The 57185-nt window shown below is 65.8% G+C and carries 48 protein-coding genes and 3 pseudogenes; 26 read left to right on the plus strand and 25 right to left on the minus strand.

The features are described 5' to 3' along the window. From FFS49_RS28350 to FFS49_RS28365, 4 genes and pseudogenes are all read right to left on the minus strand, one after another. A pseudogene (locus FFS49_RS28350) lies at positions 1-518 on the minus strand (putrescine ABC transporter permease PotI); the annotation flags it as partial. Further along, entirely contained in the window at positions 515-1501 is a 987-nt protein-coding gene (locus FFS49_RS28355) for an ABC transporter permease subunit (RefSeq protein ID WP_047852312.1), read from the minus strand. The gene FFS49_RS28355 and the pseudogene FFS49_RS28350, both read right to left, overlap by 4 nt. A 10-nt stretch (positions 1502-1511) precedes the next feature. Continuing rightward, complete coding sequence (gene potA / locus FFS49_RS28360) at positions 1512-2651, minus strand: polyamine ABC transporter ATP-binding protein (RefSeq protein WP_137951029.1); 1140 nt, start codon at positions 2649-2651, stop codon at positions 1512-1514. 11 nt (positions 2652-2662) lie between these two features. After that, complete coding sequence (locus FFS49_RS28365) at positions 2663-3784, minus strand: polyamine ABC transporter substrate-binding protein (protein ID WP_105816387.1); 1122 nt, start codon at positions 3782-3784, stop codon at positions 2663-2665. Between the two features lie 242 nt (positions 3785-4026). On the opposite strand from FFS49_RS28365, the gene FFS49_RS28370 reads away from it, so the two are divergent. From FFS49_RS28370 to FFS49_RS42715, 4 genes and pseudogenes are all read left to right on the plus strand, one after another. Then, on the plus strand, positions 4027-4860 hold the full coding sequence (locus tag FFS49_RS28370; protein ID WP_105816388.1) for a helix-turn-helix transcriptional regulator: 834 nt from the start codon (positions 4027-4029) through the stop codon (positions 4858-4860). A 152-nt stretch (positions 4861-5012) separates the two neighbouring features. Next, positions 5013-6185: a porin gene (locus tag FFS49_RS28375; protein ID WP_047853068.1), complete on the plus strand. Its 1173-nt coding sequence runs from the start codon at positions 5013-5015 to the stop codon at positions 6183-6185. Between the two features lie 121 nt (positions 6186-6306). After that, positions 6307-6951, plus strand: coding sequence for a glutathione S-transferase (locus FFS49_RS28380; protein ID WP_105816389.1), 645 nt, complete (start codon positions 6307-6309; stop codon positions 6949-6951). Between the two features lie 128 nt (positions 6952-7079). After that, positions 7080-7433: pseudogene (locus tag FFS49_RS42715) on the plus strand (acyltransferase family protein); the annotation flags it as partial. Positions 7434-7661: 228 nt separating this feature from the next. Here FFS49_RS42715 and FFS49_RS28390 read toward each other — a convergent pair. The 4 genes from FFS49_RS28390 to FFS49_RS28405 all read right to left on the minus strand — a co-directional run bounded on the left by FFS49_RS28390 (position 7662) and on the right by FFS49_RS28405 (position 10805). After that, positions 7662-8183: a hypothetical protein gene (locus FFS49_RS28390; protein ID WP_105816390.1), complete on the minus strand. Its 522-nt coding sequence runs from the start codon at positions 8181-8183 to the stop codon at positions 7662-7664. Positions 8184-8398: 215 nt separating this feature from the next. Further along, positions 8399-8854 (minus strand): sodium:proline symporter, encoded by a 456-nt coding sequence (locus FFS49_RS28395; protein ID WP_105816391.1) that lies wholly within the window; start codon positions 8852-8854, stop codon positions 8399-8401. 111 nt (positions 8855-8965) lie between these two features. Then, positions 8966-9634: a hypothetical protein gene (locus tag FFS49_RS28400; protein ID WP_039364485.1), complete on the minus strand. Its 669-nt coding sequence runs from the start codon at positions 9632-9634 to the stop codon at positions 8966-8968. Between the two features lie 184 nt (positions 9635-9818). Then, positions 9819-10805 (minus strand): LysR substrate-binding domain-containing protein, encoded by a 987-nt coding sequence (locus tag FFS49_RS28405; RefSeq protein WP_071335699.1) that lies wholly within the window; start codon positions 10803-10805, stop codon positions 9819-9821. Between the two features lie 57 nt (positions 10806-10862). On the opposite strand from FFS49_RS28405, the gene FFS49_RS28410 reads away from it, so the two are divergent. The 3 genes from FFS49_RS28410 to FFS49_RS28420 all read left to right on the plus strand — a co-directional run bounded on the left by FFS49_RS28410 (position 10863) and on the right by FFS49_RS28420 (position 13949). Further along, a complete protein-coding gene (locus FFS49_RS28410) occupies positions 10863-11762 on the plus strand; it encodes a DMT family transporter (RefSeq protein ID WP_105816392.1) in 900 nt (299 codons plus the stop codon). 642 nt (positions 11763-12404) lie between these two features. Next, on the plus strand, positions 12405-13559 hold the full coding sequence (locus tag FFS49_RS28415) for a branched-chain amino acid ABC transporter substrate-binding protein (protein ID WP_039364491.1): 1155 nt from the start codon (positions 12405-12407) through the stop codon (positions 13557-13559). A gap of 87 nt (positions 13560-13646) precedes the next feature. Continuing rightward, on the plus strand, positions 13647-13949 hold the full coding sequence (locus FFS49_RS28420; protein ID WP_039364493.1) for a DNA-binding protein: 303 nt from the start codon (positions 13647-13649) through the stop codon (positions 13947-13949). A gap of 93 nt (positions 13950-14042) precedes the next feature. Here FFS49_RS28420 and FFS49_RS28425 read toward each other — a convergent pair whose 3' ends face one another. Then, a complete protein-coding gene (locus tag FFS49_RS28425) occupies positions 14043-17102 on the minus strand; it encodes an FAD-binding and (Fe-S)-binding domain-containing protein (protein ID WP_105816393.1) in 3060 nt (1019 codons plus the stop codon). A 152-nt stretch (positions 17103-17254) separates the two neighbouring features. Here FFS49_RS28425 and FFS49_RS28430 point away from each other — a divergent pair, with 152 nt between their 5' ends. Further along, a complete protein-coding gene (locus tag FFS49_RS28430; protein ID WP_105816394.1) occupies positions 17255-18151 on the plus strand; it encodes a LysR substrate-binding domain-containing protein in 897 nt (298 codons plus the stop codon). Between the two features lie 22 nt (positions 18152-18173). On the opposite strand, the gene FFS49_RS28435 is transcribed toward FFS49_RS28430, so the two are convergent. Continuing rightward, positions 18174-19025: a LysR substrate-binding domain-containing protein gene (locus FFS49_RS28435; protein WP_039364498.1), complete on the minus strand. Its 852-nt coding sequence runs from the start codon at positions 19023-19025 to the stop codon at positions 18174-18176. Between the two features lie 110 nt (positions 19026-19135). Here FFS49_RS28435 and FFS49_RS28440 point away from each other — a divergent pair, with 110 nt between their 5' ends. Further along, a complete protein-coding gene (locus tag FFS49_RS28440) occupies positions 19136-19783 on the plus strand; it encodes a LysE family translocator (RefSeq protein ID WP_105816395.1) in 648 nt (215 codons plus the stop codon). A 31-nt stretch (positions 19784-19814) separates the two neighbouring features. On the opposite strand, the pseudogene FFS49_RS28445 reads toward FFS49_RS28440, so the two are convergent. Further along, positions 19815-20075 (minus strand): annotated as a pseudogene (locus FFS49_RS28445) (epoxide hydrolase); the annotation flags it as partial. A 364-nt stretch (positions 20076-20439) separates the two neighbouring features. Beyond that, positions 20440-21222, minus strand: a complete 783-nt coding sequence (locus FFS49_RS28450) for a sulfite exporter TauE/SafE family protein (RefSeq protein ID WP_039364558.1) — start codon at positions 21220-21222, stop codon at positions 20440-20442. A gap of 202 nt (positions 21223-21424) precedes the next feature. On the opposite strand from FFS49_RS28450, the gene FFS49_RS28455 reads away from it, so the two are divergent. After that, entirely contained in the window at positions 21425-22855 is a 1431-nt protein-coding gene (locus FFS49_RS28455; RefSeq protein WP_224755937.1) for a PLP-dependent aminotransferase family protein, read from the plus strand. Positions 22856-22920: 65 nt separating this feature from the next. On the opposite strand, the gene FFS49_RS28460 is transcribed toward FFS49_RS28455, so the two are convergent. The 5 genes from FFS49_RS28460 to FFS49_RS28480 form a co-directional block, all read right to left on the minus strand. Beyond that, positions 22921-24369, minus strand: a complete 1449-nt coding sequence (locus FFS49_RS28460) for an APC family permease (RefSeq protein WP_105816397.1) — start codon at positions 24367-24369, stop codon at positions 22921-22923. 23 nt (positions 24370-24392) lie between these two features. After that, positions 24393-25622: an SfnB family sulfur acquisition oxidoreductase gene (locus tag FFS49_RS28465; RefSeq protein ID WP_105816398.1), complete on the minus strand. Its 1230-nt coding sequence runs from the start codon at positions 25620-25622 to the stop codon at positions 24393-24395. A 174-nt stretch (positions 25623-25796) separates the two neighbouring features. Then, entirely contained in the window at positions 25797-26900 is a 1104-nt protein-coding gene (gene sfnG, locus FFS49_RS28470) for a dimethylsulfone monooxygenase SfnG (protein ID WP_039364505.1), read from the minus strand. A 36-nt stretch (positions 26901-26936) separates the two neighbouring features. After that, positions 26937-27497 (minus strand): FMN reductase, encoded by a 561-nt coding sequence (gene msuE, locus FFS49_RS28475; protein WP_039364563.1) that lies wholly within the window; start codon positions 27495-27497, stop codon positions 26937-26939. A gap of 46 nt (positions 27498-27543) precedes the next feature. Beyond that, a complete protein-coding gene (locus FFS49_RS28480; protein ID WP_137910210.1) occupies positions 27544-28095 on the minus strand; it encodes a hypothetical protein in 552 nt (183 codons plus the stop codon). Between the two features lie 18 nt (positions 28096-28113). Between FFS49_RS28480 and FFS49_RS28485 the strand changes: the two genes are divergently transcribed. The 3 genes from FFS49_RS28485 to FFS49_RS28495 all read left to right on the plus strand — a co-directional run bounded on the left by FFS49_RS28485 (position 28114) and on the right by FFS49_RS28495 (position 32387). Beyond that, positions 28114-29346, plus strand: a complete 1233-nt coding sequence (locus FFS49_RS28485) for an acyl-CoA dehydrogenase family protein (RefSeq protein ID WP_224755938.1) — start codon at positions 28114-28116, stop codon at positions 29344-29346. After that, positions 29343-30443, plus strand: a complete 1101-nt coding sequence (locus tag FFS49_RS28490) for a sigma 54-interacting transcriptional regulator (RefSeq protein ID WP_046547211.1) — start codon at positions 29343-29345, stop codon at positions 30441-30443. The genes FFS49_RS28485 and FFS49_RS28490 overlap by 4 nt, the downstream gene beginning before the upstream one ends. A 243-nt stretch (positions 30444-30686) precedes the next feature. Next, positions 30687-32387 carry a dihydroxyacetone kinase family protein gene (locus FFS49_RS28495; protein ID WP_105816400.1) on the plus strand — a complete coding sequence of 567 codons (1701 nt, stop codon included), beginning with the start codon at positions 30687-30689 and terminating at the stop codon, positions 32385-32387. 61 nt (positions 32388-32448) lie between these two features. Here FFS49_RS28495 and FFS49_RS28500 read toward each other — a convergent pair whose 3' ends face one another. Next, positions 32449-32736: a DUF1330 domain-containing protein gene (locus FFS49_RS28500; RefSeq protein ID WP_039369252.1), complete on the minus strand. Its 288-nt coding sequence runs from the start codon at positions 32734-32736 to the stop codon at positions 32449-32451. Between the two features lie 211 nt (positions 32737-32947). Continuing rightward, on the minus strand, positions 32948-33808 hold the full coding sequence (locus FFS49_RS28505; RefSeq protein WP_105816401.1) for a MaoC family dehydratase N-terminal domain-containing protein: 861 nt from the start codon (positions 33806-33808) through the stop codon (positions 32948-32950). Between the two features lie 311 nt (positions 33809-34119). Here FFS49_RS28505 and FFS49_RS28510 point away from each other — a divergent pair, with 311 nt between their 5' ends. The 7 genes from FFS49_RS28510 (at position 34120) to FFS49_RS28540 (ending at position 40746) form a co-directional block, all read left to right on the plus strand. Continuing rightward, complete coding sequence (locus FFS49_RS28510) at positions 34120-34599, plus strand: MarR family transcriptional regulator (protein ID WP_039369247.1); 480 nt, start codon at positions 34120-34122, stop codon at positions 34597-34599. After that, positions 34596-36728, plus strand: coding sequence for an FUSC family protein (locus FFS49_RS28515; RefSeq protein WP_071335686.1), 2133 nt, complete (start codon positions 34596-34598; stop codon positions 36726-36728). Before FFS49_RS28510 ends, FFS49_RS28515 begins: the two co-directional genes overlap by 4 nt. 34 nt (positions 36729-36762) lie before the next feature. Beyond that, entirely contained in the window at positions 36763-36975 is a 213-nt protein-coding gene (locus tag FFS49_RS28520; protein WP_039369242.1) for a DUF1656 domain-containing protein, read from the plus strand. Position 36976: 1 nt separating this feature from the next. Next, complete coding sequence (locus FFS49_RS28525) at positions 36977-37960, plus strand: HlyD family secretion protein (protein ID WP_105816402.1); 984 nt, start codon at positions 36977-36979, stop codon at positions 37958-37960. Then, complete coding sequence (locus tag FFS49_RS28530) at positions 37957-39456, plus strand: efflux transporter outer membrane subunit (protein ID WP_105816403.1); 1500 nt, start codon at positions 37957-37959, stop codon at positions 39454-39456. The genes FFS49_RS28525 and FFS49_RS28530 overlap by 4 nt, the downstream gene beginning before the upstream one ends. 189 nt (positions 39457-39645) lie before the next feature. Continuing rightward, on the plus strand, positions 39646-40071 hold the full coding sequence (locus FFS49_RS28535; protein ID WP_039369234.1) for a TOBE domain-containing protein: 426 nt from the start codon (positions 39646-39648) through the stop codon (positions 40069-40071). An 84-nt stretch (positions 40072-40155) separates the two neighbouring features. Beyond that, complete coding sequence (locus FFS49_RS28540; RefSeq protein WP_105816414.1) at positions 40156-40746, plus strand: nitrogen fixation protein NifQ; 591 nt, start codon at positions 40156-40158, stop codon at positions 40744-40746. 231 nt (positions 40747-40977) lie between these two features. Here FFS49_RS28540 and FFS49_RS28550 read toward each other — a convergent pair whose 3' ends face one another. Both FFS49_RS28550 and FFS49_RS28555 read right to left on the minus strand, forming a co-directional pair. Then, on the minus strand, positions 40978-42039 hold the full coding sequence (locus FFS49_RS28550; protein WP_105816404.1) for a DMT family transporter: 1062 nt from the start codon (positions 42037-42039) through the stop codon (positions 40978-40980). 500 nt (positions 42040-42539) lie between these two features. Then, positions 42540-43199 carry a ProQ/FinO family protein gene (locus FFS49_RS28555; protein ID WP_105816405.1) on the minus strand — a complete coding sequence of 220 codons (660 nt, stop codon included), beginning with the start codon at positions 43197-43199 and terminating at the stop codon, positions 42540-42542. 740 nt (positions 43200-43939) lie between these two features. On the opposite strand from FFS49_RS28555, the gene FFS49_RS28560 reads away from it, so the two are divergent. Continuing rightward, positions 43940-44524: a DUF2889 domain-containing protein gene (locus FFS49_RS28560; RefSeq protein ID WP_039369225.1), complete on the plus strand. Its 585-nt coding sequence runs from the start codon at positions 43940-43942 to the stop codon at positions 44522-44524. Between the two features lie 110 nt (positions 44525-44634). Here FFS49_RS28560 and FFS49_RS28565 read toward each other — a convergent pair whose 3' ends face one another. Further along, positions 44635-45126 (minus strand): NAD(P)H-dependent oxidoreductase, encoded by a 492-nt coding sequence (locus FFS49_RS28565; protein WP_071335680.1) that lies wholly within the window; start codon positions 45124-45126, stop codon positions 44635-44637. A 196-nt stretch (positions 45127-45322) separates the two neighbouring features. Further along, positions 45323-45976 (minus strand): TetR/AcrR family transcriptional regulator, encoded by a 654-nt coding sequence (locus FFS49_RS28570; RefSeq protein WP_105816406.1) that lies wholly within the window; start codon positions 45974-45976, stop codon positions 45323-45325. Positions 45977-46059: 83 nt separating this feature from the next. On the opposite strand from FFS49_RS28570, the gene FFS49_RS28575 reads away from it, so the two are divergent. From FFS49_RS28575 to FFS49_RS28590, 4 genes are all read left to right on the plus strand, one after another. Beyond that, the gene (locus FFS49_RS28575; protein WP_105816407.1) at positions 46060-47184 is read left to right on the plus strand and encodes an MBL fold metallo-hydrolase; all 1125 of its coding nucleotides are present in this window, start codon (positions 46060-46062) and stop codon (positions 47182-47184) included. A gap of 124 nt (positions 47185-47308) precedes the next feature. Beyond that, the gene (locus tag FFS49_RS28580; RefSeq protein ID WP_105816408.1) at positions 47309-48310 is read left to right on the plus strand and encodes an AraC family transcriptional regulator; all 1002 of its coding nucleotides are present in this window, start codon (positions 47309-47311) and stop codon (positions 48308-48310) included. A gap of 1704 nt (positions 48311-50014) precedes the next feature. Then, the gene (locus tag FFS49_RS28585) at positions 50015-50710 is read left to right on the plus strand and encodes a ParA family protein (protein ID WP_039369209.1); all 696 of its coding nucleotides are present in this window, start codon (positions 50015-50017) and stop codon (positions 50708-50710) included. Next, a complete protein-coding gene (locus tag FFS49_RS28590) occupies positions 50703-51734 on the plus strand; it encodes a ParB/RepB/Spo0J family partition protein (RefSeq protein ID WP_105816409.1) in 1032 nt (343 codons plus the stop codon). Before FFS49_RS28585 ends, FFS49_RS28590 begins: the two co-directional genes overlap by 8 nt. A 95-nt stretch (positions 51735-51829) precedes the next feature. Here FFS49_RS28590 and FFS49_RS28595 read toward each other — a convergent pair whose 3' ends face one another. Continuing rightward, positions 51830-53146 carry a replication initiation protein gene (locus tag FFS49_RS28595; RefSeq protein ID WP_039369202.1) on the minus strand — a complete coding sequence of 439 codons (1317 nt, stop codon included), beginning with the start codon at positions 53144-53146 and terminating at the stop codon, positions 51830-51832. A gap of 2623 nt (positions 53147-55769) precedes the next feature. On the opposite strand from FFS49_RS28595, the gene FFS49_RS28600 reads away from it, so the two are divergent. Next, a complete protein-coding gene (locus tag FFS49_RS28600) occupies positions 55770-56078 on the plus strand; it encodes a hypothetical protein (protein WP_039372250.1) in 309 nt (102 codons plus the stop codon). 178 nt (positions 56079-56256) lie between these two features. Here FFS49_RS28600 and gcvA read toward each other — a convergent pair whose 3' ends face one another. Further along, the gene (gene gcvA, locus FFS49_RS28605; RefSeq protein ID WP_105816410.1) at positions 56257-57162 is read right to left on the minus strand and encodes a transcriptional regulator GcvA; all 906 of its coding nucleotides are present in this window, start codon (positions 57160-57162) and stop codon (positions 56257-56259) included. Positions 57163-57185: the final 23 nt, after the last annotated feature.

The raw sequence follows: 57185 nt of genomic DNA on the forward strand, positions 1-57185 counted from the left end.
TCCAGCGCCGCCTCTTCCAGCGACTTGTTCATCTCCTTCACGCGCGACTGCACGATGATCGCCACGTACGACACGCACAGCATCACGTGGCCGATCCAGATCGTCACCATCCCGCGCCCCTTCGGCCAGCCGAACATCTGCTCCAGCGCAACGAACAGCAACAGCAGCGAGATGCCCTGGATCACTTCCGGAATCACCAGCGGCGCGTTGATCATCCCCGTGTACAGCGTGAAGCCCTTGAAGCGGCCGAAGCGCGCGAGCACGAAGCCCGCCCACGTGCCGATCACGACCGACGCGGTAGCCGTCAGCAGGCCGATCTTCAGCGACAGCCACGCGGCGGTCAGCAGCTCGTCGTCGTCCAGCAGCGCCGAGTACCACTTCAGCGAGAAGCCCGACCACACCGTCACCAGCTTCGACTCGTTGAACGAGTACACGACCAGGCTGATGATCGGGATGTACAGGAACAGGAAGCCGAAGGCGAGGACGCCCGTCGACAGCGGTTTGCTCGGCTTGATCATTTCGCGTCCTCCAGTTCCTTGACCTGGTAGTACTGGAACAGCGCCATCGGCACCAGCAGCAGCATCACCATCGCGACCGTCACCGCGGACGCCATCGGCCAGTCCATGTTGTTGAAGAATTCATCCCACATCACGCGGCCGATCATCAGCGTGTCGGCGCCGCCGAGCAGCTCCGGAATCACGTACTCGCCCACCGCCGGGATGAACACCAGCAGGCTGCCGGCGATGATCCCGTTCTTCGACAGCGGCAGCGTAATCCGCGTGAACGCGACCCACGGTTTCGCGCCGAGGTCGTACGCGGCTTCGAGCAGCGTCAGGTCCATCTTCACCAGGTGCGCGTACAGCGGCATCACCATGAACGGCAGGTACGAATAGACCATCCCGATGTAGACGCCCGCATCGCTGTGATAGAGGCGCAGCGGCGTGTGGATGATGCCCAGCGCGATCAGCGTGTGGTTCAAGAGGCCGTCGTCCTTCAGGATGCCGATCCATGCGTACACGCGGATCAGGAACGACGTCCAGAACGGCAGCATCACGGCCATCATCAGCACGTTGCGGCGGTTCGGCTCCGAACGCGCGATGTAGTACGCCATCGGATACCCGATCAGCAAACACAGCACCGTCGACACGGCGGCCATCTTCAGCGAGCTGAGGTAGGTCGCGATGTACAGGTCGTCCTGCAGCAGGAACGCGTAGTGCGACAGCTGCAGCGCGAAGTGCACGACGCCGTCCTTCATCTCGACGAGCGACGTGTACGGCGGGATGCCCATCACCTGGTCGGCGAAGCTGATCTTCAGCACCAGCACGAACGGCAGCGCGAAGAACACGGCAAGCCACACGAACGGCACGCCGATCGCGACGCTGCGGCCCGACGGCAGGAAGCGCGACAGAAAGTCGAAGCGGCCCGGGCGGGCGCGGCCGGCGCCGGCGCTCGCGGCGCCGGTCGGCACCGGCGCGGACGGATTGGAGGCGGAGGTTCTCATCGCGTCGTCCTCACTGCGTCAGCACGACGCCGCTGGCCGGCGACCACGACACGAACACGTCGTCGTTCCACGCCGGTGCGTTGTCGTTCATCAGGTGCGAGCTCGACAGGTTCGACACCACCGTCTTGCCGCTCGGCAGGCGCACGTGGTACAGCGAGTAGCTGCCCATGTACGCGATGTCGGTCACGACACCGCGCGCCCAGTTGTGTTTCGAACCCGGCTTCTCGCGCGACACGTGAATGCGTTCCGGGCGCACCGAGATGCCGACCGGCATGCCGAGCGGGCCCGTGATGCCGTGGCTCACGTACATGCGCGCCTCGAGGTCGTCGCTCTCGACGAAGATGTGATCGGGTTCGTCCTCGACCACGCGCCCTTCGAACAGGTTGGTCGAGCCGATGAATTCGGCCGAGAAGCGGCTGTTCGGGAATTCGTATACCTCGCCCGGCGCGCCGATCTGCACGATCTTGCCTTCGCTCATCACCGCGAGGCGACTGGCCATCGTCATCGCCTCTTCCTGGTCGTGCGTGACCATCACGCAGGTCACGTCGACCTTCTCGATGATGTTCACGAGTTCGAGCTGGGTCTTCTGGCGGATCTTCTTGTCGAGGGCGGACATCGGCTCGTCGAGCAAGAGCAGCTTCGGCCGCTTGACCAGCGAGCGGGCCAGCGCGACACGCTGCTGCTGGCCGCCGGAGAGCTGGTGCGGCTTGCGCTGCGCGTACTTGCTCATCTGCACGAGCGCGAGCGCATCGGCCACGCGCTCCTTGATCTCCTGCTTCGGCGTGCCTTCCTGCTTCAGGCCGAACGCGACGTTCGACTCGACCGTCATGTGCGGGAACAGCGCGTACGACTGGAACATCATGTTCACCGGGCGGCGGTACGGCGGCAGCGACGCGAGGTCCTCGCCGTCGACGAAGATCTTGCCGGAGGTGGCCGTCTCGAGCCCGGCGAGCATGCGCAGCAACGTGGACTTGCCGCAGCCCGAGCTGCCGAGCAGCGCGAACAGCTCGTTCTTCGCGATCGTCAGGTTCACGTTGTCGACAGCGGTGCTGTCGCCGAATGTCTTCACGACGTTTTCGAGGCGCACGAAGGCGTCCGCATTGCCGCGGGCGGTGCCCGCAACCGCCGCGGCAGGGAGCGTATGGATCATCGTCGTCTCCCTCAACCACCCGACTTCAGCTGCAGCCACAGACGGTTCTGCATCCGCGCGATGTCTGCGCTGCGCGGCATCGCGAGCGACGCCTTCGCGATCGTCGCGTCGGACAGGTAGATGCCCGGGTCCTGCACGATCGCCGGTGTCACGAACGGGCGCGCGGCCTTGTTGGCGCTCGGATAGAAGATCTCGTTCGTGATCGCGGCGTTGGTCTTCGGATCCTCGATGTAGTTGATCCACTTCAGCGCGGCTTCCGGATGCGGCGCATCCTTCGGGATCGCCATCACGTCGAACCACAGCAGGCCGCCTTCCTTCGGGTTCACGTAGCGGATCTCGTACGAACGCTTTGCGTCCAGCGTGCGCCGCCGCGCGATACCGACGTCGCCCGACCAGCCGAGCACGACGCACACATCGTTGTTCGCCAGGTCGTCCGCATAGCCGGCCGAGCTGAACTGCGTGACATACGGGCGAATCTTCTTCAGCACGTCGTAGGCAGCCTGGTAGTCGGCCGGGTTCTTGCTCTCCGGGTCCTTGCCCATGTACTGCAGCGCCGCCGCGAACGCGGCGTCCGGCGCATCGAGCAGCGAGATGCCGCAGCCCTTCAGCTTCGCCGCGTTCGCCGGGTCGAACAGCAGCGCCCAGCTGTCGGTCGGTGCGTTGTCGCCGAGCCGCTTCCTGACCGCCTCGACGTTGTAGCCGATCCCCGTCGTGCCCCACGCCCACGGCACACCGTACTGGTTGCCCGGGTCGGCCTTCGCGACCATCTTCATCAGCACCGGGTCGAGGTTCGCGAGATTCGGCAGCTTCGACTTGTCGAGCTTCTGGTACACGCCGGCCTGGATCTGCTGCGCGAGATAGTTCGACGTCGGCACGACGATGTCGTAGCCCGAGCTGCCCGCAAGCAGCTTCGTCTGCAGCGTATCGTCGCTGTCGTAGCTGTCGTAGCGCACCTTGATGCCCGACTGCTTCTCGAAGACGGGCACCGTGTCCTTCGCGACGTACTCCGACCAGTTGTACACGTTCAGGTTGGTGTCGCCGGCATGGGCCGACAGGGTGGCCGCGACGGCCAGCGCCGCCGACGTGACGCGCGCGGCGCGCAACGCCGATTGACGACGGATACGGATACGCATGGGGATTCTCCTTGTGATGGGGATCGGCCGTTGCGCCCGGTCCGGGTCCGGACTCGCGTCAACGCCGTCGAGCGGTGTTCAGCACAAGGGCCAATGTAGAGATCGCGGCCGGCAGCGTCAGTCCCGAAAACCGGGACAAACGGCGACGTCGATTCCCGCCGTTTGGGTAGATTCCCGCGTAGGCAGTCGAAAATATTCGTGATACCTGTAGCGCCACCTGAAAATCTTCGATATACGACGCCATGAGCGCTGCGCTGCCCGCCCCCGATCTCCCGCTGAGCCACGTCGCGTTCGTGACTGAAACGCTGGGCGACATCGCACAAGCCGTCGGAACGCCGCAGTTCATGCGCGCCGTCTACGACACGCTCGTGCGCTACGTCGATTTCGACGCCGTGCACCTCGACTACGAGCGCAGCGCGTCCTACGGCCGGCGCAGCGTCGGCTGGATCGGCAGCTTCGGCCGCGAGCCCGAGCTGGTCGCGCAGGTGATGCGCCACTACTACCGCAGCTACGCGAGCGACGATGCAACGTACGCGGCGATCGAAACCGAAAACGACGTGCAATTGCTGCAGGTGTCCGCGCAACGCGTGTCGAGCGAGCTACGGCATCTGTTCTTCGATGCCGGCGACATTCATGACGAATGCGTGATCGCCGGCGTGACGGGCGGCACGCGCTACTCGATCTCGATCGCGCGCTCACGGCGGCTGCCGCCGTTTTCGCTGAAGGAACTGAGCCTGCTGAAGCAGCTTTCGCAAGTCGTGCTGCCGCTGGCGTCCGCGCACAAGCGCCTGCTCGGCGCGATCTCCGCCGACGACGCACCGCGCGACGAACTCGATCTCGACCTCGTCGCGCAATGGCTGCCGGAATGGCAGGAACGGTTGACCGCGCGCGAGATGCATGTGTGTGCGTCGTTCATCCAGGGCATGACGTCGGCGGCCATCGCCCAATCGATGGGGCTCAAGACCTCCACCGTCGATACCTACGCGAAGCGCGCCTTCGCGAAGCTCGGCGTCGATTCGCGAAGGCAACTGATGACCCTCGTGCTGAGAAACGCGTCGCGGCGGCACGACGCATAGCATCCCCGCGTGCGGACCGCCGGCAGGTTGCGCACGCATCCATCTCTGCGCCGCCTCATAACGATCCGACAATTTATTGGTTCCCTCGACGATGCGCTGTCCGTATCGTTCACCGACTCGTCAGACCATTCGACCCACGGGGGAATCCAACAATGAAACAGATCCGTTCATTCGCGCTGCTCGCGCTGCCGGCCGCGCTCTACGCCGCCGGCGCGCACGCACAAAGCAGCGTCACGCTGTACGGCATTGCCGATGCGGGTATCGCGTACGTGCACAACGCGCAGAACGCGAACGGCAGCAACGCGTCGAGCCTCGTCAAGTTCAGCAGCGGCAACCTGTCCGGCAGCCGCTGGGGGCTGCGCGGCACCGAGGATCTCGGCGGCGGCCTGGCCGCGCTGTTCCAGCTCGAGAACGGCTTCAACATCGGCACGGGCGCGCTCGGCCAGGGCTCGCGCGAGTTCGGCCGCAAGGCCGTCGTCGGTCTCGCGAGCAGCACGTACGGCACCGTGACGCTCGGCCGCCAGTACGATCCGGTCGTCGATCTCGTGCAGGGCCTCACGCAGGACAACTACTTCGGCGGCGTGTTCGCGACGCCGGGCGACCTCGACAACTACGACAACAGCCTGCGCGTCAGCAACTCGGTGAAATACACGAGCCCGCTGATCTCGGGCTTCCAGTTCGAAGGCCTGTACGGTTTCGGCGGCGTCGCGGGCGCCACCGGCAGCGGCCGCACGTACAGCTTCGGCGCGAGCTACGCGAACGGCCCGCTGTCGCTCGGCGCCGGGTTCTTCTACGCGAACGGCGGCTCCACCGTCGCGAACGGCGTGCGCACGTGGTCGAGCAGCTCGGACACGCTGTTCAACACCGTGATCAACCAGGGCTTCTCGAGCGCGAAATCGATCCAGATCGTGCGCGTGGCCGGCCAGTACGTGGCCGGGCCCGCCACCTTCGGCCTCGCGTATTCGAATACGCAGTACGGCGCGGATACGTTGTCGGCGTTCAGCCAGAACGCGAAATTCAACAACGGCTCGGCGTTCTTCAACTGGCAGTTCTCGCCGGCACTGCGCGCGGGCGTCGGCTACAACTACACGTCGCTGACGGGTCCGAGTTCCGCGCACTACAACCAGGTCAACCTCGGCGCTGACTACGCGCTGTCGAAGCGCACCGACCTGTATGCGCTGTTCGGCTACCAGAAGGCGAGCGGCAACACGCTCAACGCGAACGGCGCGGTCGTGAAGGCAGCCGCGTCGGTCGGCTCGTACGGCGTGAACTCCGGCACCGATACGCAGGAACTCGCGATCGTCGGGATTCGCCACAAGTTCTGATCGCGTCGCCGCACGGCGACGACGACGACATCGACGACAGCCTGCAGGCGCGCACCACGGTGCGCGCCTGCGGCGTTTACACTGTCCGCGATCCCGTTCCGCACGACACAAGGAGGCCGGCATGCTGACCGTATGGGGGCGCCGCAATGCATTCAACGTTCAGAAGGTGATGTGGCTCGTCGACGAGCTCGCACTTGCGCATCGGCACGTGCCGGCCGGCGGGCGGTTCGGCGTGCTCGACACGCCCGAATTTTTGGCGATGAACCCGCACGGGCGCATCCCCGTGATCGACGATGGCGGCACGGTCGTCTGGGAATCGCACAGCATCCTGCGCTACCTCGCCGCACGTTACGGACGCCCCGGCTTCTGGCACGACGACCCGGCTGAACGTTCACGCGCCGACCGCTGGATGGACTGGTCGCAAACCACGTTGCAGCCGACGTTCCTGAACGGCGTGTTCCGGGGCTACTTCCGGACGCCGCCCGAGCAGCGCGACACGGTGCGCGTCGAGCAAAGCATCGCGCAGTGCGCGCAGCACTTCCAGGCGCTCGATGCGGCGCTGGCCGGGCAGCCGTTTCTCGCGGGCGACACGCTCACGCTCGCCGACATCGCGGCCGGCACGCACCTGTATCGCTACTTCGAACTCGGCATCGCACGGCCGGACCTCCCGCATGTGCAGGCGTGGTACGAACGGCTGAAAGCGCGGCCCGCGTATCGCACGCACGTGATGATTCCGTTCGAGGATCTACGCGGGCGGCTCGATTAGGCAATCGGGCGCCGGCAGCGGAACGGCTTGTAGGACGGTTGTAATGACAACGGCGTATGGTGCCGACCTGTACGCCCGCCCGATTTGCACGACGCGGGTCATGGCTGACCCACCCCTCAGGCAATGCAATGAGCGCTCAGGACATTGCGGTCGATGTCGCGTTCCGGACGGACCAGGCGGCTGCCGCGCATCGCAACGCCGGCCTCGACGCATTGCGCGCCTGCCTGACGTTGCTGGTCGTGTTTCACCATTGCGCGATCACGTACGGTGCGCTCGGCGGGTGGTACTACCACGAGGTGGCCGCGGGGCCGTCGGTGGAATCCGCGCTACTGACGCTCTTCTGCGCGATCAACCAGGCATTCTTCATGGGCCTGTTCTTTTTCCTGGCGGGCTACTACACGCCGCACTCCCTCGATCGCAAAGGCGCTCCCCGCTTCCTGGCCGACCGGTTTCTCAGGCTGGGCCTGCCGCTGCTGGTGTACGGGTTCCTGATCGGTCCCGCGACGATCGCGCTGGCGCGGACCGCTGCCGGCTACCCGTTTGACGATACGGCCGGTGCTGGTCGGTGTTGCCCTCGCGTGGCGAAACGTGCCGGCAGCCCCATTCCTGAAGTTCGCCGTGACCGGCGGTATCGCATGCGTCGCGTGCTACCTGATCGCCGGCCTCCTGCTTCGCGTGCCCAGGCTCGCATCGATCCTTTGACTGCGGCTTCAGCGTCGCCGCATTCCACCGAATCCGCTCACGCCGCCGAGCGGATGCATGCCGCCGAATCCGCGGCCGACGGTACCGGCCGGGAACGCGCCATGGTGAAAACCGGCGCCGACCGGCTCGCCGACGCGACGATGGTTCATTCCGTTGAAGTGGACGACGTGATCGAAGTGGTGGAAATGGTGAAAGTGGTGGAAGCGATGGAATCGATCGACGAACACGAAGCCCACGCCTGCGCCGATGAAAAGCGGCGGCCCCCAGTACCCCAGGTCGGCATACGGATAGTCCGCCGCCGGATACCATAGAACACTACCATCGGGACTCTGCACGAACTGCCATGTGCCGTCGTCCTGAAGGCACGCACGCCCGACGATTTGCTGCTCCGTGCCGTCGATGTTCGCTTGCGCGACAACCGCCCGGCAGTTCGTCGTGTCGTCCGCCAGATCGTCGTACGTTTGCGCAAAGACCGCCGCGGAACAGCCGAGACAGACGATACCTATCCCGGATCGAAACCAGTTGCACATGATCGGCTCCTGCCTGATGACCCCCGACCACTCGATCTCCCGGCGCCGCTGACGGCGCCCGGCAGATCGGATTGCTCGCGCACGATTCATCATGCGGTGCTCATGCGCCGCCGCATCGTACAGGGTCTCCTGACGGCTAAACGATGCGGCGCGCGTGCTTATTCCAGGGGTCCGGTGCGAATGACCGGCGCAGGAACCGTCGATTGGCGCCCGGCCTAGCGCCTGGCAGAGCGGTAGGCAGCCGCTGCCGTGATCCCGAATACCAGATGGGCCACGAATGTGATCGCGCCACGAACCGGGATGAACCACGGGAAGATCGCGGTGAAGGCGTACAGGTTGACGCCGTACAGGATGAGGCCGAACGCGCCGCCCGCGAGGAGCGAGGCCGCGAGCGACAGGTCGCGAATCCCCTTCGCCAGCACGGCCGCATAGACCAGCGACAGCACCAGATGCACGAGGGTCGCAACCGCCATGACCAGCGGATCGAAGCCGGCGGACGCGCCGAGCACGCCGCGCCCCATCACGATGGCCGCCGTGAGGCGTGTGTCGCGCAACAGGTTCCCGATCGCATCGTCGCCGACGATCGGCCAGAGCAACAGCTCGACCACGGTCGAGCCGGCCGCTGCACCGAACGCTGCCCAGAGAACCGGTGCGACACTGGCTCGTTTCAATTGACGCTCCCATCGCAACCGGCCGATGCATCGAAGCGACTTGCCCCCCCCCGCTCCGGCGCCGGTCGCGCAGCGCGTGCCCGCGAACCCGAACCGGGCAGCCACGCAAGATTACGACGCCCCTTCGCAATCCGACCAGTACGCGAAAGGATCGCGATGTTTCGGATAGTTCTCGTCCAGCCATTTCAGCAACGTCGCCCGCGCGTTGTCCATGTCGGCTTTCAGCGACGAGGTCGTCAGTTCGTGCACTTCGATGGACTTTTCGCGATCGATCACGAAGCAGTTCCAGTCGGGGCCGTCGAGATCCGGATCGTCGGACGCCTTCGACGACTTGCCCCAGCCGAACCCCTTGCGTGCGTCGATGTAGTACCGCGGATGCACTTTCAGATACGACATCTCGCCGCCCTGCAGGCTGCTCTCCGCGCGCAGCACGTCGTGTCCGTCGACGATCTGCGTGACTTCCGGCAGCCGGCGCGCTCGCCATCCGACCGGCAGCGTCGCGATGGCCTTGACGCTGTCGTACATCCCCCACTCCAGCCCCCATGCTTCGGCCATGCGCTTCATGAATGCGTTTGCATTCGGATAGCCGCGCAACTGGATCCGGGTCGACAGCGTGACTTCGATACCGCCGCGCCCGCCCGTGTCGGCGGATGCACCGTCTGCGCTCGCTTCGAACGGATTGCCCGGACGCGACGCGCGCGTCGCATCCGCGGGTGCCATGCCCGAAAACAGCTGGTCGAGCGCGGCACGCGCTTTCGACGACTTGTCCGGCTTGTTCATTGTTGACCTCGCTCGCATCCGCACGGATGCATCCCTTTTCGAATCTCGTTCATCTCTCCACCTCATCGTTTTTCGCGGTCGCATTGTCGTCGATCCGGCGCCCCGAGCCTAGTGCCGCGTATCGCACAACGCTTTTTCCCCCACGAGCGTGTCGTGGCGGACCGTCACGATACACCGGCCGGCGCTAGCCGCCCGCTCCCACCGCCGCCCGCATCCGCTCCATCAACGCCAGCACCTCAGGCCGATTCTCCCCCTTCGCGTGCACGAAGTAATACCTGAGCACCGAATCGACCTCGTGCGGGCTCACCCGCACGAGGTCGCTGCGCTTGAGATAGGCGTCGGCGAGCGGTACCCGTGCGAGCGCCACGCCGAGCCCGGCCTCGGCGGCGGCCAGCACGAGGTTGTAATCCTCGAAACGGCGATCCTGCGCGCGCGGCTTGAACGGCACGCCCAATGCATCGAACCACGTGCGCCAGCCGGTCACGTCGGAATCGTGCAGCAGCGGCATGTCGAGCAACGCGGCATCGCCGCGCCGACGGCGCGCCTTCGCGAGTTGCGCGGCGAGCCGCGGATGCGCGACCGGATAGAGCCGTTCCGGCATGAACGCACGGGTTTCGAGCTGACGCCAGTTGCCGCGCCCGTACCGGACCGACAGGTCCGCTTCGCCGCCGGCGATATCCACGTTGCGCAGATCGATGCCGAGCTCGATCCGCAACGCGGGCGCCTCGCTCTCGAGCGCATGCTGGCGCTCGAACAGCCAGAGCTGCGCGAAGGCCGGCACCACGCTCATCCTGACCAGCCGCGGCGTACGTGGCGAGCGCCACTGATCGGCCGCACTGTCGATGATCGTGAACGCCTGCTCGATCCGGCCGACGAAGCGCTGGCCGTCCGGCGTGAGACGCACACCGCGCGCATGACGTTCGAACAACCTCAGGCCGAGCCAGTTTTCGACAGCGGCCACCCGCCGGCTGATCGCGCCGTGCGTCACGCCGGAAACATCGGCCGCGGCCAGGAACGAACCCTCGCGCGCAACCGTGCACACCGTCTCGAGACTCGCGAGCGGCGGCCGCGAACCCGGCGATGGGGCCGCAACGGGCAACGCCGCCGAGGCCCGCTTCGCACGCGTTGAAGCACCGGCCGGCCGCCGGCTCGAGCTGTGAATCATGTTCATATCTGCATGCTGATCTGTGCGCTAGCTTAGCATCTTGCCACGTCGCATCATTGCCGCATGAACACACTATCCACCCCGTCGTCGCGCCCTGCGCGACAGCCGCTGATCGCGGCCGGTGCGGTCGCCTTCACGATCGTTTCATGGGCGTCCGCCTTCCCGTTCATCCGGATCGGCCTGCATGGCCTGACGCCGCTGCAACTCGCGGCGGCGCGCTTCGCCACTGCCGCCGTGCTGATCGTCGCGTGGCTCGCCGTGCGGCGGCCGCGCGTGCCGACCCGGGGCGACGCGCTGCGCTTCCTGCTGTGCGGCTTTCTCGGCATCGCGCTCTACAACGCGCTGCTCAATACCGGCGAGCAAACCGTCTCGGCCGGCGCGGCGAGCTTCATCGTGAATACGCTGCCGATCTTCACGGCGCTGCTGGCCTCAGTGTTTCTGGGCGAGCGCTTCAATTGCTGGGGCTGGCTCGGCTCGCTGGTCAGCCTCGCCGGCATCGCGGTGATCGCGCGCGGGCAGCCGGGCGGCCTCGTCCTCGGCGCGGGCAGCACGCTGATCCTCGGCGCGGCCCTGTGTTCGGCCAGCTATTTCGTGCTGCAGCGGCGGCTGATTCCGGTGTATGGCGCACTGGCCTGCACCGCGTACACGCTGCTGGCCGGCGCGCTGCTCCTCACACCATGGTTGCCGGGCGCGCTCGTCGCGCTGGGCAGCGGGACGCGCGACACGACGCTGGCCGTGCTGACGCTCGGCATCTTCCCCGCCGCGCTGGGTTACGCGACCTGGACCTTCGCACTCGGCTACTTCGGCGCGGCGCGCGCCGCCAACTTCCTCTATCTGACGCCGGCGGTCGCGACGGTCCTGTCGATGGTGCTGACCGGTGAGCGACCCGGTATCGAGACGGTGTGCGGCGGCCTGCTGGCGATTGCCGGCGTGATCTTCGTGGCGTTGCGCGGACGGTCCTAGGATCGGGGCGGCATCGGGCCGGCACGATCGGTCCGACGATCCGCAAGCGAACCGGCCGGGGCGAACCCCGGCATCTGCAAAGCCGCATATGCGGCATGGGCGGTCGATCCACGCCAGTTCGTCGACGCTGCCGTTCTTGACCGTTAGTTGCGTTAAATCGAGAGGGCCAATCCCGATGAAGCACGGCCTCGCAACCGGATGCGCAATCGAAATCGTCCAAACTGTGCAGACAAATCGACCGAACAGTTCCGGATTGACCGCACATCAGTGTCCATGGCTTCGTCCCGGCCACCGGCCGAATAATGGATGCAGTCGTAAGGCCGTCGACAGCGAATCGCAGCCTGCGGCCTGCCACGGCGCTCGATTGCCGGCATCCGGCACCTTCGAATGTCGGGGCGCCGGCCGTGCTGCGAACGCCCCGCTACGAGATTCGCTGCAGCGCGCAAAATCGGCTTCATATATATTCATACGAATTGCACCGTATCAGGCCCCGATTCGCGCGCTCACCCGGGCCGCACGTCGCGGGGCGCGACGCGATGCAGTGAAGCCCATGACGGGTACGGAGACTCGTCCGATCGCCCCGACCTCGCCGTCGGACGGTCGAGACGTCAACAGCAAGAAAATTCAATTCGGAGATGGCAGATGGAACGAAGCACTGTCGGCATGCGCTGCAAACCCCTGATCACCGTCGCACTGGCTGCCGCCGCATTCGCGGCCGCGTCGACCGCGATGGCCGACCAGGTCGTCAAGATCGGCAGCGTCGAACCGACGACGGGCGGCATCTCGCACCTCGGCAAGGACAACGAGAACGGTGCGCGCCTCGCGGTCGAGGAAATCAATGCGAAGGGGCTCACGATCGGAGGCAAGAAGGTCACGCTGCAACTCGATGCGCAGGATGACGCGGCCGACCCGCGCCAGGCCACGCAAGTTGCGCAGAAGCTCGTCGACGACAAGGTCGTTGCCGTCATCGGCCACCTGAACTCGGGCACGTCGATCCCGGCATCGAAGATCTACAGCGACGCGGGCATCGTGCAGATCTCGCCGTCGGCCACGAACCCCACCTATACGCAGCAAGGCTTCAAGACGACCTACCGCGTCGTCGCGACCGACGCGCAGCAAGGCCCGGCGCTCGCGAGCTATGCGCAGGCGAAGGGCGTGAAGAGCGTCGCGGTGATCGACGATTCGACCGCGTACGGCCAGGGCCTCGCGAACGAGTTCGAGAAGAAGGCGAAGGCGCTCGGCCTGAAGGTGCTGTCGCACGACGCGACCAACGACAAGGCAGTCGACTTCCGCGCGATCCTGACGAAGGTCAAGGGCGAGAACCCGGACGCGATCATGTACGGCGGCATGGACGCCACCGGCGGCCCGCTCGCGAAGCAGGCGAAGCAGCTCGGCCTGCGCGCGAAGATCCTGTCCGGCGACGGCGTGTGCACCGACTCGCTGGCCGAACTGGCCGGCCCGGCGGCCGACAACGTGCTGTGCTCGCAGGCAGGCGCGGCGCTCGAGAAGATGCCGGGCGGCGCGGATTTCCTCGCGAAGTACCAGAAGCGCTTCAACCAGGGCATCAAGTTCGATGCGCCGTTCGCGTATGACGCGGTCTACATCGCGGTGGACGCGATGAAGCGCGCGAACTCGACCGATCCGGCGAAGATCCTCGCGGCGATGCCGTCGACGAAGTACGAAGGCGTGATCGGCACGACGACGTTCGATTCGAAGGGCGACCTGACGCACGGGATCATCTCGATCTACGGCTACAAGAGCGGCAAGAAAACCTTCCTCGACCAGGTGAAGATGTAACCCGCCGCGGCGCCGGCACGACGGGAACGCCATCCGTCGGCGCCGGCGCCTCGCGGGCCGAATTCTGATTCACGGAGACGAAGCATCATGTGTGCAATGGCGTATGCGGAATTTCAACAGGAGTTGAAGAAGGCACAGCTGACGGCGCGAGAGTTCGCCCGCCTGATCCGGATGAACGAAAGCTCGATCACGAACTATTCGAGCAAGGGCACGGTCCCGTCCCACCTCGCGGTCATCGCGAAACTGATCGGCACGATGGCGGCGCACGAGATCGATTTCCGGCGCGTGATCCGGCAGATGCGGATCGAACCGAAACGGCCGCGCGGCGGCGGTGCGTTTCCCGCGGTGGAAAAACCCCGTTCCGGAAAAACGGCGAAAGCAGACGCCTGAGCACCGGCATGCGTCGACAACGGCACGAGGCTTGCCGCTCGACGCTGAATCGAAAGTCACCTCACGGGCAACGCGACACGCGACGCCCGATCGTCACCCCACCGCCCGCACGTGATCGAGCAGCGCCTGCAACGGATGCCGCACCTGCTTCGACGACATCCGCTTCACCTGGCTGCGGCACGAATAGCCGGTCGCCAGCGCCTCGCCCTCTTCCTCCGGCCCATCCACGTGCGCCGCCCACGACTGCGCGTAGATCGTCTTCGACGTCGCGAGATTGCGCGCCTCGTGCCCGTAGGTACCCGACATCCCGCAACACCCGGTCGCCTGGACCTGCAACCGCAGCCCGCGTCGCGCGAATACCTGTGCCCATTGCTTGCCGCTGTCGGGCGCGTTGGTCTTCTCGGTGCAGTGCGGCAGCAACCGGTACGACGCGGGCACGACGCCGGCACCCGCTCCCGTACCGGCTTCCGGCAGCGCCTGCAGCAGCCATTCCTGCGGCAGCGCGACCTTCGGCACGTCGGTGAGCCCCGTCACCTTCAGGTATTCCTGCCGATACGTGAGCGTCATCGCCGGATCGAGGCCGACCAGCGCGACGCCCGAACGCGCCAGCGCGGCGAGTTGCGTCGCATTGCGGATCGCGGCCCGCTCGAATGCGCGCAGAAAGCCCTGCACGTGCAGCGCCTTGCCGTTCGGCGCCAGCGGCGCGAGCCACACCTGAAAGCCCATACGCGCCGCCAGTTCGATCAGCGTCGCCAGTTGCTCGGTATCGAAATAGCGCGTGAAGGTGTCCTGCACGATGACGACGCTGCGTGCGCGCTGCGCGTCGCTCAGCGCGGCGAGCGCCTGCGGGTCGGCCGGCTTCACTTGCCATTGGCGAATCACGGCCGCGAGATCGAAGCGGCTCAGCAGCGGGCTGTCGACCATGCCGACGTGCCGCTCCAGCACCGTGCGCACCCATCCCGCCCGCATCAGCCCGTTGTACAGCGCGGGCACCCGCGCCATCCACGGCATCGTGAATTCGAGCGAGCCGATCAGGTAGTCGCGCAGCGGACGCAGGTAACGCTGGTGATACAGCTCGAGGAAACGCGAACGAAACTCCGGCACGTTCACCTTCACCGGGCACTGCCCCGCGCACGACTTGCACGCTAGGCACCCGGCCATCGCGTCGTACACCTCGTGCGAGAAATCTGCTTCGCCGTTGCGCGCCGCGCGGCTGTTGCGCCAGCGCGTGGCAAGGCTGCCCAGGAACGGCTGCCGCGCACGCGCCGCCGCGACGACGTCGACGCCGGCCTGCCCTTGCAGGCGCAACCATTCGCGCATCAGCGACGCACGCCCCTTCGGCGATTGCATGCGTTCGCGCGTCGCCTTCCACGACGGGCACATCGCGTCGTCCGGATCGAAGTTGTAGCACGCGCCGTTGCCGTTGCAGTGCATCGCGGTGCCGTAGCTCTGCCACACACGCTCGTCGATCTGCCGGTCGTGGTCGCCGCGCGTCGGCACTTCGTCGATCTTCAGCAGCCGCATCGCGGGCTCCGGCGGCGTCGCGATCTTGCCCGGGTTGAACTGGTTGTGCGGATCGAACGCGGCCTTCAGTTGCTGCAGCGACGGATACAGTTCGCCGAAGAACGCCGGCGCATATTCGGAGCGCACGCCCTTGCCGTGCTCGCCCCACAACAGGCCGCCGTGGCGCTGCGTGAGTTCGGCCACCGCATCCGACACCGGCCGCACCAGCGCCGCCTGCTTCGGGTCCTTCATGTCGAGCGCCGGCCGCACGTGCAGCACGCCCGCATCGACGTGCCCGAACATCCCGTATTGCAGCCCATGGGCGTCGAGCAGCGCGCGGAATTCGGCGATGTACGCGGGAAGGTTCTCGGGCGGCACCGCGGTATCCTCGACGAACGGCTGCGGGCGCGCCTCGCCCTGCACGTTGCCGAGCAGGCCGACCGCGCGCTTGCGCATCGCATACACGCGCTTCACCGCGTCGTCGCCGGCCGCGAGCGTGTGGCCCAGGCGCTCCACGCTCTTGTCGCTACGCAGATGATCGACGAACGCGCTCACGCGCGCATCGACGTCCTGCGCATCGTCGCCGCTGAATTCGATCAGGTTGATGCCGAGCGTCGGCCGGGCGTCGTCCTGCGGGAAATACTCGGCCACGCTGCTCCACACGAAATCCTTCATCGCCAGCATCAGCACCTTCGAGTCGACCGTCTCGATCGACAGCGGCTGGTGCGCGAGCAGCGCGCGGGCGTCGCGCAGCGCGTCCATGAAGCCCGCGTAGCGCACGTTCACCAGCACCGAATACTTCGGGATCGGCAGCACGTTGAGCTTCGCTTCGACGACGAAGCCGAGCGAGCCTTCGGCGCCGCACAGCACGCTGTTCAGGTTGAAGCGGCCGTCGCGTTCGCGCAGATGCGCGAGATCGTAGCCGGTCAGGCAGCGGTTGAGCTTCGGAAACTTCGCTTCGATCAGCGCCGCCTTGTCGTCGCTGATGCGTCGCGCGGTGCGGTAGACCTTGCCGATGCGGTCCTCGCGCGCGCAGCGGCGCTCGAGCTCGTCGTCCGCGAGCGCGTCGCTGTGCAGCTGCTCGCCGCCCATCAGCACGAATTCGAGCTCGAGCACGTGGTCACGCGTCTTGCCGTACGTGCAGCTGCCCTGCCCGCTCGCGTCGGTGTTGATCATCCCGCCGACGGTCGCGCGGTTCGACGTCGACAGTTCCGGCGCGAAGAACAGCCCGTGCGGCTTCAGCGCCGCATTGAGCTGATCCTTGACGACGCCCGCCTGCACGCGCACCCAGCGCTGCTCGACGTCGATTTCGAGGATCCGGTTCATGTTGCGCGACAGGTCGACCACCACGCCGTCGGTCAGCGACTGCCCGTTGGTGCCCGTGCCGCCGCCGCGCGCGGCCACCGCGACGTCGCGATGCGCGGGCTCGGCGAGCAGCCGCGCCAGCAGCCGGACGTCGTCCGCATGCGCGGGGCAGATCACCGCTTGCGGCAGGCGCTGGTAGATCGAATTGTCGGTGGCCTGCACCGTCCGGTTCGCATGGTCCGCGCGGATTTCCCCGGCGAATCCGGCGGCCTGCAGCGCGGCGAGAAAGTCACGGTATGCATGCGCGGGCGGGCTGGCGGGACGGGGCAACGGGGCGATCGACATGGGCAAAAGCGGCAGTGTGGGTGGAACCGGCCGGCTCGCGTGGCCGAAACATGATTTTTTAGCAAGTTTCCACGCGACCGGGAATTCCAGTATCTTTGGATATTCCGCGATGAACAAACGAATTCTGCTCCGGCGAATATTGCATAAAACTCATGAATTACCGTCGCCTCACCCCGTCGATGTCGCTGCTGCTGGTGTTCGAGGCCGCCGCGCGGCATGAAAGCTACACGCGCGCGGCCGACGAGCTGTCGCTGAGCCAGAGCGCGATCAGCCGGCAGGTCCAGACGCTGGAGGATCAGCTCGGCGTGCCGCTGTTCCGGCGCGAGGGCCGCTCGGTGAAGCTGACGGAAGTCGGGCGCCGCTATTTCGTCGAGCTGAGCGGCGCACTGGGGCGCATCCGCGGCGCGACACTGCAGGCGATGTCGCACCAGGCGGGCGCCGGCACGCTGCGGCTCGCGACGCTGCCCACCTTCGGCTCGAAATGGCTGTTGCCGCACCTGCACGACTTCTACGCCGCGCATCCGGGCGTGACCGTGCACCTCCATTCGCGGATCGGCGCCATCGATTTCCTCAACGACGACCTCGATGCGGCCATCACCGTCGGCGCGGGCGACTGGCCGGGCCTGCACGCTCACCGGCTGTACAACGAGTTCCTGATCGCGATCGCGCCGCCGGACGCGGGCAGCGCAAGCCGCCGCAAGGCCGACGCACGCACGCCGGCATGGGCCGCGAAACAGACGCTGCTCGGCGTGACGAGCAACCAGCAGGCGTGGGCGGAATGGTTTTCGCACTATCGGCTCGACCATCGGCAGATGCGCATCGGCCCGAGCTTCGAGCTGACGTCGCACCTGATCCAGGCGGTGCGGGCCGGGATGGGGATCGGGCTGGTGCCGAAGGTGCTGGTGGAAGACGAGCTGAGCCGGCGCGAACTCGTGTCGATCGGCGACGCGATCACCAGCCAGCGCAGCTACTACCTCGTCTATCCGCCGGGGAACGAGACGCTGCCGTCGCTCGTCGCGTTCCGCGAATGGCTGCTGGAATCCTGCTGAAACGCGGCCGGCGGCGGGCCGCTCAAGTGCGCCATTCGCCGAGAATCTGCTCGGCCAGGTAGTCGCACGGCGGGCGCGCGGACTGCGCGCTGCGCGCGAGCACGACCTCCATTTCGCCGAGCGGCGGCAGCCCGTGGCTTTCTGACAGCTGCACGAGGTGATCGGGAATGCAGCAGCGCGCCAGCGGCGCAACCGCGAGCCCCGCCTCCACCATGCTGAGCAGGCCGAGGTGGCTCGGGCTCTCGTACGACATCCGGTACGGGATCTTCCGCCGGTTCAGCGCCTTGACCGCGTGATCGCGCGCCATGCTGCCGCCGTGCGTGAAAAAGGCCACCGGCAGCGGCCGCTCTTCCCACACGTTGCGCTTCGGCGACCCGACCCAGACGAGCGGTTCGAGCCGGATCAGCTCGCCGGTCACCCCCTTGATCCGCGTGAGGCACGCGAGGTCGACCGTGTTGTCCTTCAGCATCGGCACGAGCGCGCTGCTCGGCTGGCCGATCACGCGTATTTCCACGCGCGGATGCATCGCGGCGAACTTGCCGAGCACCTGCGGCAGCAGCGACGAAATGTAATCGTCGGGCACGCCGATCGTCACGCGGCCGCGGACCTCCGGGCGCACGACCGACGCCCACGCCTCGTCGCGCATCGCCAGCATCCGGCGGCCGTATTCGGCGAGCATCGTGCCGTCGTCGGTCGGCGTCACGTTGCGCGTGTCGCGGATGAAGAGCGGCTTGCCGAGCGCGTCTTCCAGCGCCTTGATCTGCATGCTCACCGCCGACGGCGACCGGTGCACCGCCTGCGCGCCCTGCGCAAAGGATCCGGATTCCGCCACGGCCACCACCATCGCGAGCACATCGAGGTCGAGCTTCTTCATCTTCTTCAGAAAAACTGATCAATCGATTCAGTTTATCCCGTTTTACTGTTCTCCTCCACGGTCGGACAATGAATCCCGTCAACCCTTACTCGTTGCAGGAATCATCAGACATGCATACGTCCGGATCGCTCTATGGATTTCTCGTCATCGGCGGCATGCTCGCGGTCACGCCGGGGCCGAACATGGTCTACGTGATGTCGCGCTCGATCGCGCAGGGACGCACGGCAGGGCTCATTTCACTCGGCGGCGTGATGATCGGCTACCTGTTCTACATGTTCGGTGCGGCGTTCGGGATCACGACGCTGTTCATGAGCGTGCCCTATGCAGGCAGCGGGCTGGCCGTGGTTGGTGCGGCGTATCTGCTGTATCTCGCTTGGCAGGCCGTCAGGCCCGGTGGCCGCTCGCCGTTCGAGGTGCAGGCATTGCCGAGAGAGCGCCCCCTGCGGCTGCTCGCGCTGGGCGCGACGACCAGCGTGCTGAACCCGAAGCTCGCGATGCTGTTCATTTCGTTGCTGCCGCAGTTCATCGACTATCGGAACGGCAGCGTGCTCGGGCAATCGCTGTTTCTCGGTTCGCTGCTGATCGTCGCGTTCGCGTCCGCGAACGGGCTGGTGGCGATCTGTTCGAGCAGCATCGCGACGTTCCTGCACGGGCGCCCGATGCTGCTGCTCGCGCAGCGCTGGGCAATGGGGCTCATTCTTGGCGGGCTCGGCGTGCAGATGGTGGTCGATGCGGCGAAGATGGCGGGCGGGGCATAGTGCGCCAATCACGCCGCCGCGCGGATGCCGTTCAACGCAGTGCGTGGAAACTCGCGCGCTGCGCACCCGAAAGCGCCTGCGGCTGCTCCCACGGTGCAAAGTGACCGCCCTTGGGCAAGCGGTTGTAGTGGATCAGCCTCGGATACGCGTTTTGCACCCAGCGCTTCGGCGCCGCGTAGATCTCGTCCGCAAACACGCTCACGGCCACCGGAATGGCCACGTGCTTCGGCTCAAGGAAGTTGAGCTTGCTCTCCCGGTACAGCCGGGCCGACGAAATGCCCGTGCGGGTGATGCATCTGCGACCGTTTCCCGTTCGAGCCAGCGCGTCGCGTCGATCCGTCGCCGCAAATCGGCGAGCTGCGCGTCGGTCGCATGCACCCGCAGCGGACGCACGGCGGCCCCGGCGCCGCGGGCCGATCGGGCAATGCCCGCGACAGGCTGCGCCGTTTCCGCTTCTGCACAAGCAAGGCGACTCAGCGAACCCGCCATGGCGGCCGCTGCGGCCGCGCCCATGAATCGACGTCGCGACGGTGCCGGGGGGAAGGATATCGATTGGCATGGATGCTCCCGTTTTCGAGGGTTTTCATCTCAGCACTACTGATTTTCAGCCACCCATGAGAACCGGGAACCGGAACCATGACAGCCCCGCGCCGGTTTTACGCGAGATAGCCGGAAACGCCGTCCCAGAGCAGTTTCAATGCGGTCACCGCAAGCAATCCGTAGCAGCTCCGGTAGATCAGGCGCTGGTCCAGCCTGCCGTGAAGCCGCCAGCCGAACACCACGCCGGCCGGAATGGCAAGCAGGCACACCGCCATCAACGCCCAGACGTTCGCGGTCGGCTGCACGATCAGCAGCCATGGCACTGCCTTGATCGCATTGCCCACGGTGAAGAACAGGCTCGTCGTTCCCGCGTACATCTCCTTGCTGAGGCCAAGCGGCAGCAGATACATCGCGAGCGGCGGCCCGCCCGAGTGCGCGACCATCGTCGTGACGCCCGATGCAAGGCCGGCCGAGACTGCCTTCGGCGACGAACGCGGACGAACCGTCGGCTCCGCCCCGCCCCTCACCCACAGCCCGACGAAGACCAGCGTGACCACCGCCATCAAAAGCTCGATGGCGCGATGGTCGAGGAAGCGGAAAGCCAGGTAACCGAACCCGATACCGACCACCAGCCCCGGCAGGAGCAGCACGAGGTCGGGCTTCGACCATGTCGACGGCTTCCAGTACCGCAGCGCGAACAGGTCCATCGCGATGAACAGCGGGGCGAGCAAGCCGCCGGCCGTCACGGGGTCCATCACGAGGGACAGCAGCGGAATGCCGATGATCGCGAATCCGCCACCGAACGCGCCGCGCATGAACGCGATCACGAACACGCCGGCAAACGCGATCAGGATCGTGGCCAGCGTCAATTGCAGGCCCATCGCAGCAGGGGTCGCCATCACGACCTCCATGCCGGTTCGAATCGCGGCGTGGCGGACAGCCACGGAGCGGGTCGCACGCGCGGCATCGCCGCACGATGGATCCGGGTTGAACGCGTTGCACCCATGCTGCTTCTCCAATGAGGTACCGGGGCGATGCGGTACACCAACGCACCGCAGGCCGCATGGGCCGCACAAGCATTTCAGCCCCGGTACAATCGACTTGACGAAAGCAGAATGCACCGCCGTCTATCTCAGTGCAATTAAAACATTGACCTCGGTGCAATATTCATTGTTATCGGTGCAATCCATGTCGAATTCCGAATACCTGCAGTTGGCCGACGCGATCGCCGCCCAAATTGCCGACGGCACGCTCAGGCCGGGCGACCGCCTGCCTCCGCAGCGTCATTTCGCCGACCAGCATGCGATCGCCGCATCGACGGCGGGACGGGTTTACGCGGAACTGTTACGGCGCGGCCTTGTGGTCGGCGAAGTCGGCCGAGGCACTTTCGTGTCGGGTGAGACGCGACGCGGGGCCGCTGCGCCGGGCGAGCCGCGCGGCGTTCGGATCGATTTCGAGTTCAACTACCCGACCGTCCCGGCCCAGACCGCGTTGATCACCAGAAGCCTGCGCGGATTGCACCGACCTGCGGAGCTCGACGCCGCGTTACGCGAGGCGACGAGTACCGGGACCCCGGTCATCCGAAGCGTTGCCGCCGCGTATCTGGCGCAGCATGAATGGGCCCCATCGCCCGACCAGCTCGTGTTTACCGGCAACGGGCGGCAAAGCATCGCCGCGGCCGTTGCCGCGGTCGTGCCGACCGGCGGACGCTGTGGCGTGGAGGCATTGACCTACCCGTTCATCAAGGGCATCGCGGCCAAGCTGGGGATCTCGCTGGTGCCACTGGCGATGGACGACGACGGCGTGCGGCCCGACGCCGTGCAAAAGGCCCACCGCGAGGCCAGGCTGTCGGCGATCTACGTTCAGCCAGCCATCCAGAATCCGCTCGGCACGACGATGAGCGCCGCTCGCCGCGCCGATCTGCTGCGTGTCGTCGACAAACTCGACATACCGGTCATCGAAGACAACGTGTACGGCTTTCTCGGCGACGAGCCGCCGCTGGCCGCACTCGCCCCGGACGCCTGCATCGTGATCGACAGCCTGTCCAAGCGGGTCACGCCAGGCCTGACCCTCGGCTTCATCGTGCCGCCGCCGCGGCTGCGCGAAAGCGTGATGGCGTCGGTACGCTCGGGGGGATGGACCGCTTCCGGGTTCGCGTTTGCAGCCGCTCAGCGCTTGATGCGTGACGGCACCGTGGCCGAACTCGCGAGATTGAAACGCATCGACGCAATTGCACGTCAGGCGCTGGCGATCGAGCGTCTGGCGGGTTTCGATGTCCGGACCAACGGCAAGTGCTATCACCTGTGGCTGACGTTGCCGGCGCACTGGCGTTCGCAGGCCCTCGTCGCAGCCGCGGCCCGGCGCGACATCGGGCTGACGCCGTCGACCACCTTCGCCGTTTCGTCCGGCCATGCGCCGAACGCGATCAGGCTCGCGCTGGCCGCGCCGAGCATGGATCAGCTCGACGCCGGCCTACGCACGCTGACCGCGATGCTGAACGGCCGCGAGGACGATTTCGACGCCACCGAGTGAGCATCGCGCGGATGTGTCGTCGTACATCACCCGCCTGATTCGGTATCCGGATCAATATCAAGCCGTCACTTCGTCAGCAACTCGGCCTCCAGCTCGCGCAACCGTTCCGGAAACCGGACGCGCAGCACCAGGAACCACCCGAGCCCGATCGCCAGCAATGCGACGAACACATACGGCAGCCACGCATAGACGCCCGCCGGCACCGGATACACGCTGCCGGCCAGCGGAATCGCGAGCAGCACGACCGCCACGACGCTGATCGCCACATGCCGCACGTGCAGCCGGCCCTGCCGGCGCAAGTAAAGCGGCGCGCCGATCGCCACCAGCACGTACGCAAGCAGCCAGCCGTACGTCGCGATCGAACTGAGATAGCCATACGAATCGAGCAGCGCGGTGCCGCGCGCGGTGAACACCAGTGCGGTGGCCAGCGCCAACACCGCGATCAGCGCCACCGCGACGTGGGGCGTCGCATTGCGCTCGTGCGCCTGGCCCGTCGACGCGTGCAGCACGCCCTGCCGCCCGAACGTATAGACGATCCGCGCCGCCGCATTGATCGACGAGAAGAACGCCGCGAAGAAACTCAGCGCCACGCCCGCGTCGATCAGCACGCCGACCCAGCCGGCCCCGAGCCGATGCGCGAGCACCGCGAGCGGGCCGTCGACCTGATCGAGCGGCGGCGTCTGCCCGTGGAACGCGCTCACCATCCCGTACGCGCCGATCACGAACAGGATCGCCGGCCCGACGACGCTGATCAGCACCGCGCGCGGAATCGCGCGGAACGGGTCACGCGCTTCCGCGCCGAGCACGGTCGCACTCTCGAACCCCGTGAAGCTGAAGAACGCGAGCACCATCCCGAGCTGCAGCTGCGTCGGTTTCACGCCTTCCAGCGTCAGCTGCGCGCGATCGACCGGATGCCCGCCGAACGCGATCGTCCCGATCACGACGACGGCGATCAGCAGCAGCGTCGCGAGTTCGACGAACAGCGTGAAGCGCGTGGACAGCCGGATGTCGCGAAACGCGATGTACCACGCGGCGAACGCGGTGACGACCGTCAGCCCGAGCACTGCGCCGAGCGGCGTCGCGCTGCCGAGCAGTCCGGTTTCGCGGCCCAGCACCAGAAACGTGTTGATCGTCCCCTGCAGGATGCCCGCGGCGGCCACCGCATAGGCGATCAGCAGCGACCAGCCGCAGATCGCGCCCCAGACCGGCCCGATGCCGGCCGACACGTACGCATACAGCGCGCCCGGCGACGCCGAGTCGCGCGCGAACACCGAGATGCTCCACGACGCGAACAGCAGCGCGACGATCGCGAACAGGTAGGCCAGCCACGTGCCGTTACCGGCCGTCGCGAAGACGGCGGGGATCAGCACACCGATCCCGCCCGACACGCCGACGAGGCCGATCGACTGCGCGATCAGTTCGGGCAGGCTCAGGTAGTTGCGTCGCAGGCCGCCCGCCGGCGGCACGGCATTGTGCGCAGGCAATGCCTGCGCGGAACTTACGGGATGACTCATCGAATTACCTCGTCAGGGGCCGGTCAATTCCAGGAATGGCGCGCGGGCTTCACGCCATTGAGGTAGTAGTTGCCGATCGCGTGATACTTCCAGCGCACCGGGTCGTGCAGCGTATGCACGCGGGCGTTGCGCCAGTGGCGGTCGAAGTTGTATTTCGCCAGCGTCGACTTGCTGCCGCCGAGTTCGAACAGCTTGCTCGCCGCGAGTAGCGATACCTCGGTCGTCGCGATCTTCGCCTCACCCACCGCGATCGCGGCCTGCGCCACCGTTTCCTCGCTCGGCTCGCGCTTCGCCGCGTCGACGAAGCGGCCCGAGCGCGCGAGCAGCGCTTCGGCCGCGTGCACGCGGTACGCGATGTCGCCGATCTGCGCGACCGTCAGCGGGTCCTCGCTCGCGCGTTCGACGCCACTGTCGATCCACGGGCGCGCATGCTGCTGCACGAACGCGATCGTGTCCTGCAACGCGGCGCGCGCAATGCCGAGATCGATCGCGGCGGTCGTGATCTGCGCGAACGGCCCCGCGAAGGTCGGGCGGTCGTACGAACGCTGCGTGTGGAAGATCTCGAACGGGCTCACCCGCACGTTCTCGACGATCACCGTGCCGCTCGCGGTCGTGCGCTGCCCGAAGCCGCTCCAGTCATCCACGACGGTCAAACCGGGCGCGCCCTGCCGCACGAAAGCGAGCACGGCCTGGTCCGATTCGTCGAGCGCGAGCACCGGAATCCAGTGCGCGAACAGCGTGCCGGTCGAATAGAACTTGCGGCCGTTCAGCACGAACGCGTCGCCGTCGCGATGCACCCGCGTCTGGATGTCGAGCACGTTCTTGCCACCCGCTTCGGAGAACGCATTCCCATAGCGGGTGCCCTTCAGCACGAGATCGAAGAAGAAGCGCTTCTGCGCATCGGTGCCTTCGAGGCGGATATCCTCGATCAGGCAGTAGTGGTTCTGCGGGATCTGGCCGAGCGACGGGTCCGCCTGCGAAACGATCGCGATTACTTCCGCGAGGGTCACGTTCGACACCTCCGCGCCGCCGTACTCGCGCGGCACGGTAATGCCCCACAGGCCGCTCGACGAGAACAGCTCGATCTCGTCGAACGGCAGCTTCCGCTCGCGGTCGCGCAACGCGGCGTGCTCGGCCAATCGTGCCGCGACCTGATGCGCGACGTCGAGTGCCTCGGCATCCGAGCCGATGACGGGAACGGGCGTGGCGCCCGCTTGCGGTTGCACGTTTTCTTCGATGATTTCCGTGGACATGTGATTTCCGGCAAAACTCATGAACCGGCCGGCGGTGCCGCGAAGCCTCCGCCAGCCTCCTGTTTCGATATCCGAAACGTCGAATCGGAATGACGCGCAAGCGCGATCGGCGTCACCCGTTCGGAAGGCCCGCGCGCGGCATGCATGATTGCCCGCCGCACGCCGGCCTTAGCATTACGCGGCAACCGCCTGCCGCTGTGCCTCGAGCTCGCGCACGAGCGGCAGCACGCGCTGGCCGAAGTATTCGACTTCCTCGATGAAATGCAGGAACCCCGCGAGCACGAGGTCGACGCCGATCGCCTTCAGCGCGACGATGCGTTCTGCGATCTGCTGCGGCGTGCCGATCAGGTTCGTGCGGAAGCCGTCGTTGTACTGCACGAGATCCTCGAACGTCGATTTCGCCCAGTTTCCCTCGCCTTCCGGCGAGGCCTTGCCCGCCTGCTTCACCGCGTCGCCGAATGCGTGCACGGCCTCGACGTGCGCGTGCCGGATGATGTCGTCGAGCACGGCCTTCGCCTCTTCCTCCGTATCGCGCGCGATCACGAACGCGTTGACGCCGATGCGCACGCGATGGTTGTTCGCCGCCGCCTTCGCGCGGATGTCGTCGATCTGCGCCTTCAGGTTCTCCGGCGTATTGCCGTTCGTGAAGTACCAGTCCGACACGCTCGCCGCGTTGTCGCGCGCCGCACGCGAGCTGCCGCCCTGGAAGATCTCCGGGTGCGGCTTCTGCACCGGCTTCGGGCTCAGCGTGTAGTCGTTGAAGCGGTAGAAGTCGCCCTTGAACGTGAAGTTGTCCTGCGTCCAGATGCCCTTCAGCGCCTGGATGAATTCCTTCGAGCGCCGATAGCGTTCGTCGTGCTCGAGCCACGGCTCGCCGATCGCGGTGAATTCGCCCTTGAACCAGCCGCTCACGACGTTGATCGCGATGCGCCCGTTCGAGATGTGGTCGATCGTCGCGAGCTGCTTCGCGACCACGGCCGGATGCCACGGCCCCGGCAGGATCGCGGCGAGCACCTTGAGCTTCGTCGTCGCATGCAGCAGCGCCTGGCTGAACGACACCGACTCGTGCTGGTATTCGGCGCCGTAGCCGGCCGTGAAGCGGATCTGGCTCAGCGCGTAGTCGAAGCCGGCCGCCTCGGCCGTGCGCGCGAGCTGCTGGTTGTATTCGAGGCTCCAGTCGGTGCGCTGCTCGATCGTGCTGACGACGAGGCCGCCGCTGACGTTCGGCACCCAGTAGGCGAACTTGACGCCGTCGGCGGAAGGGTCGGTATGGCTCATGAGTGTGTCCTGGTCGGAAGAGAAATCACAGACGGCCTACGCGGCCGCGACGGAAAGCGCATGCGGGCGCAATTGCGGCACCGCGCGATCGACGGCGAGCGCGATACGCGCGCGCAGCGCCGGGTTCGTGATCTGGTACTGGTCGAAATCGCTTTCGGACGCGTACACGCCGATCGGCAGCGTGCGGGCCTGGAAAAAACTGAACAGCGGACGGAGCTGATGGTCGATCACGAGCGCATGACGCTCGCTGCCGCCGGTGGCCGCGAGCAGCACCGGCACGTCGATCAGCGCTTCGTGATGCACGAGGTCGAACAGGTGCTTGAAGAGGCCCGTGTACGACGCGCGATACACCGGGCTCGCGACGACGAGCGCATCGGCCGTCTCGATCGCGCGGATCTGCGCCTCGAGGTCTGCCGGCACCTGCGCGCGCGTCAGCGCACCGGCCAGCCGGCCGCCGATCTCGCCGAGTTCGATCAGCCGTGTTTCGATCGGCAGCGCGGCGCCGAGCGCCGCGACGATCGCGTCGGTCAGCGCCAGCGTGCGCGACGGTCGCTGCAGGCCGCCCGATATCGCGACCACGTTGATTGCATTGCTCATCGATTGCATTCCCATTGTCGATTCAGGTGCCGACGCACCCGTCGCGTCATGGGTCAGCAAGGAGCGTGCCATTTCGATGATCGACAGGGAGATCAATCGTCTGCATGACGAAATGCATCGCGCTCGACGGCCTGTCATGGCGTCCCGGTTGTTCACCGCACGTTGATAAGCGTGCCCGCGACGGCATCACAACCATATTCCGCAGCGCGATGAACTCGGGGAAACAGCGCTGCTGATGGACTGCTGCGTGATCAGCAACACGGTGTGCGGAAGGCGCGCATTTCCGCTTCGGCACGGATTCCGGCACGCGCGCGGCGCCCTTCCGCACGCGTTGGCGGCCACTTTCCGCATTCATGTGCCTGTGCAGCGCGTCGCATCCTTGCAGCAGCGTCGACATGGCTGTTGCATCGTCACCTTGCGTGCCGCGGATCGCCGCACCGCGCGACATCGCCACGTGCGGCTGCGTCCAGCGCAGCAATCCCGCATTGGTTATCAGAAATCGATGTTTCCGGCGTTGCGTAAAACGTTGAACACTCTGCTGATCACGCAGCACCCGGTCAGCAGCGCCCTGTGTGACCTGAGCGCACGCGTGCAGCAACCCGACGCATTCACCGCCATGACATCCATTTCCGTATCGCCCCGCGCGGAAGGCCTGCGCGTCGTCGCGCCATCCCGCGACGAACCTGTGCCCCCGGACGCGCTGCAAACCGCCGAGCGCCTGGCGGCCGGCTTTGCGCGCACCGCGGCCGAGCGCGACCAGCAGGGCGGCACGCCCAAGGCCGAGCGCGATCAGCTGCGCGACAGCGGCCTGCTCGCGCTGAGCATCCCCGCCGCCTACGGTGGCCTCGGCGCGAGTTGGCGCACGACACTCGACGTCGTCCGCGTGCTCGCGGCGGCCGACAGTTCGCTCGCGCACGTGTTCGGCTTCCACCACCTGATGCTCGCAACAGTGCGGCTGTTCGGCGCGCCCGCGCAGTGGGAATCGTGGTTCGAGCGCACCGCGCGCCAGCAGTGGTTCTGGGGCAATGCACTGAACCCGCTCGACGCGCGCACGGTCAGCCGCTCGCGCGGCGCATGGCATGAATTCAGCGGCCAGAAGAGCTTTTGCTCGGGGGCGCTCGATTCACAGATGCTGATCGCGTCCGCGCACGATGCGCAGACTCGCGCGTTCCTGATCGCGGCCGTGCCGACGCAGCGCAGCGGCATCTCGATCGCCGACGACTGGAACAACATCGGCCAGCGCCAGACCGACAGCGGCACGGTCACGTTCGAGAAAGTGCGCGTCGAGGATCACGAACTGCTGACGGACCCCGGCCCGCTGTCGACGCCGTTCGCGTGCCTGCGCCCGCTCGTCGCGCAGCTCGTGCTGACGAACGTGTATCTCGGCATCGCCGAAGCCGCGTTCAACGATGCGCGGCACTACACGCTGCACGAGGCACGGCCGTGGCCCGGCGCGCAGGTCGAAAGCACCGGCGACGATCCGTACATCCTCGGCCAGTACGGCGAATTCTGGGTCGGGCTCGAGGCCGCGCGCGTGCTCGCCGACCGCGCGGCGGACCGGCTCGACGCCGCATGGTCGCGCGATGCGGCGCTCACCCAAGCGGAACGCGGCCAGGTCGCGCTCGCCACGGCAGCCGCGAAGGTGTCGGCCGCGCGCACCGGGCTCGATCTCTGCACGCGCATGTTCGACGTCGCCGGTGCCCGCGCGACGCACGGCGCGCTGCGGCTCGACCGGCACTGGCGCAACCTGCGCACCCACACGCTCCACGACCCGCTCGCGTACAAGATTCGCGAGATCGGCGAATGGGCGCTCAAGCAAACCTATCCGACGCCGGGCTTCTACTCGTGAACCACACTCCTTCCGATGCGTGGCCCGACGCCGCGCCCGTCCTCACGCTGCCCGACCGGCCCGCGCTGGCGACATCCATTCGTGCCCGCGCGCAGGTGTTCGTCGATCCGCGCTCGGTCGCGTTGCTCGACCGGATTCGCCTGGTCGCGCCGAGCGACGCGAACGTGCTGATCGTCGGCGAGACCGGCACCGGCAAGGAACTGATCGCGCGTCACGTGCATGGCCTCAGCCGCCGCAGCAACGGGCCGTTCATCGCGGTGAACTGCGGCGCCTTCTCCGAGACGCTCGTCGAGAGCGAGCTGTTCGGCCACGAGAAAGGCGCGTTTACCGGCGCGTTCAGCGCGAAGCCCGGCTGGTTCGAAGCCGCGAACGGCGGCACGCTGTTTCTCGACGAGATCGGCGACCTGCCGCTATCGATGCAGGTCAAGCTGCTACGCGTGCTGCAGGAGCGCGAGGTCGTGCGGCTCGGCTCGCGCACCGGCGTGCCGATCGACGTGCGCGTGGTTGCCGCGACCAACGTGGACCTGCAGCAGGCCGTCGCGAACGGGCAGTTTCGCGGCGACCTGTTCTACCGGCTCAACGTCGTGCAGCTCGCGGTGCCGACGCTGCGCGAGCGCCCGGGCGACATCCTGCCGCTCGCGCGCCACTTCTTCGACGACTACAGGAGCCGCCTCGGCTACGGGCCGCGCAGCATCGACCCGCGCGCCGAGCGCCGGCTCGAGGCACACGGCTGGCCCGGCAATATCCGCGAACTCGAGAACGTGATCCATCACGCGCTGCTCGTGAGTCGCCACGATTCGCTGCAGGAGGCCGATCTGCATATCGCGTCACCCGGCGTGCCGACGGCCGCCGTGCGCGCGCCGGAGCAGGAACCCGACCCGGCCGCCGGCGCGCAGGCCGCACTCGAACGCGCGCTGCGCGACCTGTTCGACGAGGATCACGGCAACCTGTTCGAACGCATCGAGGACACCGTGATGCGCGTCGCGTTCGAATTCAGCCACCGCAACCAGATCCAGGCCGCGCGGCTGCTCGGCATCAGCCGCAACGTGCTGCGCGCACGGCTGATCCGCGCGAAGGAAATTGCGGCGGTGAAGTAGCCGCGTATGGGGGCGCGCCGCCGCCCCGCTCCGGCGCGATCGCGCCCCATTCCATACATCAACGTCCCAACCTGATGTATCGTGACGCGAAGCGTGTCGCTTCGCCCCTGCAGCAGGTCCTCCATTACATGACCGCCTGCCCTCGGCGACAGCGCGCCTGCATGATCCTCCGCAACACGAACGGCCGTCCGGCGCCCGTGTGGGCCCGGCCGAGTCTCGTTCACCCGTCCGGAACCCGTCGCCATGAAAAAGCTTGTCAACCGCCCGTCCGATGTCGTGCGAGAAATGCTGGAAGGCATCGCACGGCAGTCGCCGCATGTCGCGATCCTCGGCGACGAGCACGTGCTCGTCCGCCAGCCGCTGCCCGAGCCCGCGCAGCGTCCCGTCGCCGTCCTCTCCGGTGGCGGCAGCGGCCACGAGCCCGCGCACGGCGGTTACGTCGGCGAAGGGATGCTGAGCGCGGCCGTCTGCGGCGAAGTGTTCACGTCGCCGTCCACCGACGCCGTGCTCGCCGCGATCCGTGCCAGCGCCGGCCCGAACGGCGCGTTGCTGATCGTGAAGAACTACACGGGCGACCGGCTCAATTTCGGGCTGGCCGCCGAACTCGCGCGCGCCGAAGGCATTCCGGTCGAGACGGTCATCGTTGCCGACGACGTGTCGCTGCGCGGCCGCGTCGAGCGCGGCCAGCGGCGCGGGATCGCCGGCACCGTGCTGATCCACAAGCTCGCCGGCGCGGCCGCCGCGCGCGGGCTGCCGCTCGCCCGCGTCGCGGCGATCGCGCGCGACGCGGCGGCCGAACTCGGCACGATGGGCGTCGCGCTCGACGGCTGCACGATCCCGGGCGCCGACAAGTCGGGCTTCAGCCTCGGCGATCACGAGATCGAACTCGGTCTCGGCATCCATGGCGAGAAAGGCGTCGAACGCCGCGCGCCGCTGCCGGTCGATGCGCTGGTCGACACGCTGCTGTCGAGCATCGCCGCCGATCTCGTGCTCGACCGCGGTGAGCGCGTCGCGCTGTTCGTCAACGGCCTCGGCGCGACGCCGGACATGGAACTCGCGATCGTGCTGCGCGCCGCGCACGACAACCTGCACCGGCGCGGCATCGTCGTCGCACGCGCGTGGGCCGGCACGTTCCTGTCGGCGCTGAACATGCCCGGTTGCTCGATCTCGGTGCTGCGGCTGAACGACGAACGCGCGGTGCTGCTCGACGCGCCGACGCAGGCGCGCGCATGGCCGGGCGGCGGCGCGGTGAATACGCAGATCCGCGTGGCCTCGGCCGCTGTGCCGGAAGCCCCGTTGCCGCCGCTCGATGCGGCCGGCCGCGCGTGGGCCGCGCGCCTGCAACCGGCGCTGCACGCGGTCGCGCAGACGCTGATCGATCACGAGCAGACGCTGACGGACCTCGATGCGGCGGCCGGCGACGGCGATCTCGGCGCGAGCATGCTGCGCGCCGCGCAGGCGATCCTCGCGTTGCCGGAAGCCGCATACGGCACGCCGGCCGGCGCACTCTCGGCGCTCGGCGCCGCGTTGCGCCGCGCGATCGCCGGCAGCTCGGGGCCGTTCTATGCAACCGCACTGCTGCGCGCATCGCGCCGGCTGGCCGATATCGCCGAGCCGTCGGCGCGTGACTGGGCCGCGGCGTTCCGCGGTGCGGTGGATTCGATCAGCGAACTCGGCGGCGCGCGCGCCGGCGACCGCACGATGCTCGATGCGCTGGTGCCGGCCGTCGCGGCATTCGAGCGTGCGCTCGACAACGATCGCGATCCCGCGAGCGCGTGGGCCGCGGCAGTCGAAGCCGCCGAGCGCGGCGCGCAGGAAACGGCAGGCATGACGCCTCGCGCAGGGCGCGCGAGCTATCTCGGCGAACGCGCGATCGGCACGCCGGACGGCGGCGCGGTCGCGGTGTCGTATTGGCTGCGTGCGTTGCAGGCACACATCGGATGAAGATCGAAGGCCGGGCGTCCGGCGTCGCGGCGCGCCGCCGGACACACCTGATGCACGTCGTTCAGACGCCTTCGACCAGCACGGCGCGATAGCGCGCGCCCTTGAAGCGGTGCTGGGCGACGGCCTGGTATTCGGGGCCGTGATACCACGCGTGCGCGGCTTCCTTCGACGGGAATTCGACGATCACGACGCCTTCCGGGCCTTCGCCTTCGAGCGTTTCCTGCGGCCCATAGGCTGCGAGCACTTTCACCGGATGCCCGGCGAGCGTTGCGCCGACCTTGCTCTGGTAGAGGTCGAATTCCTGCTGGTCCTGCATGCTTTCACGTGTAAACACGATGTAGGTGGCCAAGATGCGTGCTCCTGATGCGCTGCGTGGAAGGGGGACGGGCCGGCCGCGCATCGCCGGGTCCGGCGAACGGCACGCGACCTGCCAGCAGCTTACAGGGGTTTGGCGACGAACGTCGGGGCTGGCAGAGTGCGCGTCCGGCCGGCTTGCCGCGTGCGCCGACGGTCAACCGCGTACGGATCCTGCCGCGCGCGGATGACCGGCACGGAGCCCGTCACGCAAGCGTCGCGGTGGCCTGCATCGTCAGCCAGCCGTCGCGATCCTTCGCCCACAGCTCGATCGTCTGGCCATCATCCGACGGCTTGCCGCACAGCGTGAACGGCTCCCCGTCGAACGTCGGGCGCACCGCGCGGAACGCGAAGCTCGCGAGCGTCGCAGCTGGCCGTTCGCGGTGCACGAGATCGACGAGCAGCGTCGCGATCAGCGGGCCGTGCACGACGAGCCCCGGATAGCCCTCATCCTGCGTCACGTAGCTGCGGTCGTAGTGGATGCGATGACCGTTGAAGGTCAGCGCCGAATAGCGGAACAGCATCACGGCGTCGGCCGCGACCGTGCGCGACCACGTCTCGCCTTCCGGCGCCGCGACCGGCTTCGGCGCCGGCGAGCCAGGCTGCGGCGCATCGCGATAGACGATGTCGTGCTCTTCCTCGACGCACAACGCGCCGTCGCACTCGATCCGGTGCTGCACCGTCACGAATACGAGCCGGCCGCTGCGGCCCGTCTTGTCCTCGATGTTCTCGATCGTCGATTCGCGCGTCGCGCGCCGGCCCGTGCGCAGCGGCGCATGGAACGTCAGGCGGCCGCCGGCCCACATGCGGCGCGGCAACGGCACGGGCGGCAGGAAGCCGCCGCGCTTCGGGTGGCCATCGGGGCCGACTTCGGCCAGCGGCGCGACGGGCAGGAAATAGAGCCAGTGCCACATCGGCGGAACGAAGTCGCCGGGCGACGGGCGGTCGAGCGTGGCCGCCAGCGCGTTCAGCGGGAACGCGGTGATGTCGTCGCCGAGCGTTTCGGTCTTGCCGAGCCACGCGTCGAGCGACGTCGGGACGGGAGGCTGCGGGGATGAAGTGGTCACGTGCGGAATCTCCGGGAGGCTTGCAACGGCCTCAATATGCACGCCGCGCGCTGTTTCGCGAAGCCGGATTTCCCGAACCCCGGCTTCGAACCTGCCTGACCTGCCGAGCGGCCAGCCGCACCATTTTCGTCTGACCATTCGATCGCGGCCGCGGATCGCACCTCCTGTGCCGGCAAAACCTTACGGCTTGACCATCGCCGGCACGCCGCCTAAATTGCTTCAAGCGGGCGGGCGAACCGCGTGCGGCGTGTCATCCGGGTGACAAAACCGATAGTTTGCTATCGAATTAATTTGCCCCTATCATCTCGCCCATGACCAATCTGCACGACCTCCGCCTCGCCGTCAGCAGCCTGCTGGTGCTGTCCGCGCGCAAGTGGCGCCGCACGAGTGACGGCGTGCTGACCGCGTACAACGTGTCCGAGGCCTGCGCGACACCGCTGCTGATCACCGGGCGCCTCGGCGAAGGCGTGCGCCAGGGTACGCTCGCCGAATACGTCGGCATCGAAGGGCCATCGCTCGTGCGCCTGCTCGACCAGTTGTGCGCGGCCGGCCTCGCGCGCCGCGACGAGGATCCGCACGACCGCCGCGCGAAAACGATTTCGCTGACGGCCACCGGCCGCGCGGTCACCGCGAAGATGGAGGAAGACCTGCGCGTGCTGCGCGCGCAGGTGCTCAAGGGCGTCACGCGCGCCGATCTCGAAGCGACGCTGCGCGTGCTCGACGCATTCAATGCCTTCGAGTCTCACACGCCCGCCGCGCGCGCCTCCCACACCGGCGACGCCACGTCATGACCTATCCGAGCCTTCGCGACTGGCTCTTCTCGGGCAAGACGTTCGCCGCGTCGATGCTGGCGCTGTATCTCGGCCTGTATTTCCAGTTGCCTCGTCCGTACTGGGCGATGGCAAGCGTCTACATCGTGTCGAACCCGTTCGTCGGCGCGACGCGCTCGAAGGCGCTGTATCGTGCGCTCGGCACCGCGCTCGGCGCGGCCGCCGCGATCTTCTTCGTGCCGCCGTTCGTCGAGACGCCGCTGCTGTTCGCGATCATCGTCGCCACCTGGTGCGGCACGCTGCTCTACCTCGCGATCTCCGACCGCACCGCGCGCAGCTACGTGTTCATGCTCGCCGGCTATACGATGCCGCTGATCGCGCTGCCGACCGTCACCGATCCGTCCACCGTGTTCGACGTCGCGATCGCGCGCACCGAGGAGATCGTGCTCGGCATCGTATGCGCGAGCGTGGTGGGCAGCGCGATCTTCCCGAACCGGCTCGCGCCGACGCTGATCGAGCGCACCGACGCGTGGTTCAAGGACGCCGCGTTCTACGGCCGCGAGACGCTGTCCGGGCACATCGCCGGGAAGGCGCTGTCCGCGTGCCGGCAACGCCTCGCGGCGACCATCACGGGCCTCGAATTCCTGCTGAGCCAGCTGAGCTACGACCATGCGCACCCGCGCATCCTCGCGCGCGCGCAGGCGCTCGCGGGCCGGATGCAGCTGTTCCTGCCGCTGATGTCGTCGCTCGCCGATCCGTTGATCGCGCTGATGCGCGACCTGCACATCCGGCCGCCCGGGCTCGACGCGTTGCTTGCCGACGCCGCGAAGTGGTTCGACGCGCCGCTGCCGGCCGTGCGTGCCGGCGCCGATGGCGACATGGCCGACGACCCGGTCGCGGACCGCCTGCGCGAACGCATCGCCGCGCTGCAGCCGGCCGACGAGGCGCTCGCGAGCTGGGACGGCGCGCTGCTGTCGAACGCGCTGTGGCGGCTGCGCCAGGTCATCGACATCTGGCAGGACTGCCGCTCGCTGCGCGCGTTGATCGGCAACGAAGCGGGCGTCTGGCAGCCGCGCTACCGGCACTGGCGGCTCGGCGGCACCGAACGCTTCTTCGATCGCGGGATGATGCTGTTCTCGACGCTGACCGTCGCCGCCGCGATCGTGTTCGCGAGCTGGCTGTGGATCGCGTCCGGCTGGCACGACGGCGCCGCGGCCGTCACGCTCGTGGCCGTGTCGTGCAGCTTCTTCGCCGCGCTCGACGAGCCGGCGCCGCTGGTGTTCAAGTTCTTCCTCGCGACGACCGCGAGCGTCGTGTTCGCGGGCCTGTACCTGTTCGTCGTGCTGCCGCACGTGCACGATTTCGCGATGCTCGTCGTGATGTTCGCGGGCCCGTTCATCCTGATCGGCACGCTGCTGCCGCGCCCGCAGTTCAACATGGTGACGATGCTCGTCGCCGTGAACACGGCCACCTTCATCAGCATCCAGGGTGCGTACGACGCCGATTTCTTCGTGTTCCTGAACAGCAACCTCGCGGGCGTCGCCGGGTTGCTGTTCGCGTATGTATGGACGCGTGCGACACGGCCGTTCGGCGCGGAACTCGCGGTGCGGCGCCTGCTGCGCTCGGGCTGGGAAGACGTCGCACGCTCCGCGTCGACGCAACCGCTCGACGACCAGCGCAACCACGCATCGCGGATGCTCGACCGCGTCACGCACCTGCTGCCGCGCCTCGGCGCGTCCGACGATCATCGCCACCCGTCGATCGAAAGCTTCCGCGACCTGCGCATCGCGCTCAATGCGCTCGACCTGCGCCGCTCGCGCCGCCGGCTGTCCGGCGACGTGCCCGACGCGATCGATCGCGTGCTGGCCGGCGTCACCGACCACTACGAACGCTGCGTCGCCGCGAACGCGCGCCAGCCGGCGCCGCCCGCGCTGCTCGCGACGATCGACGACGCGCTGCGCCGAGTCGCGGGCCGCAACCTGCCGGGTGCCGCACCGGCGGAAAACGGCACGGCGCCCGCCGCGCCGGCCACGCCCGCCACGCATCGCCGGCTGCGCGACACGCTGCACGCGCTCGTCGGCCTGCGCCTGTCGCTGTATCCGGCCGCGGCCGGGCAACCGCCGCGGGCGCCGGACGGAGCACGCGCATGATCCCGCTTTCCCATCCGTCCTTCCGACCGCAACCATGATCGGCGAAATCGACATCTTCGGCGTATTCGTGCCGGCTCCGCTCGTGCTGATGCTGATCGCCTACCTGATCAACATCGTCGTGCGCGCCGTGCTCGAGCGCGTCGGCTTCTACCGCCTCGTCTGGCACCGTTCGATCTTCGACCTCGGTATCTACGTATTCGTGTTGGCCGCCGTCGTCATCGTTTCCCACCACCTCGTGGCTACCTAACGTGAAAAAAACCTGGCTCTCGGCAGGGCAGATCCTGCTCACCCTGATCGTCGTCGTCGTGGCTGCCATCGTGCTGTGGCGCATCGTCAACTACTACATGTTCTCGCCGTGGACCCGCGACGGTCACGTGCGCGCCGACGTGATCCAGGTCGCGCCGGACGTGGCGGGCCTCATCACGTCCGTGCAGGTCGCCGACAACCAGGAGGTCAAGCGCGGCCAGGTGCTGTTCGTGATCGACCAGGCCCGCTACACGCTCGCGGAACGGCTCGCCGAAGCCACGCTCGCGCAGCGCCGCGCGACGCTCGCCCAGGCGAAGCGCGAGTACGCCCGCAACCTGCAACTCGGCAACCTGGTCGCGAGCGAACAGGTCGAGGAAAGCCGCACGCGCGTCGAACAGGGCGAAGCCGCGGTCGCCGATGCGCAGGTGTCGCTCGACACCGCGAAGCTGAACCTGCAGCGCACGACGATCGTCAGTCCCGTAGACGGCTACCTGAACGACCGCGCGCCGCGTGTCGGCGAATACGTGCCGGCCGGCCGCGCGGTGCTGTCGGTCGTCGACCGCAATTCGTTCCGCGTCGACGGCTACTTCGAGGAAACCAAGCTGCGCGGCATCCACATCGGCCAGCCGGTCGACATCATCGTGATGGGCGAGCCGCATGCGCTGCGCGGCCACGTGCAGAGCATCGTCGCCGCGATCGAGGATCGCGACCGCACGCAGGGCGCGAACCTGCTGCCGAACGTGAACCCGGCATTCAGCTGGGTACGGCTCGCGCAGCGCGTGCCGGTGCGCGTCGTGCTCGACGAAGTACCCGACGATTTCCGGATGATCGCGGGCCGTACCGCGACCGTCTCGATGCGCGAAGCCGATACGCGCCGCAAAGACAACCCGAACCCGTCAGCCGCCGCCGCCGGCACTTCGTCGGCCGTCACATCGGTATCGACGGCTTCCGGCACGGCCGCCGGCGCAGCAGGAGCATCGCAATGAAGCGCCACGGTCTGCGCCTCGCCGCGACGCTCGCGCCGCTTGCGCTCGCACTCGGCGCGTGCAAGTCCGTCGGCCCCGATTACACGCTGCCGCAGCAGGCGTACGTGAATGCGCCGCTCGCGAACCATGCGCTCGACGATGCGAACGGCACGCTCGTGTCGCGCGACGCCGTGCCCGGCAACTGGTGGCAGCTCTACGACGATCCCGTGCTCGACGCACTCGTGCGCGACGCACTGAAGTCGAACACCGACCTGCGCGTCGCCGCGGCCAACCTCGCGCGCTCGCGCGCAGCGCTGGAAGTCGCAAGCCAGCAGGGCGGCTTCTCGGGCCGCGCGGAAGCCGGCGTGCAGCGCGCCCAGGAATCGGCCGAGCAATACCTGCTCGAGAACAAGCTGCCGGTCGTCAACGAAGGCGCGGTCGGCATCAACGTGTCGTACGAAATCGACCTGTTCGGCAAGCTGCGGCGCGGCGTCGAAGCCGCGCGCGCGGACAGCGAGTCCGTCCAGGCAGCCGGCGACCTGGCGCGCATCACAGTCGTCGCCGACGTCGTGCGCGCATACGTCGAATCGTGTTCGGCCGGCGACGAGCTGGCCGTCGCGAAGCAGTCGCTCGCGCTGCAGAAGCAGCGCGTCTCGCTGTCGCAGCGGCTGCGCGATGCCGGGCGGGGCAACCAGACCGACGTGACGCGTGGCGTGACGCAGGTGCGCACCCTCGCCGCCGATATCCCGCGCTTCGAAGGCCGCCGTAAAGTCGCGCAATACCAGCTCGCCGCGCTGCTCGCGCGCTCGCCCGCCGACCTGCCGAAGGCCGTCGCCGAATGCGAGCGCCTGCCGAAGCTGCGCCAGCCGATTCCGATCGGCGACGGCGCTGCGCTGCTGCGCCGCCGCCCCGACGTGCGCGCGGCCGAGCGGCAACTCGCGGCCGCGACCGCGCGGATCGGCGTGGCGACCGCCGCGCTGTACCCGTCGATCAGCATCGGCGCGTCGGCCGGCTCGGTCGGTGTCGCCGCGGATCTGTTCTCGTCCACGACGAATCGCTGGTCGATCGGCCCGCTGATCAGCTGGTCGTTCCCGGTCAACGGCCAGCGAGCACGCGTGCGCGAGGCCGAAGCCGCGACGGGTGGCGCGCTCGCGCACTTCGACGGCGTCGTGCTGAACGCGCTGCGCGAAACACAGTCGAGCCTCGCGACCTATGCAGCCGACGTGCAGCGCATGGAAGCGCTGCGCACCGCGTATGAATCGGCACGCAATTCCGCCGACGAAACGCATCGCCTCTATCTGGCCGGCCGCGAGTCGTTCATCTCCGATCTCGATGCGACGCGCACGCTGACGAGCGCGCAGGCGCAGGTGGCGGCAGCCGAAGGCCAGGTCGCGACCGATCAGGTTCGACTCTTCCTCGCGCTCGGCGGCGGGTGGGAATCCGACGGTACGACGGCCGCACCGGACGCCCGCCGCGACGCCACACGCGCCGCCGCGACACCCGCGACCAGCAAGTAATCACGGCAGCGCCGTCATCTTCAGTGCACCACGGGTACCTGGCGAAACGCTCGGTGGCGGCGGCCTTTCCTGATTCGCGCCGTAGCGCCGAAATGACGACGAACACCCACGTTGACGGTAAACTGGCCGCTGCATTTCCATTCATCTCTCGCCGCCGAACTCCCAGCAGCATCCACCCGGAGATCCATCATGCGAACCAGCGCCCGCAACCATTTCCCTGGCCAGGTCAGCGCCGTCAAGGCCGGTGCCGTCAACGACGAAATCACGCTCCGCACGCAGGGCGGCCTCGACATCGTCGCCGTGATCACCCACGGCAGCGCGGCTTCGCTGGGCCTCGCGGCCGGCTCGAAGGCATTCGCGCTCGTGAAGGCGTCGTCGGTGATCGTGATGGTCGACGTCGACAGCAGCAAGGTGTCGGCCCGCAACTGCGTCGCGGGCACCGTTTCGTCGGTCGCGAAAGGCGCGGTCAATTCGGAAGTCGTGATCAAGGCCGCGGGCGGCGCCGAGATCGTCGCGATCGTCACCAACGACAGCGTCGATCGACTCGGCCTCGCGAGCGGCACGGCTGCGTCCGCGATCTTCAAGGCATCGAGCGTGATCGTCGGCGTCGAGTGAACGCGTGACGATCGCGATAGTGATCCGTTTGGCACCGCGCATTCACACGAATCGCGCCGTGCGGGTGCCGGCCGGATGCGTGCGATGACAACCGCGTTCGATCCCGCTCGGCAACGGGCGCTGCAGTCGTTGCTGTCCGCCGCGGCCAGTGCCGACACACCCGACGCACGCTTGTTCGGCGCACTCGTTGCGGCACGCGCGCAGCGCAACGAGCTCGGGCTGCTCGGCCTGTCTCATCCGCAGCTGGCCGGCCTGCTGACGCGGCAGTTTCCGCACCTGCCTGCTGCCGATGTCGCAGCGCTCGCGCCAACAGCCGTGATGGCAGTGCTGCCATCCACTCACGCGGCGTTCGTTACAACGCTGCACACGCGGCTGATGGACGACGCGAATCCCGCCGCCGACCGAGACGATGCCGCCTGTCTCGCGTCGATCATCGCGCACGCCTGCCTGCGCCCCGATCATCTGTGGCGCGATCTCGGGCTTGATGGGCGTGATGCGGTATCCGCGATGCTCGATCGCTATTTCCCCGCGCTTGCCGCGCGCAACGTCGCTCACCTGCGCTGGAAGAAATTCCTCGCACAGGAAGTGGCCGCCTCGCTTGATGTGCCGGCGGGCCCCGCCCCCGGGTGCCCGGGCTGCGAGGATTTCGGCTTCTGCTTTCCTCACGCACGATAACCACCGCGGTGACCGGGCTGCCCATTCGACTCGCGAAGCCTGGGACGGCACGGTCGGTGCACTGATCGATCCGGCCGGTTCGCTGATCCGGTTGATCCAGACCGAAGACCAGGCTCGCACCGCTGCTGCGGTCGCGCTCAGGCGACGCTGGAAGCAGATGCGTGCACGATGCGACGCATGCCCCATAAACGGTTACCTTGTGAACCGTATCGCCTGCTGGTCATGACGCGGTCAATGCCGGTGCCGGTGATGAATGTCCGGAAAATGCGCATGGCTGTGCGTGATCGGCAAATGCACGTGCGGATGCGAGTGCGGTTCGTTGCCGTCGTACGCGAAATCGTGCGCATGCTGGTGATGTTCGTCGTGCCGATGCCGATGCGTGTGCTCGAGCGGCTCGTGCGTATGCGTATGTTCATGCCGTTCGCGAACGTGCAGCCAGATGCCGAGCGCCATCAGCACCGCAGCGATCCAGAACGTCGCGGGCGGCAGCGCGGGCCAGATCAGCAGCGACAGCACGACGCCGAACAGCGGCGCGATCGAGAAATACGCGCCCGTGCGCGCGCTGCCGAGATGGCGCAGTGCGACGACGAACAGCACGAGGCTGACCCCGTAGCCGCCGAGCCCCGTCAGCATCGCGGCAGCCGTGACCGGGACAGCCGGCAGCGTCGCGCCGGTCGCCAGCGCGATGCCGATGTTCACGGGTCCGGCGATCAGCCCCTTCGCGCACGCGATGACCATCGCGTCGTTTGCGGCCACCTTGCGGGTCAGGTTGTTGTCGACCGCCCAGCACAGGCATGCGCCGACGATCAACAACGCGCCGATCGGCACGCCCGCGTGGCCCGGCGTCCACGACAGCAGCGTGCCGCCGGCGACGATCGCGACCATTCCGAGGAACACCTGCGAATCCACGTTCTCGCGAAACACGACCCACGCGATGACAGCCGTCAGCACGCCCTCGAGATTGAGCATCAACGCGCTCGTCGCTGCCGGCGTGCTCGATAGCCCGAGCATCAGCAACGCCGGGCCTGCCACCCCGCCTGCCGCAATCGCGCCGGCGAGCCACGGCAGGTCTGCACGTTGCAGCGGCGCGGCGTGTGCGGTCGGTGCACGACGGTTGTGCAGGCGGCGAAGGAGGATCCCGATACCGAGCCCGACGCCGCTGCCGAGATAGAACAGGCCGGCGACCATGAACGGCGACATCGCGCCGATCAGCGCCTTGGCGAGCGGTGTCGCGGCGCCGAACAGCGCGGCAGCGGTGAGCGCAACGAGAATCGCGGAATGTCTCGAGTGCATGATCCGGTTTGAATTGACGTTGAAAGGCGCTGGCCGTCGCAGCGGGTTGCGTCGCGGTGAGCTTTTCGTGCCTTTCACATTGCAAGCTGCATCGCAGCCGGCCGGCTTGCTCGCGACCCGACGACCTCGGCGAGATTATCGCGCGTCATCATGTCACGATGACAGGACACGAACGTTCACGCGCCAATCAATGGTTTCGGCATGCCTTTATCTTAGGAAAACGAATTAATTGAACGAAGCGTTGCAGTGTTCGGGGAGTGCGTGACGTCCATGCGCAAACGACAAAGTCGAAACAACGCGCGTGCAGCACTGATCGGCGAACTTTCTTCGTCCGGTCGCGTGGTCTGTTCGAGGTGGGATAGGTAAGCGCCCGGCGCGTCGAGCACCGGTGGGAGCAGTCCTGACCTGCCTCGGTCGAGGCAGGTCAGTCTGTCGTGCATTCACCGCAGGCGTCGTGACTGCGGGACAGCGCCGTGCGGTATGCAGCGGCGCGGTGCGGATTACTCGTTTCCGGCCGTTTGCTGCTCGACCTGCGGCGCGGCGTCGGCTTGCGCTTCCACGTTTGCCGGTTGCGGCTCGGCGGCCTCGGCCGGCTGTTCGGCCTTCGGCTGCTGCTGCGCGCCCTTGGCCCCTTGTGCCGCGCCCTTGCCGGGGCGGCGCGCCTTCAGCCGGCGTGCCCGCGCTGCGTCGTCATGCGTGACACGCCCTGCTTCGTTACCCTGCAGATCGACCCGCACGGCGTCTTCGACGAGGCACGACCAGTAACGGTTGCCACGGCACCACGTCGACATCGCGTCACGCAGTTCGGCTTCGTTGAGCCCGACGGCCTGTGCTTCACGTGCGAGGTCGTCCCAGATACCGACCTTGAGCGGCACTTTGGGGGCCGGATTCTTCGGGAACGCACGCGGAAACTTACGCTGCAGTTTGCCGATCGCAACGATGACCGGATCGACCGGCGCCGCCGGCTTCGCCGAAGCCGGCTTCGCGCGGTGCGCTGCTTTGCCGCCGGCCGCAGCCGGCTTGGCACCACGCTGCGGCTGGTCGCCGGACTTCGGCTTCGCGCCGGTGTCCGCCGGCGCTGCCGGCCGCTTCGCGTTGCGCTCCTGCTTGGCCTTCGCTGCGAGCTGCGCCCGCAATTCGGCAAGTTGTTCAAAACCCATAAATTCAATCCACCAGGAATATAAGGTGTGGTTCGTGCGGCCATGCCGCGCGGCGCACGAGCTTCGCCGCCATGCGTGCGACCCGTCTGCCGCCGATGCGGAATACTACGGGGCCGCATCGCGCACGCCACTCTGTTTTCAGGCACCCGGCCACGATGCCGGACAAGGCAGGAGTGGAAGTATACCGGTACGCGCGGCGGCCGGTTGACTCACTGGTCTGCCTTGGCCCGATTCGGGGTACCGGAAATGCGTCCATGCGGTCGTGTTGCGCATTATAGGGATACGTTTCCGGAAGTCACGCCGTTCACTCTCGTTGGCGGAAATCGGGGCCATCCTCCGTACTGCGTTTGCCTCGGCGGTATCGATCGACGCCCGACCCGTGGTATCCCGCCTCGGAACGTCGAACGCGATCCCGCCGCATCGGTGCGTCGCGGGCCCCGGCTGCGATTCTGCGTCCTGCTGCATCCCGGGAAGCGGCGTCGGCTGCGAGCGAATCAACGATCACGGCGATGAATCGGCGCAAGAGCCGTACCCATTCAACAGCGTCGGTGCCCGCACACGACTCGTTGCGTCCGCATCCATCCTGTAGCGCACGAAGAGGCAGAAAAGTGCGTAGTATGGCCGGATCGATGTCGTCAGCAGCGTGCCTCAGCCCGTTTCGCCGCGCCCGACCGGCGAGCCGCCGACATCCCGCTTGCCTGCCAGAAGAACGAACCGGTTGCACGAAACGGAGCAGATACATGGTTCCCCCACACGACATCCCGCACGACGGCGTCACGCGCGAGGAAATTCACCATCGGCAGATCGACATGCGCGGCTATCGGCGCAGCGACGGCCTGTTCGAAGTAACGGCCTGCCTCTCGGATCGCAAAACCTTTGATTTCACGCCGCCGGGCGGCACGCGGACGGTCGCTGCGCTGTCGCCGATCCACGACCTCGGCGTGACGCTGGTCTTCGACGCCGACATGGTCGTCCGCGCCGTGTCCACTTTCCTCCGGTCGCATCCGTATGCACAGTGTCCGGGCGGCGGCGACTCGCTGCAGGCGCTCGTCGGACTGAGCATCGGCGCGGGCTGGAACAGCGAGATTCGCAAGCGCCTGCCGTCCTGCGATACGTGCACGCACCTGAAGGAGTTGCTCGGCCCGATCGCCACCACGGCCTATCAAACGATGGTCGGCATGCGGAAGTCGTCGCTCGAGGCGCGCGACAGCGACGGGAAGCCGCTCAAGATCGACAGCTGCCATGCCTATGGCGCATCGCGCGATCTCGTGAAACGTCTTTGGCCCGAATATCACCGGCCTTCCGAGACGACAAAGGGCGGCTGAGGGACGAGCATTCGGCCAGCCCCGCGCACCACGCGATCGGTGCTGCTCAAGAGCGCGCGTCACGTGCACAAACGTGCGTCGACCGGTCATCGCAGCCGCAGCGCCGGCGATCAAAAAACGCCCAGTGCGAGTCCCGCTGCGAGACCTGCGCCCAATTCGGCGCAGCGCGCGAGATCGTCGCCGTCGATCGTCTTCGCCGCGAGGATGCGTTCCGGCGTCTGCGCGTGCGTACAGACGATCAGGCCCGGCGCCACGTTCTTCAACCGCCACCCGGTCGCGATCCGGTCGATCTGGCGCAGCGCGTTCTGCCCATCGCTTCCCGCGCAGATCATCACCGCATACGGGCGGCCGTTCACACGATCGAGCGCCGCGTAGTAGCAGCGGTCGAAGAAATCCTTCATCAGCCCGGACATTGCCGCGAGATTCTCCGGCGTGGCGAACAGATAGGCGTCGGCGGCCAGCACGTCGGCCGCGCTCGTCGCATCGGCGCGCTGCAGCCTCACGTCGACGCCGGTTTGCTCGCGCGCAGCGCCGGCGGCCGCTTCGGCCATCTGTTGCGTGCCTCCGGTCATCGTGTGATAGACGATCAACAGCGTCTTCATTCGTCGTTACTCACGTTCGGTTTCAGGTGCGCAGACGGCATCGCCGATTTCCGCCGAATGGCCGGAGATCCGATGCGGCAATCCGCATTCGCTCCCGCGGATCTGCCGGTTTGCCGGCTCGACGTTGCGAGGCACGTACAGAGCTTGCACGTTGCGCCAGGCTCGATTCACGCAAGTTCGACCGTATACACCACGATCAGTCCGTTACGTCGCGCGGTGCGTCGGTGTGTTCCGGTTGCGAGTAGTACGCGAGAAACATGTCGGCAGCGGATTCAGCGACTTTTTGTTGCGCCGGCTCCGCGAGCGGCGGCTGGCCCATCGTTATCTGCGGCCAGAACGCGAATGCCTTCACGACACCGTGCAACTGATTCGCGGCAAACACCGGATCCGTGACGGACAGGCGCCCGGCCGCCGCGGCCGTCCGCACCCAGACCGTCATGTCTTCCTCGCGCTCGCCGAGACGCTCGACCATGTCACGCGCGCGTTCCGGCGAATGGATGGCCGCACCGATCGCGACACGTGCGAGCGACAGAAATGCCTCGTCGCCGAGCAGGCGCATTTTGCGATCCAGCAATGCGAGCAACTGCTCGCGCAGCGGCACATCGGCACGATAGGCTGGCGAACTGCCTGTCCGGGTCGCATCCCACAATTTTTGCAGGATTGCGGCGAACAATGCCTCCTTGCCCGGGAAGTGGTTGTAGACCGTGCGCTTCGACACGTCCGCACGCGCCGCGATGCGGTCCATGCTGGTCGCGTCGTAACCCGACGCGAGAAATTCCTCGATGGCCGCATCGACGATGGCCGCGCGCTTTCGATCGGTCAGGCGCTGAGGGGGAGTACTGGTATCCATGGAGAAATTTTACACCGGGCAGTTTACTTATCCCAAAAATAAACTACACTGTTTAGTGTACTTTATTTTCCGGACGAACCGATATGGCATCGCCTCTCGTTTTGATTCATCGCATACTGGGTTTTGCGGCCGCCCGGCGCGGCCGCACGCTGTCCGGCGGCTCGCCGCAGCACAATGGCGAGCGCTTCAGCAATGTCGCGCCTCGTCCGGTCGAGGGGCTCGGCAAGACGCTCGGGATCGCCTGGAACATGCTGTTCAACAAGCCGCGCAATACCGTGCCGGCGGGGGCACTGCCCGTCGATTCGCTGACGCGCGCGGAACTCGACGCGGCCCCCGATCGCAGCCTGTACCGGCTTGGTCATTCGACGCTGCTGCTCAAGCTGCGCGGCGAATTCTGGCTGACCGATCCCGTGTTTGCCGAGCGCGCATCGCCGTTCCGGCGCGTCGGCCCGAAGCGCTTCCATGCGCCCCCAATCTCGCTTGAAGATCTTCCGCCGCTGCGCGGCGTGATCCTGTCGCACGATCACTACGATCATCTCGACCGCGACACGGTGCTCGCGCTCGCGGCAACCACCGACGTGTTCGTGACAACGCTGGGTGTCGGCGACCGCCTGATCGAATGGGGCATCGACGCGAAGAAAGTCCGCCAGCTCGACTGGTGGCAAAGCGTCGACGTGACCGGCCTGACGCTGACCGCGACACCTGCCCAGCACTTTTCCGGGCGCAGCTTGTTCGACGGCAACAGCACGCTGTGGGCGTCCTGGGTCATCGTCGACGACGACTTGCGCGTGTTCTTCAGCGGCGACACCGGCTACTTCGACGGCTTCCGGACGATCGGCGAGCGCCTCGGGCCGTTCGATGTCACGCTGATCGAAACAGGCGCATACGACGCGCAATGGCCGTACGTGCACATGCAGCCGGAAGAGACCGTGCAGGCGCACATCGATTTGCGCGGACGCTGGCTGGTCCCGATTCACAACGGCACGTTCGATCTCGCGATGCATCGCTGGCAGGAACCATTCGAGCGCGTCACGGCACTGGCGATCGTGCGCGGCGTCGATCTGTCGACGCCCAGGATCGGCGAGCGCCTTGCACTCGACGAGCCGCATCGCGGCGAGCGGTGGTGGCGCACGGTCGACGAGCGCGTGACGTCCGTTGCCGCGAAATCGCGCCGCTGGACGCTTTGCGCGTCGCAGGCCACGAAGTAAGACCCTCCGACCGTTGTCCATTTTTCCCCGGAGCGCGGCAATGCCGCGACTCCGGCAGGCGCGTTGCCGGCGTACCCGCACGTCGACCGGCTGTCTGTAGACCCGATTCCTGAGTAGAGAAGTCATGCATCCGGCACCCGGCCAACCCATCGAAGACGCCACCATCGCCGCATTCAACCCGGCAATGTCCCGATCGACGCGCGATAGCCGAGAGAACGACCTGCGGCAGACGCTCGCGGAGCGTGTCGCGAGATGGACGGAAGGCGTCGATCACCTCACCACGGCCATTCCGAACCTGAGCTTCCATCGAAGGGAGGCGACAACGCAGCCGATGGACTGCATGGTCGAGCCGAGCTTCGGTCTCGTCGTCCAGGGCACGAAGCGACTCATTCAGAGCGGCGATGTATATCTCTGCGACGCCAACCGCTTTCTGATCACGTCCCTCGACCTGCCCGGTTCGACGCAGGTCATCGAGGCCAGCCGCGAAAGGCCGTTTCTCGGAATCGGGCTCAAGCTTGATTTTCGCGTCATGGCCGAACTGATGGCACAGGTCGCAGCGGATCACGAGGAAGCCCCGGCCGGCCGCGGCCTCGTCGTCGGCGATATGAACGAACCGCTGTACGACGCAGTGAACCGGTTGCTGGCGTTGCTGGATGATCCGAATGCCATTGCAGTTCTTGCACCGTACGTCGAGCGGGAAATCTATTACCGGCTGCTGACGAGCGACCAGGGTGCCCGTCTGCGTCAGATTGCGTCCGCCGGCAGTCAGGGCAACCGCGTATCGCGGGCGATCCAATGGTTGCGGACCCATTACGACGAGTCGCTTCGGGTCGACGATCTGGCGGCGCAGGTACAAATGAGCAGTTCGACCTTCCACCACCACTTCCGCCAACTCACCGGCATGAGTCCACTGCAGTACCAGAAATGGATACGGCTCAATGAGGCGCGTCGACTGATGCTGTCCGAGCGGCTCGACGCCACATCGGCCTCGTTCAGGGTCGGATATGCGAGCCCGACTCAGTTCAATCGCGAATACAGCCGGTTGTTCGGAAATTCTCCGAGGCGAGATATCGATAGCCTGCGAAGCGGAACGGATGTCGTTCTTTCGGTGGCGGCGACGTATTGATCACCGGGACGGTACTGGAGATGCGAGATACCTTGCGTGGTGGTATCCGCGGAATGCTCGGCAGCCCACCACGAATTCAAATTATGTATCGAGCGGGGCGTGGGCACCTCGCAGCGTCGAACCCGTATCCGAACTCGCAAGCATTCATCGGCCAGAGGCAAGACGTCTCATACCGACCTCATGAACTGATGAGGATTTTGCCGTCTCCGCAACCAAGTCGTCTCGGTACCCTCCGGACACTCGACCACAAACTCTGCAGTGCCGTGAGTCTCGCGTCACGCTGCGACTACCGATTTACGCGTTGTCACGTGACAACTCTCGAAGATTGATCGGCGCAGGCACCAGGAAGGGCCTGGGCGCCGTGTCGAGATGTATCTGATTAGCCTCACTTCGATGTATCTCTGCGTCAGGCCGACTTAAATCGTTTCAAATACGACAAAATACGTATCTTATAATACAACTCCAGGTATGTTCACACCGCCTCTGGCTTGAGGAACGTAAAATAGCCATACGCCCCTATTTACACGATCGATCTCGGCGATTTTGCGTGAAACAACATGAAGAATATAGCGCAACCCATTGCCAGACAAGGATTTCCCCGAACACCGAATTTCTTGGAAATGTTTCACGATCCGGCCCGTTTGAGCCGTTGTCGGGCCTTCAACCCCCAAGTTCGTCGCAAATCGGAGCCTCGAACGCCTGACCGGTGCGCAGAAGCTCTCGAGTGTACTGGTCGTAACTCCAGCGCACACGCGGCGAGGCCCGTACCCTCCCCTTCCGTACAACCCAAGCGCAATGTTGATCTGAACACCCCCATTAAATGGGGCCATATCAATGACGCTCATGATACCCGTTTGTGAGCGCAGTTCCGCAAGCTGAACAGCATCGTTCTTCAAGCACGTCGTTGCGAATAGCCTGCGCCGTAGCCCCGTGTTTGCAGGCCTATTGATGTCTAAGGCTCGTCGGCATAGGCGCCCCCGTCCTACAAGCGGCCAATCCAACGCCACGCAAGGCAAGCCCCCGATACAGCACTCCGGTTGTCACGTGACAACGCCCCAGCCAATTCGCCCAGGAAACTGCCTGTCGCGACGAGACAGCGAGGCGAATCCTCTCCTTAGCGCTCCATGTGTTCATACCCTAGGAGTCCCATCACAACACCTTCTGACGGACGATTCGGCGCCGACGTTACCTTCCACTCCGAATCGATTGTCACCTGACAACTCGTCGAGCGAGACGCGTCACGCCAAACCCCAGATCCGATTTCGAGCGTCGAATGACTCGTCCATAGCTATGAGAGTGATCAATTCAAAGATTTTCCGGCACCGGATTGGGTTGAGCCGGAGCGAATCACCGCCACTTGTCACGTGACAACAAGTTTCCCGGGGATGGCCATGAATTAACCAACGAAGACTGAGGCAAGCTCAGTCGGGAACACTACGACCTGGAGCGATTCGTCTTCATTCGCTAGCGCTGCCATCGACATTGAAATCTGACGAATTTTCTCTCGATCTTTGGTCGTTCATTTTGATCGTGATAGCTATTTTATTTTTATTCGATCGCCAAGCGCGACTGATTCGTTAGCCATTCGGCCCACTTGTCACGTGACAACCACGCAGATCCGTAAGCCCTACATCGCGTCGAAGGATTTTCTGGACATTTTGATAATAACTGCATATATTACGCAAAACTCCGTGGAGGAATTTAATGGCTTTCAAGATCGCCGTCAGCAATCAAAAAGGTGGAACTGGAAAGACAACCATCTCCGTCAATATCGCCGCTGCTTTCGAAGCCGGCGGCAACAAGGTCGCCCTGATCGATGCCGACCCTCAAGGCACGTCCGTCCGATGGGTGACGAGCGGCGAGAACACGCTGCCGATGACGGTGCTTTCTCTGGCCCCTGCCGGTCGCGGCATCGGCGCCGAGATCAAGAAACAGGACGCGAACTTCGACGTGATCGTTGTCGACTGTCCTGGCAACCTCGAAGACCCGCGAATCGCCTCCGTACTCGAGGTCGCCGACTTCTGCCTCGTGCCGCTGTCACCATCGCCAGCCGATCTCTACAGCACGGTTGCGATGATCCGCATGATCGAGTCGATGCGGTCCGTCCGTAACCCGAATCTTTCTTCCGCATTAATGCTGAATAGTGTTAATGGAAAAACTAAAATGCGTGAAGAAATTTTAAAAATTCTAAGGGCTGAAGAAATAGGGGAGCATCTGCTCGACAGCCAGATCGCGCAGCGCGAGGTCTACCGTCAGACGTTTGCGCTCGGCACCACGATCCATCACCACAATCGATATCTGAAGGGCCTGAAAGAAGCCCGCGCGGAAATCGAAAAGCTGGTCACGGAAATGGCCCAATACATCGCGTCGACGCGCGCTACCGGAGCCGCCCATGGCTAAGGACACATCGAAAGACAAGAAGCCGACCGGCAACCTGCATCTCGCAGCCGGCCTGCTGCGCGGACTCGCGCAGGAGAATGCGGCACTCGAAACGCGGTTGCCCGAACCGGCGGCTGCACCGAATGTCGTCGGCGAAACGGCACCCGCCAGCGCTCCGGCCGCAGCCTCGCCGGCCGGCACGCCGGATCTTGGCGCGCCTCAGAAGGTGTTCGTCAAGGATTGCATTCCGAACCCGTTCAATCCGCGCGTGTTCTACTCGGAGTCGAGTCTGCACGAGCTCGCTCTGACACTGAAACGGGAAGGGCAGATCGAGCCGATCAAGGTTACGCGGCTCCCGGAGTTTCCCGGCAAGCTCGTGGTGATCGACGGGCAACGCCGGCTCCGCGCGACGAGCATCAACGGCGATGAAACCATCAACGCCACGTTCCGCACGGATCACACGCCTGAGCAGCTCTACACGATCGCGTATCGCGCGAACCACGACCACGAACGCCAGACGATCTTCGACGATGCGGTCGCTTGGAAGCGTCTCCTCGACGAGAAGGTCTTTTCCGACCAGAACACGCTGGCGGAAAAGATCGGCAAGGACAAGGCATCGATCAGCAAGACGCTGTCGCTCAACGCGCTCCCGAACACACTCCTGGAACGGATGGCGAGCGCGAACGACGTGGTCGGCCTGCAGGCGGCGTACTTCCTGAAGCTGATCTTCGAACGCCTGGGCGAGCCGACTGCCGACCGGTTGTTGACGGCCGTGATCGACCGGAAAAAGTCGGTTCGTGATCTGGAGAATTTCCTGCGTGCACAAAGCGACGGCAGCAAGAAAGCGGGACGTACGCGTTACAGCGTTCGCCATGACTTCGCGCTCGAATCGCGAGCGATCGGCCAGTTGAAAACCTATCCGGACGGACGTCTGGATCTGCAGCTCAAGGGCGTCGACGCATCGCACCAGGAAGCGCTTGCCGACAAGCTCAAGACCGTCATCGACGCGTACGTTGCCGAACTGGCAACGGCCATGCAACAGTAACGCGCGTAAAGCAGAAGGCCTCGCATCCGTGTTGCACCGCGAAGCCGGACGACGATGTCCGGCGCGCGACGCACCTCCGGCTGCGAGGCCTTCGTTCAGTTGCCGGCGAGACTGCTTTTCAGCAGGAATTCCAGCAAGTCGTCCGAGGTCGGTTCGCCCCACGTATCCAGCGCGAGCCATCGGAAGAAGCTGGTCTGCGCGAGCTTGCTCGCCTTCTTCTTCGGCGACAGCGTCAAGTCCTTCGAGCCTGCCACCGTCTCGTTGTAGCGCTCGATCAGCTTGGTCTGGTCGTCGATCTCCAGTTCGCGGAAATACGCGCCGGCTTCCTCGACCTTCGCCGCCAGATATTTGTCGCGAATCTGTTCCTGCTTGCTCTGCGCGGATTCCTTCGCCGGGGCCGCCGCTTCCGTTCCCTGCCCGTCGGACAGCGTGTAGCCGTGCGTCAACGCCTTGCGGAAATACGCTGCCACGTTGTCGACCGGGGCCGCATTCTTCTTCGTAGTCCGATTGAGCGTATAGGCAATCGCCGCCTTGATGCGCTGCACGCCATATTGCGTGATCAGCCGGCGCGCTTCCGAGCGCGGGATGCCGAACTTGGCGACCTCCTCGACCAGCGCTTCGTTCTTGACGTCGCCGTCCTCCACCGTATCGGTGCTTTGCTTGCGCGTCACCTTGAACTGAACCGCCTCCACGCTCCGGCCGGACTTGTGTTCGATCAACTCGAGCGTGTGATCCGAAACTTCGTTCACCTCCTGAATGCACGGCACCAGGACCTTGCTCTTGAACAGCTTGTATTCCTTGTACGACTGCGACGCCTTGTCCTGCCCGAGAATGAGGTCACGAAATTTCGGCAGCGGGATCTTCGCGGTGATGCCGATCCCTTCGTAGCGCACCGTGTTTTCCCACAACGCGAGCGAGTGCGACCGCCGGAACTCGCGGGCGATCCGCATATCGATCAGTGCGTAGATCTCGGGGTTGAGCAACTCGCTGCGAATCTGGTCGGAGAAGCTGTACTTCAGCACCGATTGCTCGAGCTCCGCGCCGGCGAGCAGGCCCGACGCTTTCCAGACCGTCGACCGATCCGCGGCCAGATAGTCCCAGTTGACGACGGTACTGATCAGCGAGTTGACCGTGTCTTTCACGTACTTCGTATTGTTGCTGTTCAACCCGCTCTCGTGCGAAAGCGACGCAAGCGAGATCGAGAAACTCGTCCGGCCCGGCTCGAACGCCTCCTGTCGAAGCGCGTTCTTGATCAGTGAGCTGAACATCTTGCGCTGCTGCAGACCGATCTTTCCGGACTTGGGCGCGATATGAATCGCCTGGACCGCCTTGCGCAGCAAGTCGGGAGGCTCTGGTGTCTGAAACAGCGAAACCTGTTTGTCTGAGCCTTTGCTTGCGGGCTTGCGCGGCATCGTAATGTCCGGATAAGGTGACCTTGTTGAAAGCGGACTTTATACCTTTTCGCGTCGACGAGCAACGGCCTTGCTCCAGCTTTACTTGCACTCTCGCTTCTAACCTACCGATATAAAAGGAAAATTTACATTCAGAGGATATTTGCGGAACCCCATATCCAGCTACCTTTCGACAAAAATGCTTCCCACAAGCCGCTACCTTTCATGCCCGGACGCAGAAACCCGGCATGAGACTTGCCCTCGGCAAGGTAACCATCCATGGGAAGCAAACGCGGAGAATCGAGATCGTTGGGCGAATTCGTGGTGCTCTGCAGCACAGACCTCCTTTCTTCCCATAACTCGCTACCTTTGCGGATTCCCACAGGAGGGTACCTTTCGACCCACTTGAGCTGTGTCGGCTGCATCGATTTCAGCGCTGAAGGCAAAGATCGCTCCCATAAACGGCAACCTATTGGTTTCCCCATAAAAGGTTACCTGTCGATGCCATCGATCCTGTCCATGGGAATCCACCACGGGAAATCCTGGAGACAGGCAATCGAGCCGCCCCAAATGGGACCCATAAGTGGCTACCTTTGGCGCGCCCCATAACCGGCTACCGAGAAAAATCACTGTGCGACCCAGCGGTCATTGATCAAAAAAAAGCGCCCCATAAACGGCTACCCTCGGGCGTTCCCATAGACGGCTACCCAACGCGTTTCCGGGCCGATTTCCCATAACCGGGTACGCTTGCCCCATATCCACAACCCCGATTCCCCACAACCCGGTACCCCAATCCCCAAATCCACAGACCTAAACTCCCAAGCCCTTACACCTATGCTCCCATAAATGGGTACCGAACACCCATCAAAGCCTTGTCAGATAAGGCTGTGAGCCGTCTAAAGGTAGTTAAAGAAGTAAACGTGGTTTACAAAAGATGTAAACACACGTGCGCTTCCGCAGAAAGACGAACCCCATAAACCGCTACCAATGGGAGCCTTCTATGGGGTTGCTGGCACCTCGAACCATCGATTCGAGCCTGGAATCAGTCGCTTGGCTACCTGTTCTGCACAGCTTCCAGGCCTGACAAGGCTCTCGGGAGAGGTGAGCACACACTCACATAGGCCTGAAACGTAGAAACCTATGGGAGAAAAACGGGAAGAAAGCCCCGTTTCCAGGCACAGGTTCCCATCTATGGGATCAAAAAACCCGCTCCGTGACCTCGGCAGCGCTCGTTGGCGACCCGCAAAGCCGATCAACAATCCGGAAACACGAATCTCTTTGGTTTCGTTCACAGCAGTTTGAAATCATCCAGGACGGCAGCCGAAGGGTTTTTTGCACTCATGCGTCCCTGGCCATGGACAAGTTTTTCCGTTTGCTCATGCGCGTCTCTCGTCAAATTTAGCCTGTGGACTGTGGACAGAGGAAATCGATGCCGCTCGCGTTGCTGCCTCCATGGTCTTCCAACTTTCTACCTTTGGAGCAACCAACCGAAGTGCAATGCTGTGCGCCAGGGTCACAAGGCGAGGCTCGGGAACGGCTTCCGGCAGATGAACGGGGTGTGCCCGCGCGATCTGTCCCATCGCCGGCTTCTGGAGCGATCCAGGGCACGTTGCGAACCAACGTGAAGATGTCGGCGACCAGGAAGCTCACCGCAATCAAATTCGAACGATGATCCCGAACATGCTCACCTTCCAATAGTTCCGAATCCTGTAAAAGCTCACCAAACAGGCGTAGCCGTACGACTCGACACTCTGTGCAGGCAGCGGCGCCCCGTCTGGATGCTGGGCGACCCAAGCTGCAGAATGAAAAACCTGTGATTCGCGCGCGCAGCGCGATGCTTTCCTGAGCAGAATCGGGCGGATCACAAGCGTGGCCGCGACATCGCAACCGGCGTGCCACGGTCGCCGGACGAGCGCAGCGACATCGGTGCGGCACCGTCGGTGCAGCCGTGAAGTGAATCCCGCCGATGTCTTCACCGCACGCGATGTCTTCACCGCACGCGATGTGTTCACGCCATTCGTCATACGGACCACAGAACCACGCGGTGACGCGTCGTACCGGCTCAGGTAACGCCTCGGCCTCACAGTGCGGCGATTGGTTGCGGGACCGAATGCTGAACGCCGTGGCGATGCAATCGTGCATGCCTTGATCGCCGTATAACCGAATCGTGGTCGTTTATGGGAGGAACCGTCGCTTGAACCGCGTCGACTGGCAACGCGGCACGCAGTTCGACTGCTGATGCTGTGATCATGACTGGCCCGGTAACAGTCACGTCAGGCATGAGCGTGCCGGCAACTCCACCTATGAAACAGTCCTGGGTAACTCACATCGCACTGCACCGCGCATAGATGGTCCATCCTCGGCGCTGGATCGCGGGTACACCGACCGCTTCCTGTCTCCGCCGCAGCGCGATCGCCCCACGTATCGACGCGCGCCACACAGTTCGTCCTGTCCGAGACAGTCGACCGGCATCCACGTGTTCTCCCATACGTGTATCCCCAATTCTGTTCCCACGTTGGCGCCACATTTTTCTCGGCGCGGTTATGATGCACAGGTCCCGAGCTCTGCATGACAACCGATCGGGGCAGGGGCGGTATCTCGATGGTCTTTCAATCCGTGATAAACCAGAAAAGAGAGTTCAGCGATGCAAATCCAGATCAGAAAACTCGCGCTGGCTGCTACCGCAGCCGCGTTCCTGTTCGGCTCGGCAGTTCCTGCGTTTGCGCAGACCGACGCCAGCGCACCCGCGGCACAGGACGCAAAGGCAGCGAAGAGCCAGGCACGCAAGGCGGCCCGGGCCCAACGCAAGGCAGAGCACAAGGCAGCGCGTGCGAAGAACAACGCCGAGCTGAAGAAACTCGAAGACGCTGGTTACAAGCCCGCGGCCAATGATCCGAACTATCCGCAAAACCTGCAGAACGCGGAGAAGAAAGCCGCCGGCGCTAGTCAGTAAGCGCCGGCCGGCGGCAAGCCACGGTTCGATCCGCGGCTTGCCGCGTGCGTCGCGTCTTCGCGGCGCACATCGAAACCAGCATTCCCCGTATCGATGAAGGCAATACGCGATCCAGGCGCTTGCGTTATTTGTTTCGCATTCCTGTATGTCTCGGCACGCTCTCCGCAGACCGACGCAGTCAGTTCCGCACCCGCGGCGCGACCGTATTTCCCGCCACCTTCAACCAATCCTTGAACGCCCGCACCGCTTCGTCGTTCGCGCGTGCCGAGGCCACGTACGTAAAGTAGCGCCACGGCGGCAGTGCCGGTTCGCTGAACGGCTGCACCAGCCGACCTTCTGCGATGTCGTCCGCGACGAGCGCGATCGGCCCCATTGCGACGCCGAGCCCGTCGAGTGCACCTTGCAGCGTCAGGTAGAAGTGCTCGAGCGTGAGCGAGTGGCGCGGCACGAGATTCGGCTGTCCGGCTGCCGCGAGCCATTCAGGCCACATGCCGGGATAGGTGGCAGCGTGCAGTAACGTGAAGCCGGCCAGATCGGCAGGCGTATGCAACGGCCGGCCCTCCAGCAGCTTCGGCGCACACACCGGCAGCCGGACCTCGGACAGGAATTCCTCGGCAACGTAGCCGTCGACGGCCTGCGGGCCGCCGCGAACGATCAGGTCGACCTTGTCGCGCAGCTTGTCGATCGGCTCGTTCGACGTCGACAGCCGCACCTCGATGGCCGGATGGGCGACCTGGAACGACGACAGCTTCGGCACCAGCCAGCGCAACGAAAACGTCGCGGGCGCGCTTACGCGCAACACGCGCTGCTGCGCGTGGCCGAAATGCTGCGCGGTGGCGAGCGCGATCCGGTCGAACGACGCGCCGACCTCCGCGAGATACGCGCGGCCCGGGTCGGTCAGCTCGACCCGCCGGTTATGGCGTTCGAACAGCGGCCGCCCGAGCCAGGCTTCCAGCTGTTGCACGTGCCGGCTGATCGCGCCGTGGGTCACACAAAGTTCGTCCGCGGCCAGCGTGAAACTGCCGAGGCGCGCCGCGGCTTCGAACGCACGCAGCGAATTCAGCGGAGGGAGTCGTCGGGCCATTGCATCTTTCGTGTGATATTTAT

Origin of the sequence: Burkholderia sp. 4NA327C6, from assembly GCF_005502655.1 — a bacterium.
GTDB classification, from domain to species: Bacteria; Pseudomonadota; Gammaproteobacteria; order Burkholderiales; family Burkholderiaceae; genus Burkholderia; species Burkholderia contaminans.

Excerpts from the sequence above, each read along its gene's own strand:
- FFS49_RS28565 (WP_071335680.1), bottom strand. The coding sequence starts at position 45,126 with ATGAAGACGCTGTTGATCGTCTATCACACGATGACCGGAGGCACGCAA.
- FFS49_RS28375 (WP_047853068.1), top strand. The coding sequence starts at position 5,013 with ATGAAACAGATCCGTTCATTCGCGCTGCTCGCGCTGCCGGCCGCGCTC.
- msuE (WP_039364563.1), bottom strand. The coding sequence starts at position 27,497 with ATGAGCAATGCAATCAACGTGGTCGCGATATCGGGCGGCCTGCAGCGA.
- FFS49_RS28380 (WP_105816389.1), top strand. The coding sequence starts at position 6,307 with ATGCTGACCGTATGGGGGCGCCGCAATGCATTCAACGTTCAGAAGGTG.
- FFS49_RS28555 (WP_105816405.1), bottom strand. The coding sequence starts at position 43,199 with ATGGGTTTTGAACAACTTGCCGAATTGCGGGCGCAGCTCGCAGCGAAG.
- FFS49_RS28435 (WP_039364498.1), bottom strand. The coding sequence starts at position 19,025 with ATGAAGAAGCTCGACCTCGATGTGCTCGCGATGGTGGTGGCCGTGGCG.
- FFS49_RS28430 (WP_105816394.1), top strand. The coding sequence starts at position 17,255 with ATGAATTACCGTCGCCTCACCCCGTCGATGTCGCTGCTGCTGGTGTTC.
- FFS49_RS28550 (WP_105816404.1), bottom strand. The coding sequence starts at position 42,039 with ATGCACTCGAGACATTCCGCGATTCTCGTTGCGCTCACCGCTGCCGCG.
- FFS49_RS28485 (WP_224755938.1), top strand. The coding sequence starts at position 28,114 with ATGACATCCATTTCCGTATCGCCCCGCGCGGAAGGCCTGCGCGTCGTC.
- FFS49_RS28560 (WP_039369225.1), top strand. The coding sequence starts at position 43,940 with ATGGTTCCCCCACACGACATCCCGCACGACGGCGTCACGCGCGAGGAA.
- FFS49_RS28580 (WP_105816408.1), top strand. The coding sequence starts at position 47,309 with ATGCATCCGGCACCCGGCCAACCCATCGAAGACGCCACCATCGCCGCA.
- FFS49_RS28415 (WP_039364491.1), top strand. The coding sequence starts at position 12,405 with ATGGAACGAAGCACTGTCGGCATGCGCTGCAAACCCCTGATCACCGTC.
- FFS49_RS28465 (WP_105816398.1), bottom strand. The coding sequence starts at position 25,622 with ATGTCCACGGAAATCATCGAAGAAAACGTGCAACCGCAAGCGGGCGCC.
- FFS49_RS28495 (WP_105816400.1), top strand. The coding sequence starts at position 30,687 with ATGAAAAAGCTTGTCAACCGCCCGTCCGATGTCGTGCGAGAAATGCTG.
- potA (WP_137951029.1), bottom strand. The coding sequence starts at position 2,651 with ATGATCCATACGCTCCCTGCCGCGGCGGTTGCGGGCACCGCCCGCGGC.
- FFS49_RS28405 (WP_071335699.1), bottom strand. The coding sequence starts at position 10,805 with ATGAACATGATTCACAGCTCGAGCCGGCGGCCGGCCGGTGCTTCAACG.
- FFS49_RS28540 (WP_105816414.1), top strand. The coding sequence starts at position 40,156 with ATGACAACCGCGTTCGATCCCGCTCGGCAACGGGCGCTGCAGTCGTTG.
- FFS49_RS28370 (WP_105816388.1), top strand. The coding sequence starts at position 4,027 with ATGAGCGCTGCGCTGCCCGCCCCCGATCTCCCGCTGAGCCACGTCGCG.
- FFS49_RS28425 (WP_105816393.1), bottom strand. The coding sequence starts at position 17,102 with ATGTCGATCGCCCCGTTGCCCCGTCCCGCCAGCCCGCCCGCGCATGCA.
- FFS49_RS28600 (WP_039372250.1), top strand. The coding sequence starts at position 55,770 with ATGCAAATCCAGATCAGAAAACTCGCGCTGGCTGCTACCGCAGCCGCG.
- FFS49_RS28590 (WP_105816409.1), top strand. The coding sequence starts at position 50,703 with ATGGCTAAGGACACATCGAAAGACAAGAAGCCGACCGGCAACCTGCAT.
- FFS49_RS28535 (WP_039369234.1), top strand. The coding sequence starts at position 39,646 with ATGCGAACCAGCGCCCGCAACCATTTCCCTGGCCAGGTCAGCGCCGTC.
- FFS49_RS28450 (WP_039364558.1), bottom strand. The coding sequence starts at position 21,222 with ATGGCGACCCCTGCTGCGATGGGCCTGCAATTGACGCTGGCCACGATC.
- FFS49_RS28355 (WP_047852312.1), bottom strand. The coding sequence starts at position 1,501 with ATGAGAACCTCCGCCTCCAATCCGTCCGCGCCGGTGCCGACCGGCGCC.
- FFS49_RS28530 (WP_105816403.1), top strand. The coding sequence starts at position 37,957 with ATGAAGCGCCACGGTCTGCGCCTCGCCGCGACGCTCGCGCCGCTTGCG.
- FFS49_RS28410 (WP_105816392.1), top strand. The coding sequence starts at position 10,863 with ATGAACACACTATCCACCCCGTCGTCGCGCCCTGCGCGACAGCCGCTG.
- FFS49_RS28520 (WP_039369242.1), top strand. The coding sequence starts at position 36,763 with ATGATCGGCGAAATCGACATCTTCGGCGTATTCGTGCCGGCTCCGCTC.
- FFS49_RS28595 (WP_039369202.1), bottom strand. The coding sequence starts at position 53,146 with ATGCCGCGCAAGCCCGCAAGCAAAGGCTCAGACAAACAGGTTTCGCTG.
- FFS49_RS28585 (WP_039369209.1), top strand. The coding sequence starts at position 50,015 with ATGGCTTTCAAGATCGCCGTCAGCAATCAAAAAGGTGGAACTGGAAAG.
- sfnG (WP_039364505.1), bottom strand. The coding sequence starts at position 26,900 with ATGAGCCATACCGACCCTTCCGCCGACGGCGTCAAGTTCGCCTACTGG.
- FFS49_RS28460 (WP_105816397.1), bottom strand. The coding sequence starts at position 24,369 with ATGAGTCATCCCGTAAGTTCCGCGCAGGCATTGCCTGCGCACAATGCC.
- FFS49_RS28575 (WP_105816407.1), top strand. The coding sequence starts at position 46,060 with ATGGCATCGCCTCTCGTTTTGATTCATCGCATACTGGGTTTTGCGGCC.
- FFS49_RS28515 (WP_071335686.1), top strand. The coding sequence starts at position 34,596 with ATGACCTATCCGAGCCTTCGCGACTGGCTCTTCTCGGGCAAGACGTTC.
- FFS49_RS28420 (WP_039364493.1), top strand. The coding sequence starts at position 13,647 with ATGTGTGCAATGGCGTATGCGGAATTTCAACAGGAGTTGAAGAAGGCA.
- FFS49_RS28400 (WP_039364485.1), bottom strand. The coding sequence starts at position 9,634 with ATGAACAAGCCGGACAAGTCGTCGAAAGCGCGTGCCGCGCTCGACCAG.
- gcvA (WP_105816410.1), bottom strand. The coding sequence starts at position 57,162 with ATGGCCCGACGACTCCCTCCGCTGAATTCGCTGCGTGCGTTCGAAGCC.
- FFS49_RS28390 (WP_105816390.1), bottom strand. The coding sequence starts at position 8,183 with ATGTGCAACTGGTTTCGATCCGGGATAGGTATCGTCTGTCTCGGCTGT.
- FFS49_RS28570 (WP_105816406.1), bottom strand. The coding sequence starts at position 45,976 with ATGGATACCAGTACTCCCCCTCAGCGCCTGACCGATCGAAAGCGCGCG.
- FFS49_RS28365 (WP_105816387.1), bottom strand. The coding sequence starts at position 3,784 with ATGCGTATCCGTATCCGTCGTCAATCGGCGTTGCGCGCCGCGCGCGTC.
- FFS49_RS28510 (WP_039369247.1), top strand. The coding sequence starts at position 34,120 with ATGACCAATCTGCACGACCTCCGCCTCGCCGTCAGCAGCCTGCTGGTG.
- FFS49_RS28440 (WP_105816395.1), top strand. The coding sequence starts at position 19,136 with ATGCATACGTCCGGATCGCTCTATGGATTTCTCGTCATCGGCGGCATG.